Genomic DNA, 57,150 nt, shown 5'->3' with positions numbered 1-57,150 from the left:
GCGACTCGCGTTCAACATCGGCGAAGGCGAGTGGAAAGACACCAGCATGGTCGCCGATGAAGTCATCATCAAATTCCGTGTCGTTGCGACACAATAAGCACACTCACTATCGATACAAGGAGTATTCATGCAATTGAAGCATCTGAAGCACCTCGCCGCTGCCCTGTTCGCCATCAGCGCCACATCGGCTTTCGCACAGACTTACACCATCGAACCGAACCACACGTATCCGAGTTTCGAAGCCGATCACATGGGCATTTCGCTATGGCGCGGCAAGTTCACCAAGACCAGCGGCACCGTGACGCTGGACCGTACATCGAAATCGGGCTCGGTGGATATCAAAATCGATGCCGACTCGCTGGATTTTGGCCATGCCAAGATGAACGAGCATGCAAAAGGCAAGGACATGTTCAATGTCGCGCAATATCCGACCATCGTCTACAAGGGCAAGTCGATCAAGTTCAATGGCGACACCCCGGTAGCGGTCGAAGGTGACATGACCATGTTGGGTGTTACCAAGCCGGTGACACTGAACATCAACAAGTTCAAGTGCATTCCACACCCGATGCTCAAGCGTGAAGTGTGCGGCGCCGACGCGACTGCGCAATTCAACCGTACCGATTTCGGCCTGAGCTACGGCACGCCGATGTTTTCACCGGAAGTCAAACTGGCAATCCAGGTCGAAGCGTTGAAGGCTGATTAAGCCAACAAGATGTTTTCCACGGAAAGCCGGTTGCATAAGCACCGGCTTTTTGTGTTTTTCAGTGAAATGAATTCGCCATGATCAAAGAGCGTTATTTGCGCAGTATTCGCCTTCTGGCCGAGTGCTTCCACGCGTTCCAGCGGATATCGGATACCCATGTGCGCAAGCTTGGCTTGACGCCGGCCCAGTTCGATATCATCGCGACGCTGGGAAATACGCCAGGCATGTCATTCAAGGAACTAGGGGACAAGACGCTGATTACCAAGGGCACGCTAACCGGCATCGTTGATCGCCTGGAAGAAAAATCGCTGGTTATCCGCAGTTCGTGCATGGAAGACCGGCGCAGCATGATCGTGCGCCTGACCGACAAGGGCGAAGCGGAATTCGAGCGCCTTTTCGCGCCGCACATACAATTTTGCAAACAGACATTTTTGGGCTACAGTGACGAAGACTTTGCCGCTCTCGATAAGGAACTGGCAAAGCTGAAACGACAGCTGGACGCAGCGCTTGCCGCGCCTGATGTCGATTCCTGCAGCCGTACGTAACATACCTTGCCCACTGGACGGCAATGACATCCTTGCACAACCCACAAGAGGAGATTGTATGAAGTTTGCGTTAGCCAGCATTGCCCTGACCACCCTGATCGCCGTACCTTTCTCGGCACAGGCGCAGTTTGCCAAACCTGAAGATGCAGTCAAATACCGCCAGTCCGCTTTCTCGCTGATGGGCACCCATACCGGTCGCGTCGGCGCCGTCGTCAAAGGTGAAAAGCCCTACGACAAGGCAGCGGTCGAAGCCGATGTCGCCGTGATTGAAATGATGTCCCGGCTCCCATGGACTGCTTTTCCTCAGGGTTCCGACCTGCCGAACTCGAAGGCCAAACCGGAAGTCTGGAAAGAGCAGGACAAATTCAAGGCTGCCGCGGAAAAGATGCAGGGCGAAGTGAGCAAGCTCTCGGCTGCCGCCAAGTCTGGTGATCTGAATGCGATCAAGACTGCCTTTGGCGGTGTTGGCCAATCGTGCAAGGCCTGCCACGACAACTATCGCAACAAGTAACAGTCTTCCTGCATCGAACAAAACGCCCGGCAAGCCCGGGCGTTTCTACTTGTGCGTGCAATGTGGATGATCTACAGGCTTTTCGCGGGCAGATTCACGATATAGGAAACCACGAAGCCGCACAGCGCAAAGATCGCCAGTGCGAGCAGACGCATACCCCAACTATCGTTGGCTGGTGGTGCATCGAAGTCGACTTCCTGATCTCCGGTCAGCATGGGCTTGACCAGGTTTTGCTTTTTACGGAAGTAATACACGGCGATCGCAATCACATGCATGGCGACCAGCAAGTAGACCAGGTTGGCGCTGACCTCTTTGTGAAACCAGGTGATGTTATCTGACATTTCCTTGCTGATGAACTTGACCAGCGGTCCTTCGCTGGCAATATCGTCATTGGCAAACAGTCCGCTCACCGCCTGTGCCAGCACCACGCCGAGCAGCGCGAACACCGAGAGACTGCCAAGGGGATTGTGGCCGAGATAATTAGCTTTGAGCGCGGCTTTGCCACCACGGATATAACCTGCGATGGTAGACGGACCATGCAGGAAGCTGGAAAAACGGGCATAGCGCGGCCCGATCATGCCCCAGATAATGCGGAAGCTGACCAAGGTCAGCACTGCGTAACCAATACGAAAATGCCATTCCATTGCATTGCCGCCTATCTGCTGCGTCACAATGGCCATGACGATCAGGACGGCAAGCGTCCAGTGAAACAGACGGACCGGCAAATCCCATACACGCACTTTCTTCATATGATCTCCAAATGAGGCTGGCAGCTTGCTTTAGTATTTTCTTTTGCGCAAAAAATATGACTGATCGTTCTTAGTCTAACCGAAAAAAAAGCCGGCTCGAAAGCCGGCTTTATAACTGTACTGACAGTACATGGCGTACTAAGTTTTTCGCGTCCCTGCTTACACCACGGCGCCGTCGGTTTCGTCTCTTTCCTTGACCGGCTTGATCAGGTCTTCACGCTTGACGCCAAACCACATCGCTACCGCAGCGGCAACGAATACCGACGAGTAGATACCGAACAGAATGCCGATGGTCAAGGCAATTGCGAAATAATGCAGGGTTGCGCCGCCGAACAGCAGCATCGACAACACCATCATCTCGGTCGAGCCGTGCGTGATGATGGTCCGCGAGATCGTGCTGGTGATGGCATGGTTCAATACGTCAGCGGTTCCCATCTTGCCGTAACGACGATCACGAAAAGTCTCGCGCACCCGGTCGAACACCACCACCGATTCGTTTACCGAGTAGCCCAGCACCGCGAGCACCGCAGCGAGAACGGTCAGCGAAAACTCCCACTGGAAGAAGGCAAAGAAGCCAAGAATGATCACCACGTCATGCAAGTTGGCGATGATGGCCGCAACCGCGAATTTCCATTCGAAACGGAAAGCCAGGTAGATCACGATGCCGATGATCACCATGCCCAGTGCGAGCAAGCCATCGTGCGTCAACTCTTCACCGACCTGCGGGCCGACAAACTCAACACGATGCAACTGCACCGCCGGATCCTGCGCTTTCAGCGTGGACATCACCTTTTCGCTTTGCTGCGCAGAACTCACGTCTTTACGCGCTGGCAAGCGGATCATCACGTTCTGCGCAGTACCGAAGCTTTGTACCTGCGTTTCTGTATAGCCTAGCCCTTCAATTGAAGTTCTGACTTTTTCCAGATCGGCCGGCTTGTCATAGACCACCTCAATGACGGTGCCGCCGGTGAATTCGATCGACAGGTGCAGCCCCTTGTAAAACAGGAAAAATACCGCAGCAACGAAGGTAAGTGCCGAGATCACGTTGAAAATCAACGCGTGGCGCATAAAGGGAATATCCCTCTTAATTCGGAACAACTCCATGACTCTGTTTCCTTTCGCAGGATTCCTGCAGATGGCGTCGGCATGTTTGCCACGCCATCGTTGATGCATTCATGAAAACCGCAGGGGCCGCCGTCTTGCGGTCGGCCCGATGGCGCGATAGTGCTTCAGGTATCTGGCTTCCAGACTTGGCCGATCGATACGCTGGACAGCTTCTTCTTGCGGCCATACCAGAGATTGGCGACGCCACGCGACACGAATACCGCCGAGAAGATCGAGGTCAGAATACCAATGCAGTGCACCACCGCAAACCCGCGGATCGCGCCGGAGCCGAAAATCAGCAGCGCAAGGCCGGCGATCATCGTGGTGACGTTGGAGTCAAGAATGGTCGCCCACGCACGATCGAAACCGGCGGCAATCGCTGCCTGCGGCGTATTGCCATTGCGCAGTTCTTCACGTATCCGCTCGTTGATCAACACGTTCGCGTCAATCGCCATACCGAGCGTGAAGGCAATTGCCGCCATACCTGGCAGGGTAAGCGTCGCCTGCAGTGTCGACAACACGGCGATCAGCAGCATCAGGTTGACCGCCAGCGCGAATACGCTGAAGAAGCCGAATAGGTGATAGTAAATCAACATGAAGATAGCAATGGCGGCGAAACCGTAGAGCGTCGAATTGAAGCCCTTCTCGATGTTTTCCGCACCAAGCTGCGGGCCGATCGTGCTTTCCTCGATGATTTCCATCGGTGCGGCCAGCGAACCGGCACGCAGCAGCAGCGCGAGGTCAGTGGCGGCTTCAGCGGAGCCCATGCCGGTTATCTGGAAGCGCGCCCCCAGTTCGTCGCGGATGGTGGCCACGGTCAGGACTTCACCCTTGTTCTTTTCAAACAGAACGATGGCCATGGACTTGCCAATTTTGCTACGGGTGGCTTCGCGCATGCGTCGTCCGCCGTCGCCGTTCAGGTCAATACTGACCGCCGGCTGCTGGTTCTGGTCGAAGCTTGCGCTGGCGCTGGAAATGTAATCGCCGGTAATGATCGGGTCCTTGTACAGCACCACCGGCGCACCCTTGCCAATCTTGAAGAGTTCGGAATCGAAAGGCACGGCAGCGGTTTCTTCGGTGCCGCGCATCACGCTTTCGTCAACCATGCGTACTTCCAGTGTAGCGGTACGGCCGATGATGTCTTTCGCACGCGAGACGTCCTGCACGCCGGGCAACTGCACCACGATACGGTCCGCTCCCTGGCGCTGGATCACCGGCTCGGCAACACCCAGTTCGTTCACCCGCTTGGACAGCGTGCTGATGTTCTGCTGCACTGCCTCTTCCGTCGTGCGCTTGAGGGCTTCGGGCCGGATGGTACCGATCAGTTTCAGATCAGCGCCTTCAGCGGCATCCTGCAATGCGAGCTCGGACAACTGCGAAGCAAGCACTTCACGCGCCTTGTTGCGCGTTTCCGCATCGCGGAACAGCACGACGATCTGGTCGCCATTGCGGCTGACGCCGGCATGCCGGACGCTCTTGTCACGCAGCATGCTGCGTACGCTGGTCTGCAAGCCTTGCAGTCGCTTGGCGACGACTGCCTTGGTGTCAACCTGCATCAGGAAGTGCACACCGCCGCGCAGGTCAAGGCCGAGGTACATCGGCATTGCGCGCAGCGATTGCAGCCACTGCGGCGTATTGGGCAGCAGGTTGAAGGCGACGATATAAGTCGGGTCAGCCGGGTCGGCGTTCAGTTCTTTTTCCAGCAAGGTCTTGGCGCGGAACTGGGTATCCGTGTCGCTGAACCGCGCCCGCACCGAGCCCTGGTTGCCGGTCACGTCGAACAACACGCTTTCAGGCGGCATACCAGCCTTGTTCAATACGTCGCTGACGCGACCCATCATGGTCTGGTCGACCTTGACGGTAGCCTTGGCGCTGCTGACCTGGACTGCGGGCGATTCGCCGAAAAAGTTGGGCACCGAGTACAGCACGCCGAACAGCAGCGCGATCACGATGAGGATGTATTTCCAGAGGGGATAGCGATTCATAGGTGTCAACGTTACTTGTTGAGTGGGCCTGCCGGCCCGTGCAAAGCGCCTTGCCCGACGTGGGATAGCGCTTGCCAGGCGGTGTATTACAGAGCCTTGATGGTACCCTTGGGCAACAGCGTAGCGACGGCTGCCTTCTGGACGATGATTTCAGTACCGTTTGCAACTTCCAGTGTGACGTAAGCGTCAGTGACTTTCGACACCTTGCCCAGCATGCCACCGGCGGTGACGACTTCGTCGCCCTTGGCGAGCGCTTCCATCATAGCCTTCTGTTCCTTCTGACGCTTCATCTGAGGACGAATCATCAGGAAGTACAAAACCACGAACATCAGGATGATGGGCAGGAAGCTCATCAGGCTGCTTTCGGGACCTGCGGCGGCGGTTTGCGCATAGGCGTTGGATATGAACACGTTTTAGCTCCAGATTGTAATGGTGATCAACCCGGCATTTTAGCACCCGATGCGGGGTTTCTTGGTGCTTCTGGAAAAGAGTGAGCGCCCTGGCAAGAGCCGTCAGCCGCCGGCCGGTGCGGATTTTTACAAGAGTTGCTCCACCCAATGTTGAAAGGGAGGCAATGGAAGTCACCAACTCGGTCGCTTGTAGCGGACAGAATGACCGAGTGATGGAATTTTCTCTATGTCCTAGACGCCGCGGGCGCGATCGGCATGAAACTGCACCACGAAGGCCTGGAAGCGGTCGGCATCAATGGCGGCGCGCATTTCACGCATCAGTTGCAGGTAGTAATGCAGGTTGTGAATGGTGTTCAGGCGCGCACCCAGGATCTCGCCCGCGCGATGCAGGTGAAACAGGTAGGCACGGGAAAAATTGCGACAGGCATAACACTCGCAGCTTTCATCTAGCGGTTTTTCATCATCTTTATAGCGGGAATTCTTGATCTTAAGATCGCCAAAACGGGTGAACAGCCAGCCATTGCGCGCATTCCGCGTCGGCATCACGCAGTCGAACATGTCGACGCCGCTGGCCACGCCGGCCACCAGATCTTCCGGCGTACCCACGCCCATCAGGTAATGCGGTTTGTCGGCGGGCAGGCGCGGGCCGATGTGTTCCAGCACGCGCATCATGTCTTCCTTCGGTTCGCCGACGGACAGGCCGCCGATAGCGACGCCTTCAAAACCGATGTCTTCCAGTCCGGCCAGCGACTCATCCCGCAGATGCTCGAACATGCCGCCCTGAACGATACCGAACAGTGCGTTGGGATTCTCGCCCTTGTTGAACTCATCACGCGAGCGCCTGGCCCAGCGCAGCGACATGCGCATCGACTTTGCCGCCTCTTCTTCGGTAGCGGGACGGCCATCGATTTGGTAGGGCGTACATTCGTCGAACTGCATGACGATGTCGGAATTGAGTGTGCGCTGGATCTGCATCGAGATTTCCGGCGACAGGAACAGCTTGTCACCATTGATCGGCGAGGCAAACTTCACGCCCTCTTCGGTGATCTTGCGCATCGCACCCAGCGAAAATACCTGGAACCCGCCAGAGTCGGTCAGGATAGGCTTGGTCCAGCCGATGAAGCGATGCAGGCCATCGAATTTGTTGACCACATCAAGGCCGGGACGCAGCCAGAGATGGAAGGTATTGCCCAGAATGATCTGCGCGTCGATGTCGTGCAGCTCCAGCGGCGACATAGCCTTGACCGAGCCGTAGGTGCCGACCGGCATAAAGATCGGCGTTTCGACCACGCCGTGGTTAAGAGTAAGACGGCCGCGTCGGGCCTTGCCATCGGTCTTGATGAGTTTGAAATTGAGCATGTCAGATTTTTGTCAGTAGCATGGCGTCGCCATAGCTGAAAAAGCGGTAACGCTGGGCGATTGCATGGGCATAGGCGGCACGGATACGCTCGTAGCCGGCAAATGCGGACACCAGCATCAGCAGCGTCGATTTGGGCAGATGGAAATTGGTCACCAGGCGATCGACCGTCTTGAAAGCATAGCCCGGCGTGATGAATAGCGCGGTGTCGGCGCTGCCGGCCTGCAGTTCACCGGACTGCGATGCCGACTCAAGTGCGCGCATGCTGGTGGTGCCGACCGCAACGACATGCCGTCCGGTGGCCTTGGTTGCGCGCACTGCATCGACGGTTTCGGCAGGGATCGTGTACCACTCGCTATGCATCTTGTGCTCGGCCAGGTTTTCGGTGCGCACCGGTTGAAAGGTGCCGGCGCCCACATGCAGCGTCACGAAGGCAAACCGCACGCCCCTGTCACGCAACCTGTCGAGCAAAGCCTGGTCAAAATGCAGCCCCGCTGTCGGCGCCGCCACCGCGCCCGGCTCCTTGGCATAGACAGTCTGGTAACGCTGTTCGTCGAATTCGTCGGCCGCATGCTCGATATACGGCGGCAGCGGCAGACGTCCGTGCGCTTCGATCAGGTCGAACACATCGGATGGAAACGTCAGCGTATAGAATTCGCCGGCGCGTTCGCCGACTGTCACGTCAAAGGCATCGGCAAGGCGAATCCTGCCACCGGCCTGGGGCGACTTGGAAGCACGCACTTGCGCGTGCACGGTACGGTTGTCGAGCACACGCTCGACCAGGACTTCGACCTTCCCGCCGGTCTCCTTGACGCCGAAAAAACGTGCCTTGAGTACACGGGTGTTATTAAAGACCAGCAGGTCGCCCGGCGTGAGCAAGTCGACAATGTCGGCAAAGGCGCGGTCCACGAGCTGGTCGCCATCGACGTGCAGCAGGCGGGACGCGCTGCGTTCCGGCAGCGGCAATTGCGCAATCAGTTCTTGCGGCAGGTCGAAATCGAAATCGGAAAGGGAATACATGCTTCAGGATCGCATAGAAGGTTGCAGCGGTCGGCGTTGCGCGGCAATACTTGTTATTCGTCAGGCAGGACAGGTGTTTGGGCCAGCCGTCCTTAACAAAATTGCCATACAATGGCAGGCGCGCATACCACCGCGCTGAATGCCGAGTTCGCCGAACAAAACCCGCTATTTTACGCCTTACCGCCCGATTCAAGTATGCCCGCTCCGAAGAGCAAGCCCTCCACCACCGCAAAACCCAAAGCCAAAGCTACGCTTGAGAGCAAGCTGGCCAAACTCGGCTTGCGCACCGACATGGATTTGGTGCTGCACCTGCCCCTGCGCTACGAGGATGAAACCAGAATCACACCGATCAGCGAGGCTGGCTTCATGGGTGGCAATTCGGCGCAGGTCGAAGGTGTCGTGACGGAATGCGATATCCAGTACCGGCCACGCCGGCAGCTGGTGGTTACGATCGCCGACGAGACCGGGCCGCTGGTAATGCGCTTCCTGAATTTTTACGGTAGTCAGGTCAAGCAGCTTGCTGCCGGCACGCGGGTGCGGGCGCGCGGCGAAATACGTCATGGTTTCTTCGGCGCGGAAATGGTCCATCCGACTTACAAGGTCGTGGAAGAAGGCGCCCCGCTGCCGAACGCCCTGACACCCGTCTATCCCGCCGGCGAAGGGCTGTCACAGGCTTATCTGCGCAAGGCGATTGCCAATGCGCTCAGCCGCGTCGACTGGCGCGACACGCTGTCGCCGGACTTGCTGGCCTCCCTGAAGCTGCAAGCGTTCGAGCCCTCGGTCAAGCTGTTGCACAATCCGCCGCCCGATGTCGACGAACATGCCTTGCTGGAGCGTTCGCATCCGGCATGGATCCGCATGAAGTTCGATGAACTGCTGGCACAACAGCTTTCGCTCAAGCGGGCGCAGGAAGCACGCCGCGCCAAGGGCGCATCCGCCCTGCCGGTAATCGGCGAATTGTCGAATGCCTTTCTGAATACCCTGCCCTTTGCGCTGACCAGTGCGCAGCAACGCGTGCTGGAGGAAATCCGCAGCGACCTGCGCGAATCGTTTCCGATGCAGCGTTTGTTGCAGGGGGATGTCGGCAGCGGCAAAACCGTTGTTGCCGCGCTGGCCGCTGCGCAGGCGATCGACAGCGGCTACCAGGCGGCGCTCATGGCGCCGACCGAGATTCTCGCCGAACAGCATTTCCGCAAGATCGCGATGTGGATGGAACCGCTCGGCGTAAAGGTGGCATGGCTGACCGGCAGCCTGAAAAAGAAAGAGAAGGAGGCGTCGCAGGCGCTGATTGAATCCGGCGAAGCCCATCTCGTGATCGGTACCCATGCGCTCATCCAGGAAGGCGTGGAATTTGCAAAACTGGGACTCGTGATCGTTGACGAGCAGCATCGCTTCGGCGTCGGCCAGCGTCTCGCCTTGCGCAACAAGGGCCTTGATGAGGGCTTTGATGCAGGTGCGTCGCAGACCGTACCGCACCAGCTGATGATGTCGGCGACCCCGATCCCGCGAACCCTGGCCATGACTTACTATGCCGACCTGGAAGTGTCGGTCATCGACGAGTTGCCGCCGGGCCGCACGCCCATCGTCACCCGCATCATCGACCAGAACCGCCGCGATGAAGTGATCGAACGCGTGCATGCGGCGGCGCTCGAGGGACGACAGGTGTACTGGGTCTGTCCCCTGATCGAGGAGTCCGAGGCGCTACAGCTGCAGACCGCCACCGATACCCATGCAACGCTGTCGGCCGCACTGCCCGACTTGCGGGTCGGCCTGGTGCATGGCCGGATGAAACCCGCCGAGAAACAGCTGGTGATGGACGCCTTCACGCGGGCTGAAGTCCATGTGCTGGTTGCCACCACGGTGATCGAAGTCGGCGTCGATGTGCCGAATGCGTCACTGATGGTCATCGAGCATGCCGAGCGTTTCGGCTTGTCGCAATTACACCAGCTGCGTGGCCGCGTCGGTCGCGGATCGGCCGCGAGTATCTGCCTGCTGCTTTACCAGAGCCCGTTGGGACAGGTTGCCAAGCAGCGCCTGATGACCATGCGGGAAACCACGGATGGTTTTGAAATCGCACGGCGCGACCTCGAGATTCGCGGTCCGGGTGAGTTCCTGGGTGCCCGGCAATCGGGACAGGCGATGCTGCGCTTTGCCGACCTGGAAACGGATCAGTGGCTGGTCGAGAAGGCACGCAATCTTGCTCAGTCCTTGCTGCAACACGATCCGGCCACAGTAGAAGCACATCTGGCACGCTGGCTGGGTGGGCGCGAAGAGTTTCTTAAAGTCTGATGCCATCCTTGCCATACCCGTTTTCACTTCATCGGTGAACGCGTCACAAGATTTCCTGTCGCAGCTGTCCGATTAGCCGGGTGCTTGCGCGCCGGGGAGCGCGGATCAGTAACATTACCTGCTAGCCAACAAGCCGGATATATATCAGCGAAGACCTGCAATTTTCCGCACTCTCTTTATACTGTTCCTATCGCGATTTAATTCTCGATTGATTTCCATACAAGAACGCCATTACGGCCTTGTCATAAAGAGCAGAGAACATGACGCTTACCGAACTGAAATATATTGTCGCCGTTGCCCGCGAAAAGCATTTCGGCCATGCCGCGGAAGCGTGTTTCGTCGCGCAACCCACACTTTCGGTGGCGATCAAGAAACTGGAAGACGAACTTGGCGTGACCATCTTCGAACGCGGCGGGTCCGAAATTTCCGTCACACCGCTCGGCGCACAGATCGTCGCGCAAGCTGAACGCGTACTTGAGCAAACCGCAGCGATCAAGGAAATCGCCAAACAGAACAAGGATCCGCTGGCGGGCCCGCTCCGGCTCGGCGTGATCTATACCGTCGCTCCCTATCTTCTGCCACCGCTGGTCAAGACCATGATCGAGACCGTGCCGCAGATGCCGCTGGTGTTACAGGAAAATTTCACCGCACGGTTGATTGAACTGTTACGCCAGGGCGAGCTGGACGCCGCCATCATGGCCTTGCCCTTTGCCGATCAAGGTCTGATGGTACAACCCTTGTATGACGAACCTTTCGTCGTCGCGCTTCCCAAGCATCATCCCTGGGCGCAACGCAATGCGATCGAGGCGGAAGAGCTGAAAACCGAAACCATGCTGTTGCTCGGCAACGGTCATTGCTTCCGTGACCAGGTGCTGGAAGTTTGTCCGGAGATGGCGCGCTTCTCGACCAGCAGCGACGGCATTGCCCGAACCTTCGAGGGTTCTTCGCTGGAAACGATACGCCACATGGTGGCTTCCGGCATTGGCATTACGGTATTGCCAAAAGCGTCGGTACCGGATATGCAGTCGAAGGACGGCATGTTGCGCTATATCCCCTTCAAGGAGCCGGGCCCTTCACGCCGGGTGGTGATTGCCTGGCGCAAGAGCTTTACACGGCAACGCGCGATCGAAGCGGTACGCCAAGCGGTGTTGGCCTGTGAACTGCACGGCGTGACCATGCTGACGGAAGCGGAAACCGCTGAAGCCTAAGGCTATAAAGGCAGGCACGGCCATCACATGGCCATGCCTTTTGACTAATCGTCGATGCGCCGTGTCGTCTGCGCATCGAACCAGTGCACTGCGCTGGCATCGAAACCGGCATTCACCCGCTGGCCCGCCTCGACCTGGATGCCGGCAGGCGCACGAATGACCAGCGACTGGCCACCGGCAATTGCATGCACCAGCACATCCGCACCCAGCGCTTCCACCATCTCCACCTGCATCGTGATACCCGGCTTGCCGAGAATCAGATGTTCCGGTCGCACGCCAAGTATGCATTCGCGCCCGGATAAACCGGTACGCGCTGACGGCAAGGTGACCTGCGTGCCGTCTCCTAGCGCAAAGCTTGTTCCGCCAGACTCAAGTTGGCCGCGCAACAGGTTCATAGGGGGCGAACCGATAAAGCTGGCGACAAAGGTAGTCGCCGGCCTGCCATACACTTCCGCCGGCGTACCAATCTGCTCCGCGCGACCGGCGTTCATCACGATCATGCGCTGGCCCAGCGTCATCGCCTCTACCTGATCGTGGGTCACATACAGACTCGTAGTGCCCAGTGCCCGATGCATCTTCTGGATCTCGAGTCGCATTTGCACACGTAATTTTGCGTCGAGATTGGACAAGGGCTCATCGAATAAAAATACCGCAGGCTCACGCACGATCGCCCTGCCCATTGCAACGCGCTGGCGCTGTCCGCCTGAAAGCTGGCGCGGCGTGCGCTCGAGCAGCGCACCAAGTTCCAGTATCTTCGCCGCCTTCTGCACGCGGGTATCGATATCCGCCTTGGAGAACTTGCGAATCTTCAATCCGTACGCCATGTTTTCATACACACTCATGTGCGGATACAAGGCGTAGTTCTGGAACACCATCGCGATATCGCGATCCTTCGGTTCAAGCTGATTGACAACGCGGTCGCCGATCACGATATCGCCGCCGGTAATCTCTTCGAGGCCGGCAACCATGCGCAGCAAGGTGGATTTGCCGCAACCGGAGGGGCCCACCATGACAATGAATTCACCGTCATCAATGTCGATCGAAATACCGTGGATGACGTCAACGCTTTTGGCGCCCTTGCCGTAGGTCTTGGTAATATTTTTTAAGTGAACTTGTGCCATGCGGTCCCTGATGCCTCTGTTCTGTATTCTGTGTTCTATATTCTGTGTTTCAGCTCTGTATTCCCGTGTACCGGCCGACCGCTTTATTTGAAGCGGTGTGCGGCAGCATCGTGATCCTATTTTTCCGAATCGACCAGGCCCTTCACGAACCATTTCTGCATCACCACGACGACAAGTCCGGGCGGCAGCATCGCGAGAATAAGGGTCGCCATCACCATGTTCCATTCGATCGCTGCATCACCACCGGCGATCATGGTCTTGATACCGATACCAATCGGGTACATGCTCTGCTCGGTCGACACCAGCAGCGGCCACAGGTACTGATTCCAGCCGTAGATAAACATGATGACGAACAGCGCAATCACATTGGTACGCGACAGCGGCCACAGGACATCCTTGAAGAAGCGCATTGGTCCGGCACCATCGATACGCGCCGCCTCGGCCAGTTCATCCGGCACAGTCAGGAAGAATTGCCGGAACAGGAAAGTCGCCGTCGCCGACGCGATCAGCGGTATTGTCAGCCCGGCATAACTGTTGAGCATGCCGAAATCCGAGATTACCTGATAGGTCGGTGTGATCCGCACTTCGACCGGCAGCATCAAGGTGACGAAGATCATCCAGAAGAACAGCGAGCGCCCTGGAAAGCGGAAGTAGACAATCGCAAACGCCGACAGCATGGATATCGCAATCTTGCCGATGGCGATGATCAGCGCGGACACCAGGCTGACCCACATCATTCGTGCGACGGGCGGCACCGATACGTTACCGGATGCACCGCTGACAATGACTGCCGCATAGTTTTGAAAGAACTGGTCGCCAGGGACCAGTGAGATCGGCGCCATGGCGGCCTGCTCGGGAGTCTGGGTGCTGGCGACGAAGGCGACATACACCGGAAAGGCAACGATGGCGACACCGATGATCAGCACCAGGTGACTGATCAGGTCGAGTATAGGGCGGCGTTCAATCATGATTGGCTACCACGTTTGTGCGCACGGCTTCCGGCCGGAGAACCATGCATGTCGATGTAATGGATGAAACGATGATCATGAATACTGCACCTTGCGTTCGACATACTTGAATTGCACCACGGTGAGCGTGATGACGATAAACATCAGGATCACGGACTGAGCGGCCGAACTACCCAGGTCGCCGCCCTTGAAGCCGTCCTGGAAGACCTTGTAGACCAGGATTTCCGTTTCCTTGCCCGGACCGCCGTGGGTGGTCGCCTCGATGATCGCAAAGGTGTCAAAGAACGAATAGACGATGTTGATGACGAGCAGGAAGAAAGTGGTCGGCGACAACAGTGGAAAGACAATGGTGAAGAAACGCCTCACCGGCCCGGCGCCGTCGATCGCCGCGGCTTCGATCAGCGACTTGGGGATCGCTTGCAGGCCGGCAAGGAAGAACAGAAAGTTATAGCTGATCTGCTTCCAGATCGCAGCCAGTACGATCAGGATCATCGCATGGGTGCCATTGAGCAGGTTGTCCCATTCGATGCCGATATCGCGCAGCGCATGCGCCACCACACCCAGTGTCGGGTTGAGCAAAAACAGCCATAGCACGCCAACCACGACCGGCGATACCGCATAGGGCCAGATCAGGAACGTCTTGTAGACCGACGCGCCCTTCACAATGCGATCCGCGAATACGGCGAGGATCAGAGCAAGCGACAAGCCGAACACAGCCACCATGATGGAGAACATCGCGGTGGTCTTGAAGGATTCGAGATAGTTTGCGTCATTGAACAGGTCGCGGAAGTTGTCGAACCAGACGAACTGCGACGAGGTGCCGAAAGAATCCTGGATCAGCACGGACTGATAGAGCGCCTGCGCGGCCGGCCAGAAAAAGAACAGCAGCGTGACGAGAATTTGCGGTGTTACGAGCGCATACGGCACCCATGCCGATTTGAAGCGAGCGCGTTTTTCCATGTTGGTTTTTTCTATACAAGGCAAGGTTCCCTCCCCTTTGCAGGGGGAGGGTTTGGGCGGGCTGCGCAGATGTGCGAAGCTTGAGCACGCATCTGCATCATTATCCCATCCCGACCTTCCCTCTAAAAGGGGGAAGGAGCTACGCAGCAGGCAGGATGAAAGCCAGTTAGTACTACTTGACTTTACTTATTTGCCCTCTCGAACCGTACCAGCAACTCATCACCGCGACGCACCGCCGTATCCAGCGCTTCCTTCGCTGTCTTCTTGCCGTTCCAGACGGTTTCGAGTTCTTCGTCGATGATCGTGCGGATCTGCGTGAAGCTGCCGAGGCGGATACCACGCGATTTGGCGGTGGTCTTGACAATCATCTGCTGGACCGCAACTTGCGGATCAGGGTTCTTCTGATAGAAACCGGAAGATTTGGTCAGTTCGTAAGCCGCATTGGTGATCGGCAGGTAGCCGGTCTCCTGGTGCCATTTCGCCTGGATTTCCGGTTGCGACAGGAACTTGAAGAACTTGGCAACCGCCTTGTATTCATCGGTCTTCTTGCCACTCATGACCCACAGCGATGCGCCGCCGATAATGGTGTTCTGTGGTGCGCCCTGCACGTCGTTGTAGTAAGGCAGCGTCGATGCCGCAAACTTGAACTTTGCATTCTTGCTGATGTTGGCGTAAGCCGAGCTGGAGGAACTCAGCATCGCGCATTCGCCCGAGTAGAACTTGGCTTCCGGCTCGTTCTTGCGGCCGGCATACGTAAAGTAGCCCTGCTTCGCCCAGTTGGCGAGGTTTTCGATGTGCTTGACGTGCAACGGACTGTTGAACTTCAGGCGCGCATCAAGGCCGCCAAAACCGTTGTTCTTGGAAGCGAACTCGACGTTGTGCCAAGCCGAGAAACTCTCAAGGTGCACCCAGGACTGCCAGCCTGTGGTGTACGCGCATCTCTCGCCGCTGGCTTTCAGCTTGGCGGCTGCCGACACCACTTCCTGCCAGGTCACCGGCGGCTTGTTGGGATCGAGGCCCGCCTTTGCAAAGGCATCCTTGTTGTAATAGAAGACTGTGGTCGAACTGTTGAACGGGAAGGACACCATGTCGCCTTTGGGCGAGGTGTAATAACCGGCAACCGCGGGCACGTAGACGGATGGGTCGAACTTTTCGCCGGCGGTCTTCATTACTTCCGTGACCGGCACAATCGCGCCCTTCGAATACATCATGGTGGCGGTGCCGACCTCGAAGACTTGCAGGATATGCGGCGCATTACCGGCACGGAAGGCGGCGATTGCCGCAGCCATGGCTTCGTCATAGCTGCCCTTGAAAATAGGCGTCACCTTGTATTCGGTCTGACTCTTGTTGAACTGGTCGGCCAGGCCGGCGACGCGGTCGCCCAGCGCACCGGTCATCGAGTGCCACCAGGTGATTTCGGTTGCGGCGTGCGCCGAAGCGGCCATCATGGCCAACAAGCTGGCCGCAGCCAGTGGTTTCCATTTCAATTGCATGGTGTCGTCTCCAAAATGTTCTATTTTATGTATGCAGTGTGACAGTTACATTACGATAACTGAAACGGTGCAGGTGCCGCTTATAATTCGATTTTGCAGCGCAATAATGCCGCCAGGAGTAAGTGTAGCCTTCCTGCGCAATTCGTGTCATTGCGACATCAATGTTTTGCTACGTTACCTGCCATGAATCGCCTTACCCTCTACGCCCGCCTGGTCCGCCTCGACAAACCGATCGGTATTCTCCTGCTGCTATGGCCGACGCTGATTGCCTTGTGGCTTGCAGCCGATGGCAGACCGGACTGGCGGCTGGTCGTGATCTTCACCCTCGGCACCGGGCTGATGCGTTCGGCAGGTTGCGCGATCAATGACTATGCGGACCGCGATTTCGACAAGCATGTCAAACGCACCGCCGAACGCCCGCTGACCAGTGGCAAAATCGCTTCCTGGGAAGCAGTGGCGGTCGCCGCCGCGTTGGCCCTGGTGTCGTTTGCGCTCATCCTTCCGCTCAACACCTTGACCAAGCAATTATCGGTGGCCGCTGTCGTGATTGCGGCCAGCTATCCCTACTTCAAGCGATTCTTCGCGATTCCCCAGGCCTATCTGGGCATCGCCTTCGGCTTCGGCATCCCGATGGCCTTCGCCGCCGTCCAGGACCATGTACCGCCGGCTGCATGGCTGCTGCTGCTGGCCAATATTTTCTGGGCTGTGGCCTACGATACGGAATATGCGATGGTGGACCGCGACGATGACCTGAAGATAGGGATCAAGACATCGGCGATCACCTTCGGCCGTTTTGACGTGGCTGCGGTAATGCTGTGTTATGCAGTCAGCTGCACCATCGTACTTGTCGTCGGCTGGCAATACGGACTGCGCTTCTGGTTCCTCGCCGGCATGCTCGTTGCCGCTGGCTGCGCGGTCTATCACTACAGGCTGATCCGTGATCGCGACCGCATGGGTTGCTTTGCCGCCTTCCGGCACAACAACTGGCTGGGCGCAGCAGTGTTTGCGGGCGTGGCACTGGACTACGCGTTCAAATAATCGTCCCGGCACTGACATTAACGACGGGACATAGTTTGACCTCGCGCAAAATGCGCACCTTTACAGTCCCTATACACTCCAACCAAGACATTTCAACATGACATGGAGGCGAATATGGAATCGAATGGTCAGTATGGATCGACCAGGGATCGACTGCTGGATGACCTCAAGCTGATTTTGCGTGATGCGGAAGACCTGCTGCGCAGCACCAGCCAGCAAGCAGGCGAAGGCTATCAGGTCGCACGTGCGAAGTTCGAGTCCACCCTGGGAATGGCCAAGGACAACCTGTCCGATGTTGAGCAGATAGTGGCTGAAAACGCCCGTGTCGCCATGGATACCACCGACCGCTATGTAAAGGAAAACCCATGGCAGGCTGTCGGCGTCGGCGCACTGGCCGGACTGGTCGTGGGCCTGATCGTCGGCCGTCGCTAAGCCGCCTGCAACGACTACGAACAAGATGATCGCGGAATCGGCGGCCAGGCTGGCCGCCTCTCTCCTGACAATACTCCAGACCAGGGTGGAACTGGCAGCCGCCGAAGTCGAAGAAGAATCGCTTCGCTACTTTTCTTATCTCATGCTGTCGCTGGCGGCCCTGTTCTGCCTTGGCATTACCGTCGTGCTCGCCGTCATACTGACCGTTGTACTGTTCTGGGATTCCCATCGGATCGGCGTACTGCTTGCGCTGATTGTCGTGTTCGGCGTGGCAGCAGCAATGATGGGTTTGCGCCTGCACCGCCACTACCGGCTCAAACCGCCGCTGCTCGGACACACACTGCATGAACTGGCGCGAGACAGTGACCTGCTGCAACCGCGCGCATGAACCCGTATGAATTGACATCCCGACAGGGCTCAACATCAACCAACATGAATAGCCGGCTGGAACAGGCGGCCCGGCGTCGCCGTCAACTCATTACGCAATGCCATCTGCAGCGCATGCAGCTCGCTGCCGAACTTGGCAGCCTTCGGCCTACCCTGCATTCTCTGCAGTCGGGCTGGCGTATCGTCAACCGGGTACGGCGCCACCCCGGATGGATTGCAGTGGCCGGATTGGGCCTGGCACTTGTGACGCCACGCCGGATTGCGTCGTGGATGCGCATCGGGTCGACTGGACTGCGTACCTGGCGCTCGCTTGCGCCGCGCATTCAGCAGTTGTTGTCGGCCTACCGCTGATTGCCGGAGATCATCAGAGTGACTGGCTGCTGGCAGCCAGGGATGCCATGACCATCAATCCTTGCCAAATTCTTCGCCCAGTTCCTTGCCGCGTGCAGCGGCTGCTTTCAGCGCCTTGCCGATTGCATCCTTGACACCGCTGGCTTCCATGCTGGTGAGCGCCGCGTAAGTCGTGCCGCCTTTCGAAGTGACACGCTCGCGCAACACCGATACCGGGTCCTGCGACTGTGCGGCCAGTTGTGACGCACCAACAAACGTCGCAATCGCCAGTTCATTCCCCTGCTCCGCGCTCAGGCCCATTTCCTGCGCTGCCTGCTGCATCGCTTCGATGAAATAAAACACGTAAGCCGGACCGCTGCCCGACACCGCGGTCACCGGGTCGATCAGCGCTTCATCGCTCAGCCAGACGGTAGCGCCGACCGCTCGCATGATGGCATCGGCGGCATCACGCTGCTCCAGCGAGACACCCGTCATCGCTACCATTCCGGTGATGCCTTTGCCGATCAGCGCGGGCGTGTTTGGCATGGTACGCACGATCGCTGTATGGCCATTCATCCAGCGCGACAAGTCGACGGCGCGGATGCCGGCGGCGATCGAAAGGATCAGCTGTGAAGTGACATGTGGCTGCAAAGCGGCAACGACTTCTTTCATTTGCTGTGGTTTCACCGACAGCACGATCACATCGGCGTCCGCCAGCGCCGCATCAATCTGTTGCGCCGTGGTGACACCAAACTGTTGCTGAAGGCGCGCAAGCGCTTCACCGTTCGGGTCGACCACATGGATGTTGGCGCCTGCGGTCAGCTTGCCAGCCAGTCCGCCGATCAGGGCGGTCGCCATGTTGCCGCCACCGATAAAGGCGATTTTCAAATTATTTTTCATAGTGTCGTTGTCCAAAGATTGCTGTTCCGATTCTGACGATGGTGGCGCCTTCGGCTATCGCCGCGTCAAGATCCGCCGACATACCCATCGACAGGGTGTCCAGTTGCAGGCCCTGCGCGCGCATTTCTTCAAGCAGCTGACGCAATTTGCGGTGCGGCGCACGCTGTGCTGCGAATTCGGTTTCCGGCTCGGGGATCGCCATCAGGCCCCGCAGGCGCAATCGTGGAAGATCGGCAATGCGGCGGGCGATGTCGAGTGCCTCCCCGGGCATCACGCCACTCTTGCTGGCTTCTCCGCTGATGTTGACTTGCAAACAGATGTTGAGCGGCGGCCTATCCGGTGGACGCTGGTCCGACAGGCGCTCGGCGATTTTTTCGCGATCGACCGAATGGACCCAGTCGAAGTGTTCGGCGATGGGGCGGGTCTTGTTGCTCTGGATCGGCCCGATGAAATGCCATTCGAGCAAGAGATCGGGACATTGCGCCTTGACCGCCATGATCTTGTCCAGCGATTCCTGCAGGTAGTTTTCGCCGAAAAGCCGCTGCCCGGCGTCGGCTGCCGCGATGACGGCATCCGGTCCGAAGGTCTTGGAAACGGCCAGCAAGCTTACTTCGTCCGCACGGCGCGACACTGCTTGTGCCGCGGCCGCGATGCGTTCGTTGACGGCTTGCAAGTTCCGGGATATTGGGGACATAATCAGTTTGCCTCCGGCAACACCTTCACGGCGTTGCGTAACATTCATGGCTTTTCGCCAACCCCGGGATTATAAATGGACATTTCCGAACTTCTCGCCTTTGCTGTCAAGAATAATGCGTCAGACTTGCACCTTTCCGCTGGCTTGCCGCCGATGATTCGCGTGCATGGCGACGTGCGCCGTATCAATCTGCCGCCGCTGGAGCACCGCGATGTGCACGGCATGATCTATGACATCATGAACGACGGCCAGCGCAAGGCCTATGAGGAAGTCCTGGAGTGCGATTTTTCGTTCGCGATTCCCGGCCTTGCCCGCTTCCGTGTCAACGCCTTCAACCAGGACCGGGGTGCCGCGGCCGTTCTGCGGACGATTCCCTCCAAGGTCCTGACGCTGGAACAACTGCATGCCCCCAAGATCTTTGCCGACCTCGCGCTGAAGCCACGTGGCCTGGTGCTGGTGACCGGCCCGACCGGCTCCGGCAAATCGACGACGCTGGCGGCAATGGTCAATCATCTGAACGAAACCGAATACGCACACATCCTGACTGTCGAAGACCCGATCGAATTCGTGCACGAGTCGAAAAAATGCCTGATCAACCAGCGCGAAGTCGGCCCGCACACGATGTCCTTCAACAATGCGCTGCGCTCGGCACTGCGTGAAGACCCAGACGCGATCCTGGTTGGCGAATTGCGCGACCTTGAAACCATTCGTCTCGCACTGACCGCCGCCGAAACCGGCCACTTGGTCTTCGGCACCCTGCATACCTCGTCGGCAGCCAAGACCATCGACCGTATCGTCGATGTCTTTCCCGCCGAAGAAAAGGAAATGGTCCGGGCGATGTTGTCCGAATCGCTGCAGGCGGTGATTTCGCAGACGCTCCTGAAAACCAAGGATGGCAGCGGCCGCGTCGCCGCGCATGAAATCATGCTCGGCACCCCCGCGATCCGTAACCTGATTCGGGAAGCAAAGATTGCACAGATGTATTCCGCCATCCAGACCGGCAGCAATATCGGCATGCAGACGCTGGACCAGAACCTGACCGACCTCGTGCGCCGCAATGTGATTTCGTCGGCAGCGGCACGCGCAGCAGCCAAGATTCCGGACAACTTCCCCGGCTAACGGGCAACAAGCCATAACAAGCGACAACAAGCATAAAGAACAGGAAGCAACATGGAACGCGATCAGGCCACCAAATTCATGCACGACCTGCTGCGGCTGATGCTCAGCAAAAACGGCTCCGACTTATTCATCACTGCCGAATTTCCGCCGGCGTTCAAGATCGACGGCAAGATGACGCCGGTCTCGAACCAGCCGCTGACCCCGACGCACACCGTCGAACTGGCGCGCGCGATCATGAACGACAAGCAAGCGGCGGAATTCGAAGCGACCAAGGAATGCAACTTCGCGATCAGCCCCGGCGGCCTCGGGCGTTTCCGCGTATCCGCCTTCGTGCAGCAAGGCAGGGTCGGCATGGTGTTGCGTACCATCACGACCACAATTCCAAAGCTCGAAGACCTCGGTGTGCCCGAAGTACTGAAAGAAGTCGCAATGACCAAGCGCGGCCTGGTGATCATGGTTGGCGCAACCGGATCGGGTAAGTCGACCACTCTGGCCGGCATGGTCGGCTACCGGAATGAAAACAGCTACGGCCATATCATCACGATCGAGGATCCGGTCGAGTACGTGCATCCGCACAAGAATTGCATCATCACGCAACGTGAAGTCGGCGTCGATACGGCCGACTGGTTTGCCGCACTGAAAAACACGCTGCGCCAGGCACCGGACGTGATCCTGATCGGTGAGATCCGTGATCGTGAAACCATGGATTATGCCGTCGCATTTGCGGAAACGGGCCACCTTTGCCTGGCCACCATGCACGCCAACAGCGCCAACCAGGCGCTGGATCGCATCATCAACTTTTTCCCCGAAGAGCGGCGCGCGCAACTTTTGATGGATTTGTCACTCAACCTCAAGGCGATGATCTCGCAACGCCTGGTGCCGCTGAAAGACACCAAGGGGCGTTGTGCCGCGGTCGAGGTGATGCTGAACTCGCCGTTGATTTCGGACCTGATCTTCAAGGGCGAAGTCCATGAGATCAAGGAGATCATGAAGAAGTCGCGCGAACTGGGCATGCAAACCTTTGACCAGGCCCTGTTCGACCTGTATGAGAACGGCAAGATATCGTATGAAGATGCCTTGCGTAACGCCGACTCGGTCAATGACCTGCGTCTGTCGATCAAGCTGCAGAGCAAGGATGCAAAGGGCCGTGACTTGAGCAAGGGTACCGAACACCTGGGGATCGTTTAAATGCCGACCGTCCATGACTTTACCGCCGAGAGCCTCGGTGGCGCCTCCGTCAAGCTTGCGGATTACCGCGGCAAGGTACTGCTGATCGTCAACACGGCCAGCAAATGCGGCTTTACACCGCAATACAAGGGGCTGGAAGCGGTGTACCAGCAGTTTCGTGACAAGGGTGTGGAAGTGCTGGGCTTTCCCTGCAACCAGTTCGGCTCGCAGGAGCCGGGTACCGAGGAAGAGATCGGCGCATTTTGCGAAAAGAATTTCGGTGTGACATTTCCGCTGTTCGCGAAAATCGATGTCAACGGCAGCAATGCGCATCCGCTGTACAAGCACCTGAAAAACGAAGCGCCCGGATTGATGGGCACCGAAGCAATCAAATGGAATTTCACCAAGTTTCTGGTGAAGAAGGATGGCACGGTGTACAAGCGCTATGCACCGCAGACCGATCCGAAAGACTTGACGGAAGATATAGAAAAACTGCTGGCGCAGTAGTTCATCATTGGTAGCGGTGGGTGGTGACAGGTTGTAGTTAACCTAGCCTGTGAACGGCCAAGTGGTTCTGCTCATACCGCACCGAGCAGCTTCAGCACGAGAGGCAGCAGCAAGGCAGTCAGCACGCCGGACAAGCCCATCGCGAGACCTGAAAACGCCCCCATCTCTTCGCTGACCTGAAACGCGCGTGCAGTCCCGATACCATGCGAAGTAACGCCGAGCGCAAAACCGCGCACGCCATGGTCATCGATCTTCATCAGGTTGAAAATCCAGCGCGCTGTCGACGCACCCAGTATGCCGGTCAGCATGACCAGCACCGCGGTCAGCGAAGGCAAGCCACCAATCTTTTCAGACACACCCATCGCGATCGGCATCGTCACCGCCTTGGGCGCCAGCGACAGGATGGTGGCGGGTGAAGCACCAAGCGCCCACGCCACACCCATCGCGGTTGCGATGGCGGCAGCTCCGCCCACCAAGGCACTGGTGATCAGTGCGAACCAGTTGCGCCTGAGTTTTTCCAGTTGCAGAAACAGTGGGATTGCCAGCGCGACAGTGGCGGGGCCCAGCAGGAAATGCACGAACTGGGCGCCTTCAAAATACGTGGGGTACTCGGTATGCGTGCCAACCAATACCGCTACCAGCAGCGCCACGGCGATGGCAACGGGATTGACCAGCGGATTGAATTTCGAGCGCGCATACATTGCATACGCGAATTGATAGGCCAGTAGCGTGGCAGTCAGCCACAGCAGGGGCGAGGCCGACAGGTAGACCCAAACCTTGGTCAGTCCCGGCGTCATTTCTGCAGCCCTCGCAACACCAATGCGGTCACTACCAGCGACACGGTGGCACTGATGACAAGTGCCGCAAGGATTGGCAGCCACTCGGTCGCCACGCGCTGTGCATGCACCATGATGCCCACGCCGGCCGGAATGAATAACAAGGAAAGATGCTTGAGGAATTCCAGTGTAGTGGGTGCGAGTCGCTGCGCCAGCGACGGACGCGCAACCAGGAAGCAGAACAGCAGCAGCATCCCGATGACAGGACCCGGTACAGGCAGGGAAAGACCATAGGCAATTGTTTCGCCTACGGTTTGGAATAGCAGAAGGATGGCAAAGGTATGGATCACGATGGCGTTGTCGGATTGAAAAACGCCTTTAGTGTATCGCTACTGCCCTGCTCGCGTTACGCTTACTGCCACGCCATGTTATGCCGCGCTGTGCGTAAATAGCACGGCGCGATGCTTAGCCGCTGCGGAAGCAATCGCGGCCCGCGTCCTTGGCTTGGTAAAGCGCACCATCAGCTCTCAGGCACACTGCACTGGCATGCTCGCTACCTGTCGACACCGCGATACCGATGCTGACCGATACACGCAGGGCCTGGCCTTGGGCGCTGACCGGTTCCCTGACGGCAACGATCAGCTTGTCGGCGATCGCCTGCGCCTCGGCTTGTGCCGCACCGCTCAGCCCTTCGAGAATAATGACGAATTCATCCCCACCCAGGCGTGCCACCGTATCTGTGCCTCGAATACTGTGCTTCAGGCGGCTGGCAATTTCGATCAGCACATCGTCACCGCCTGCATGCCCATATCCGTCATTGATGTTCTTAAAGAAATCGACGTCCACATACATCAGAGACAGCACCTGGCCCGTGCGTGCATTGCGTGCAAGCGCCTCTTCGAGTTTCTCTTCAAAATGCCGGCGATTCGGCAAGCCTGTCAGGGCGTCATAACGCGCAAGCTGGTTAAGTTGCTGTTCAACCGCCTTGCGTGACGAGATGTCGATCGTCAATGCGTACACGCCTTCAACCCTGCCATCCTTGATATGCGGAATGTAGGACGTTTCCAGATAGCGCCTGACATCCAACGCTTCTGACGTCATCTCGAACTGTACCGGCTTACCGGCCAGCGCCTTCCTGAAATGCGTCTCCGTCGCTTCAACCATGTGGGTTGGAAGCGCTTCGCTGGCTGTCATGCCGATCAGCGCCTGAGGATTGATACCCAGCCATGAGCGGTACGTTTCATTGGTAAAACGAAAACGACTATCCTTGTCGATATACGAAATCAACACCGGCAAGCTGTCAGCGATGGTGCGCAGCCTGTCGGTGCTTTCACGCAACTGCTCGGTGGTACGTTTCAGTTCGGTGATATCCTGGACCGCAGCCACCGCGCCGTTGACTTGTCCGCTGTTGTCACGCAAGGTCCTGGCGTTCACGATGACATGGCGCCGTCTATCCTCGCGTTCGATGGTCAGCTCAAGGTTCTGCACTGACTCCCCCTTCAACGCAAGGGCAAGTGCAGGTTCCTGCAGCTTACTGGCATGCGTTCCATACAAGCCTGAAGTGACAGCCCATTCCTCCAGTGACAAACCACGCGCATCGTCGATCGAAATCAGCTCCCTCAGCGCGCGGTTCGCCAGCATGATGGTGCCTGTCGCATCGCACACCTTGACCCCGACATCGATTGTTTCGAGGATGGCGTTCAGGAGTTGCCGCTCTTGCTCCAGCTTGCGCTCGAGTTGCTTGCGGTCAGATATGTCATGCAAGAAGGCGTGGAAGTGATAGCGGTCGCCCTGCTTGTTGGCGCCGATGGTCATTTCAACCGTCAGGATGGTGCCGTCACGGCGCAGCGCCGGCAGCTCGGTGCGATTGCTGGCGCCCGATAAGCTACCTTGGCGCACGAACTGCGCCATGCGCTCGTGATGCTCGGCGCGTGCATGGCCTGCCACAATCAGGTCTACCGCGTTCAACCCGAGTGCTTCACGCTCGGTCCAGCCAAAGGTTTTTTCTGCTTGCCTGTTCCATTCGGTGATACGCCCGTCCTGGTCCATTCCGACGAAGGCTTCATTGGCATTGTCGATGAACTGGCGGATACGCTCCTCATTGGCATGCCTGTGCTCCTGCGCCTCATGTTCTTCAGTTACATCGAGCACGATGCCGGTAAAGGCAATTTCCTTATTGGAGATCTGTGTCGGCGACGATGTGCACTTGATCCAGCGCACCGAGCCGTCGGGACGCAGCAAGCGTCCTTCAAAAGACCATTCGGCATGATTGGCCACCGCGTCCCGAACGCTGTTGGCGAAGATTGCCATGTCGTCAGGATGCACCGGGGTGCGCGTCCAGTCAGCCATCAATGCCGCCGCAGGAACCCCGAACATTTCATCGCAACGGCTGCTGATGTAGTTGTAGCCCTGGGCACCATTACTCCGCGAATACCACTGGAAAATCAAGGCCGGTATGCGTGACGTGATCTGTCGCAGATGCACTTCCCGATTGCGCAACTCTTCCTGCGCGCGGACCCGCTCGGTGATGTCCTCGATAATGCCGACGTAGTTCAGCAATCGCCCGTCCTTGTCGCGCACCGGCGCCATCAGCAATTCGTTGTAGAACAGCTGGCCATTCTTGCGGTAATTGCGCAGGACCACCTGGGATTCCTTGCCTGCGGCCATTGCCTCATTTAATACCTTGAGCGCGCCCTGCTCACGGTCGCTGCCATGCAGGAATTGACAATTGCGGCCCAGGACTTCGATTTGCGCATATCCGGTGATGCGTTCGAAGGCAGGATTGCAGTAGACAATCGGACTATCCGGCAGGTTAGGATCAGTGATCAGGATTCCGTTGCTGGCGGCACGCAAGGCATCACCCTGCACCCGTAATCGTTCCTGAATATCCTGTTGCCGCGTCACGTCGCGGACGACACAATACAGGTCGCCATTGCCGGCGACACGCGTATTCCATTCGAGCCAGCGGTAGTCGCCCGATTTGTGACGGTAGCGATTCCGGAATCCCTTGAGCGGCCGACCCTGATACACGGCATGGGTTTCAGCGGAGGTACGTGAACGATCTTCAGGATGAACAAACTCGAGGAACGGTCGCGACACCAGCTCATGACCGGACCATCCCAGAGTTTGAGTCCATGCGTCGTTGACTTTTTCGAGATAACCCATGCGGCCGGTAATGGCCAGCATATCGGGAGCAAGGTCGAAGAAAGCCTCGCGATCGGCCTCGGCACGCTTGCGGACGGAGATATCCTGAATCTGCGCGATGAACAGCTCGGGTTGGCCGCTTTCATGGCGCACCAGCGAGCAGGTCAGCATGGCCCAGACCGAGTGTCCGTTGCGATGGATATAACGTTTTTCGAGGTTGTAAAAAGGGATTTCCCCCTTTACCAGTTCATCGGCCAGATGAAGATCGATGTCGAGGTCATCCGGATGCGTGATGTCCTGGAAAGACATCGCTTCGAGTTCCGCCTTTGTATAACCGACAATGCGCGCCAGCGCTTCATTGGCATCGATAAAGCGACCGTCGAGGCTGGTCAGCGCCATCCCGATCGCGGAATGCTCGAATGCATGTTGAAATAAATCCTGTCGTTCAGTGCTCACGCAACGCTCTCCGCAATGAGGGCGCGCCATGTGGTCATGCAGCGCCCGCCTTGTGTTGTTCGACCGCTATCAAGTGCTTGTACTCACAGGTGCATGCTGCGAAGTGCAGATGCCGCTATAACAAGAGGTCAAGCGTTCAACTCGCTCCGGTCGTTTTGGGAACAGGGAGAAGTAGCGGTCAGGACCATTGACCAGCGGCAGCCGGAATGGTTCTCAATGGAAATGTTAACTGCGGGATGCGGCAGGACGATGAAGGCATAGGGACGACTGTTTGCAAGGATTGGGGCAAACAGTGTCCACGAATATTCTTGAGTGCAACAATATTGTATCAGCGTGCCGATGTTAAGGCGGTATCAATCAGTTCAATCCAATGACTGACTTGCATGTCAGTTCCCGACTGCAGATGCGTCTGGCAGCCGATGTTCGCCGACACGATCATGTCCGGCTTGGTAGCCTGCAGGTTGGCCAGTTTATTGTCACGCAACTGATACGCCATCTCCGGCTGCAATACCGAATAGGTACCCGCCGAGCCGCAGCACAGATGGCTGTCCGCGCATAGCTGCACGTCGACGCCCGCCATGCGCAGCAATTGCTCGACCTTGCCGCGAATCTGCTGACCATGCTGCAAGGTGCAGGGCGGATGGAAGGCAACGCGCTTGCTGATTTTGCCTTTCAGCTTTTGCTGCAGTTCCGTTTCGAATGCCGGCAGGATTTCGCTGATGTCGCGCGTCAGTTCGGAAATGCGTTTGGCCTTGGCAGCATAATCATCGTCATGCGCCAGCAGATGGCCGTATTCCTTGACCGTGGCGCCGCAGCCGGAAGCATTCATCACGATCGCTTCGACGCCGGCTTCCACATGGGGCCACCAGGCGTCGATGTTGTTGCGCATGTCATTCAAGCCGCCATCGTGGTCGTTCAGGTGGTAACGGATCGCGCCGCAGCAGCCCGCCTTGGGCGCGACGATCAGTTGCACGCCAAGCGCGTCGAGCACGCGGGCAGTTGACGTATTGATATTCGGTGCCATCGACGGCTGCACGCAACCGTCCAGCAACAGCATCTTGCGCGCATGCTGGTTGGTCGGCCACGCGCCGGCATTCTGCTTTGCCGGTACCTTGTTCTGCAAAACCTTGGGCAGCAGCGGGCGCACCATCTGGCCGACCTTCATCGCCGGCGAGAACAGCCACTTGCGTGGCAGCGCTTCTTTTAAAGCATTGCGTACCAGGCGTTGCGACAAGGGACGCGGCACCTGATCTTCGACGATCTTGCGGCCGATGTCGACCAGGCGTCCGTATTGCACGCCCGATGGACAGGTGGATTCGCAATTGCGGCAAGTCAGGCAGCGATCGAGGTGGGTCTGGGTCTTTTGCGTCGCCGGCTTGCCTTCAAGCACCTGCTTCATCAGGTAGATGCGGCCACGGGGACCGTCCAGCTCATCGCCCAGCAATTGATAAGTAGGACAAGTCGCGGTGCAAAAACCGCAATGCACGCACTTGCGCAGGATGGCGTCGGCTTCTTCGCCTTCGCGCGTGTTCTTGATGAAATCAGCGAGGTTGGTTTGCATGCTTAGAACTCGGTGTACATCCGTCCGGGATTAAAAATCCCGGATGGATCAAAGGCATTCTTGAGGTGGCGGTGGATCTTGCCGACCGCAGGCGCGAGCGGATGAAACACACCGAGCGACTTGTCGCCGCCACGGAACAGGGTGGCGTGTCCACCAACCTGTTCGGCAGCGGAGCGGATGGCATCGGCAGGCAGTTCGGTACGCAGCCAGCGTTGCGCGCCGCCCCACTCGACCAGATGTTCTCCCTCCAGCGCCAGCGGTGGCGTGACCGACGGCACGGACAGCCGCCACAGCGCGTTGGGGCCGGTCGTCGCGCCGAAAAATTCGTTGTTGTGGTTGCGCAGCGCTTCCCAGAAGCCGGCAGCCTGGCTTTCTTCTTCGCCACCCATCTTTTGTTTCGCGGAGCTGACCGCCGCTTCCGCACCCGACAGGCGCACGATCAATACGCCGCCATGCCAGGCGCTTGCCGATATTGGCAGCGGCAGGCCGCCCCATTTGTTGAGTTGTTCGATGGCTTCGGCCTTGCCCATCTCATAGCGCAATGTCGTTTCTGCAAACGGCTTCGGCAGCACCTTCAGCGACACTTCGAGGATCAGCCCGAGCGTGCCGAGCGAGCCGCAGAGCAAGCGTGACACATCGTAGCCGGCGACGTTCTTCATCACTTGTCCACCAAAATGCAGCACGTCTCCCTTGGCATCCATCAGCACGGCGCCGAGCACGAAGTCGCGCACCGCACCGACAGCCTGCCGGCGCGGTCCGGACAAGCCTGCCGCGACCACGCCGCCTATGGTGGATGCTGCGCCGAAGCGTGGCGGCTCGAACGCCAGCATCTGATTATTTTTGTCCAGCACCGCCTCCATGTCGGATAGCAATGTGCCGGCGCGCGCGGTGATCACCAGTTCTGTCGGGTCGTAGGCAATGATGCCGGCGTACTCCCGGGTATCGAGGATTGCGCCGCTCAGCGCCTGGCCGTACCAGTCCTTGGTGCCGCCACCACGGAGTCGCAGCGGCGTCTTGTTCGCCGTTGCCGAGGTGATCGTGTCTCGATAAAGTTGCAGAGCCTGTTCCATGAAATGTCCTAAAAGCGCGGCAGGTCGGCAAACTTCAGTTGCCCGCGTTTGACGTGCATCTTGCCGTATTCGGCGCAGCGGTGAAGGGAAGGAATCGCCTTGTCCGGATTGAGGAGGAAAGCGGTATCGAACGCCCGTTTCACCGCGAAGAAGGCTTCTCGCTCGGCCGGAGAATACTGGACGCACATCGAGTTGATCTTTTCGATGCCGACCCCGTGTTCGCCGGTGATGGTGCCGCCGACCTCGACGCACAATTCGAGGATGTCGGCACCGAACGCTTCGGCGCGTTCGAATTCACCCGGTGTATTGGCATCGAACAGGATCAGCGGATGCAGGTTGCCGTCGCCGGCATGAAAGACGTTGGCGCAGCGCAGTCCGTACTTGCTTTCCATTTCGGTAATACGCAACAGCACTTCCGCCAGGTTCTTGCGCGGGATGGTGCCGTCCATGCAGTAATAGTCGGGCGAAATACGGCCCGCGGCCGGAAACGCGTTCTTGCGGCCCGACCAGAACTTGAGGCGCTCGGCTTCGTTTTGCGACACGGCAATGGCGGTCGCGCCGGAGGCTTTGAGCACTTCCGTCATGCGTGCGATTTCTTCCTCTACCTCTTCCGGGATGCCGTCGGACTCGCACAGCAGGATGGCTTCGGCATCGGTATCGTAGCCAGCCTTGACGAAAGGCTCCACCATACGCGACGAGGTCTTGTCCATCATTTCCAGGCCGGCCGGGATGATGCCGGCGGCGATCACGTTTGCCACAGCGTCGCCGCCTTTGACCACATCATCGAACGAGGCCATGATCACGCGCGCCAGCTGCGGCTTCGGCACCAGTTTGACGGTGACTTCGGTGACCACGCCCAGCATGCCCTCAGAACCGATGAAGACTGCCAGCAGGTCGAGCCCGGGCGCATCCAGCGCGCCGCCGCCAAGTTCTACGATCTCGCCATCGATGGTGATCATGCGCACACGCAGCACGTTGTGGACCGTCAGGCCGTACTTCAGGCAATGCACGCCGCCGGAGTTTTCAGCCACATTGCCGCCGATGGTGCAGGCAATCTGTGACGAGGGATCGGGCGCATAGTACAAGCCGTGCGGCGCGGCGGCTTCCGAGATGGCGAGGTTGCGCACACCGGGCTGCACGACCGCAGTACGCGAAGTGGAGTCGAGCTGCAGAATCTTGTTGAGCTTGGCGGTCGAGACGACGACACCGTCGGCGATCGGCATCGCGCCGCCCGACAGGCCGGTGCCTGCTCCACGCGGGACGATGGGCACCTTCAGGTCGCGGCAAGTCTTGAGCACATCGATTATCTGTGCCTCGTTTTGCGGCAGCACCACAACCATCGGCAGCTGGCGATACGCCGACAAGCCATCGCATTCGTAGGGACGGGTATCTTCTTCGTTGAACAATACGCAACCCGCAGGCAGCAGCTTGTCCAGTGCGGCAACGACTTCACGCTGGCGTTCAAGGGTAAATCGGGGATGTGCAGGTGCGGGGGCGTTCATGACCGGCTCCAGAGGGTGATCCGAAAGTGTAGCGAAATACGGCTTGGCTGAGTGGCAATTACGAACAGTGACCGCTGAAAAGCTTTATGGGGAAGCCTGAATAATTTTCACCGAAGGCCACGACGGGCCATTGGATGCAGGCAAGGATTATCGCAATAACCGTTGCACACTGCAGACGATGAAGCTGCTAAAGGCGATGTGGTAGCGCTGCCTTGCCCGATTTAGCAACGATTAAAAGTTTCAATTGCGCACAACCCGTCCGCGTTCGCCGCCGCATCGGCGCGTGACGCGTTTTACAGCTTGCCGAAGGTGTCGCGCAACCACTCGATGAAAACCCTCACCTCGGGCCGCGTGCGGACCTGCGGTTCATAGACGACGTAGTAAGCATGCGGCGGCGTTTTCAGCTCAATGTCCTTGAACAGATGGACGATCTCGCCGCTGGCCAGCAGGTCCTGCACGAAGTGCTTACGCGTCAGGCCGACGCCATGTCCGTGCCGCACCGCTTCAAGCAGCAAGCCAAGATCATCCAGGCGCAAGCCATTTGATGGTTCCGGCCAGTCCAGCCCCGCCACTTCGAACCATGGCTGCCAAGGCTCCAGCGCGGAGCGCAGCAAGGTCACCTTTTTCAGGTCGGCGGGTGTGTCGAGTCCACCTGCTTTTGCGAGGTAGGCCGGACTCGTGACCGCGAACGTCGGTTCTTCAAAAAGCTTTTCAGTGACCGTATCGAAGTACTTGCCCGCGCCGAAGCGAATTTCAACATCGCTTTCCGACAGGCTGAGGTCGTACAAGGGAACGGAGAGAAACAGTTCAAGCACGATCTCGGGATGGAGCGCCGCGAACTCCGAGAGCCGAGGCACCAGCAGGCAGCGTGCGAAAGTGGGGGTTACGGTGACCTTGATCCGCGGTTGCGCCGGTGCTGTGCGATGCGGCAATGGAAAATCGCTCAGTGTGCGCAAGGCTGCCTTCACCACATCAAGATACCGCCGGCCGAACTCGGACAGGCTGACCGCCCTGCCGTCGCGCAGGAACAGGCGCTCGCCGACAAACTCTTCCAGCAGCCGGATCCGGTGCGACAAGGCCGAGGGCGTGATGCAGAGTTCCTCCGCAGCAAGAGCAAAGGAACCATGTCGGGCGGCAGCCTCGAAAGCGGACAAAGCATGAACCGGAGGAAGGCGTTGGGCCATATGGGCAATTAAGTTGATGTTCGGGACCGGAGCGCACCAGCGATACTGCACGCCCTGCCTGTCGTGCACGACGTTACCAGGGCGGTGTGCAGCCTCACAGCTTCAGCCTTACCACTGAATGATCTTGCCGGGATTCAGGATATTTTTGGGGTCAAAGGCATGTTTGAGGATGCGCATGCTTTCGATGGCTTCTTCACCGTGTTCCTGCACCAGGAAATCCATCTTGTGCATTCCCACGCCATGTTCGCCGGTACAGGTGCCATCCATGGAAATGGCGCGGGCCACCATGCGGGCATTGACGCCTTCCGCCTTGGCGACATCAGCCGCATCATTCGGATCGACCATCATCAGCACATGGAAATTGCCGTCACCCACATGGCCGATGATGGAATAGATCATATCGTTCTTTTCGCAATCGGCCTTGGTGTCGAGGATGCATTCCGCGAGGCGGGAAATCGGCACGCAGCAATCGGTCGAGATCGCCCGCCCGCCGGGACGCATCTGCAGCATCGCGAAATACGCATTGTGCCGGGCGGTCCACAGGCGGGTACGGTCTTCCGGCCGGGTTGCCCATTCAAAACCGATAGCGTTGTACTCGGCGGCAATTTCCTGGACCAGCTGCGCCTGTTCGGCAACGCCGTTTTCACTGCCGTGAAATTCGAACAGCAGCAACGGCTTTTCAGGCAGGCCAAGCTTGTCGTGTGCATTGATCGAACGCACGCTGTTTTCATCCAGAAATTCGACACGGGCGACCGGCACACCCATCTGTATCGTGCGGATCACCGAATTGACCGCTTCGGCGGTCGATGGAAATGAGCAGACGGCAGCAGACACTGCTTCCGGTTGCGGGTAGATCCTGACCGTGACTTCGGTAATGATGCCCAGTGTGCCTTCGCTGCCGACAAAGATGCGGGTCAGGTCGTAACCGGCGGACGACTTCTTTGCACGCGTGCCGGTCTTGATGACGCGACCATCCGAGGTCACCACCGTGAGCGCCAGGGTGTTTTCACGCATGGTGCCGTAGCGCACGGCGTTGGTGCCTGACGCACGGGTTGCGGCCATACCGCCGAGCGAAGCATCGGCGCCTGGGTCAATCGGGAAAAACAAACCGGTATCGCGGATTTCCTGGTTGAGTTGCTTACGGGTCACACCTGCCTGGACGGTTACGGTCTGGTCTTCCGCATGCACGGCCAGCACCTGGTTCATCTGCGACAGGTCGATGGTGACACCACCGCGCAAGGCGAGGATGTGCCCCTCCAGCGAAGTACCGGTGCCGTAGGGAATGACGGGAACATCATGACTTGCGCAAAGTTTGACCGTCTGCGCCACTTCCTCGGTGGTTTGTGCGAATACCACCGCATCGGGCAGCATCGGATCATAGGACGACTCATCGCGGCCGTGGTGTTCCCGCATGGCTTGCGAGGTCGACAGGCGATCTTCGAAGATGGATTCGAGTGCGGCCAGCAATTCGGCCGGAAGCGGCCTCTTGAGTGACGAGGCGGTGGCGGGATGGTTCATGGATGTCTCCGTTTTTGCGGGCGTTTGCCTGATTTTACTCCCTTGCGCCTGCGTCAACATCGTCACTTGCGCGACTGCATGGCGATCGGTTTTACCGTATGCTGGATGTTTTCATTTAACTATCACCATCATGGGCAACCGACTCTCAAAAATCGCGACGCGTACTGGCGATAACGGCACCACCGGCCTGGGCGATGGCAGCCGTGTCGGCAAGGACAGCTTGCGTGTTCACGCCATGGGCGACGTCGATGAACTCAACTCCCACATCGGCCTGCTGCTGTGCGAAGAGCTGCCGCCGGCGCTGCGCGACGAGCTTGTCTCGATCCAGCATGATCTGTTCGATCTTGGCGGCGAGCTATGTATTCCCGGCTACACGCTGATCACCGACGTGCATGTGGCGCGGCTGGACACGTTGCTGGCGAAATACAATGCTGATTTGCCACCGCTGAAGGACTTCATCCTTCCGGCGGGTTCGCGTGGCGCGGCGCTTGCGCATGTTTGCCGCACGATATGCCGTCGTGCCGAGCGCGCGATTGTCAGTCTGGGGAATAGCGAAAAGATCAATGACAATCCGCGCCAGTATATGAACCGGTTGTCGGATTTGATGTTTGTGTTGTCGCGCGTGTTGAATCGGTTCGCGGGGGGGAGCGATGTGTTGTGGGAGAAGGAGAGGAAGCGGGATGTTTGAAATGTGTGGTCTGTGAAGGGGTTGGCTGACGCTTGATCATTCCACGCGCTTCGTTGAGGTCGTCTGGTGTTTGATACGCACAACTCCCTTCTTTGAGTTCGTCAGCTGCTTGACACGCACTACCCCATCCTAGCCTTCCCCCTGCAAGGGGGAAGGGACCGGGCGGTGCAGGCGCGAAGGTAGGAGCACTTGACTCACGTCGTGCATAGAGGCTGTGGTGGTTGTTCCCCTGTGCCGACGCCAAAAGAGTGCGTGTCAAAACGGATAAAGAAGCGAAACCTGTCTGAGCCGTAGGCGAGTTTGTTTCGCTTCCCGTTTTGGCGCGAACTCTTTTGGGAACCCGAAGGGCGGCGAACCGGGGTCGCCTTTCTTGGCTTACTTTCTTTGGCGAAGCAAAGAAAGTAAGTGGCCCGCCGGGGCCAGTCCCGGCTAGCATCAACGGAGAGCTAACAGTTGGGAATCACCGAAGAAAAACAGCGGTACTAAAAAGCAAAACCACCCCTCAGTTATTCACCACCAACCTCGGTTCCCCCTTCCCAAACCTCTTCCGCACAGAAGCCACAATCCCCTTGGCATCCAACCCACACATCCCCAGCAACACCCCCGCATCCCCATGATCAATAAACCGATCAGGCAACCCGAGATGCAATACCGGCTTCACAATCCCCGCCTCCGCCAGCGCCTCGGCAACAGCCGACCCGGCACCACCCATCACAGCACCTTCCTCGACAGTTACGAACGCCGCATGCGTCTGTGCCAGCTCTTTCACCAGTTCCACATCCAGCGGCTTGATAAACCGCATATTCACCACAGTCGCATCGAGTTCCTCGCCTGCGGCAAGCGAAGGCGCAACCATCGTACCGAAGGCAAGAATCGCAATCTCCTTACCTTCACGACGAACTTCCCCCTTACCCAATGGCAGCGTGACGAGCGACTTGTCGATCGCCGCACCAATACCGGACCCACGCGGATATCGCACCGCAGCCGGCCCCTTATATTCGTACGCGGTCGACAGCATCTGCCGGCACTCATTCTCGTCCGACGCTGCCATCACCACCATATTCGGAATACAGCGCAGATAGGCAATATCGTAATTACCCGCGTGCGTTGCACCATCAGCGCCGACTAATCCGGCACGATCAAGCGCAAACGTCACATCCAGGTTTTGCAAGGCAACGTCATGGATGAGCTGGTCATATCCGCGCTGCAGGAAAGTCGAATAAATCGCGACTACAGGCTTCAGACCTTCACAGGCAAGGCCACCCGCAAACGTCACCGCATGCTGTTCAGCGATCCCAACGTCATAGTAACGATCAGGATAGCGCTGCTCGAACTGCACCAGACCTGACCCTTCGCGCATTGCCGGAGTAATGCCGATCAGGCGCGAATCCTTTTCCGCCATGTCGCACAGCCAATCACCGAATACCTGCGTATAGGTCACCTTGCCGGCACCGCCCGGCTTGATGCCTTCGGCCGGATTGAACTTGCCCGGTCCGTGATACAGCACCGGATCAACCTCCGCCAGCTTGTAACCTTGGCCCTTGCGCGTCACGACGTGCAGGAATTGCGGTCCTTTCAGATTCCTCAGGTTCTGCAAAGTGGGTACCAGCGATTCAAGATCATGGCCGTCGATCGGACCGATATAGTTGAAGCCGAATTCTTCGAACATCGTGGCCGGGACCACCATGCCCTTCGCATGCTCTTCCAGGCGTTTGGCCAGTTCCAGCATGGGAGCGGGCAGCACGGTCTTGCCGACGTTTTTCGCCGCCGCATAAAACTTGCCGGACATCAGGCGCGCCAGATAACGATTGAGTGCGCCGACCGGCGGCGAGATCGACATATCGTTGTCGTTGAGGATCACCAGCAGGTTGACATCGTCGTAGACACCGGCATTGTTGAGCGCTTCGAATGCCATGCCGGCCGTCATCGCCCCATCGCCGATCACGGCGATCGCATGACGGTTTTCGCCCTTGGTCTTTGCCGCCAACGCCATCCCGAGCGCCGCCGAAATCGAGGTCGACGAATGCGCGGTGCCGAAGGTGTCGTATTCGCTTTCGTCACGGCGCGGAAAGCCGGAAATGCCGTTGAACTGCCGCAGCGTAGTCATGCGGTCGCGTCGTCCGGTCAGTATCTTGTGCGGATAGGTCTGGTGGCCGACATCCCAGACGATGCGGTCTTCCGGCGTGTTGAAGACATAATGCAAGGCAATCGTGAGTTCGACCGTGCCGAGATTGGAGGACAGATGTCCGCCGGTCTGCGATACCGAATCGAGCACGAAGGCGCGCAGTTCATCCGCGAGTGGCTTGAGCTGGTTACGCGATAGTTTTCGCAGGTCGGCCGGACCGTCGATTTTCTTGAGCAAGTTCATCCTAGGCTTTCCGTTGCACGATCAGGTCTGCGATCTCACGCAGCCGACGCGCTTTTTCTCCGAACGGCATGAGCGCATGATGCGCGTCATTCCGCAATTTTTCCGCCAGGGTCTTCGATTCTTCGAGGCCGAGGATCGATACATATGTTGGCTTGTTATCCGCGGCATCCTTGCCGGCGGTTTTGCCCAGTGTCGCCGAGTCAGCGGTTGCATCCAGCACGTCGTCGACCACCTGGAATGCCAGTCCGATTGCCGCAGAGTACGCATCCAGCGCCGCCATCTCCGCAGCGGACAGCGCCTTCCCGGCGAGACCGCCCAGCAGTACCGAAGCACGCAGCAACGCGCCGGTCTTGAGCTGGTGCATGCGCTCGAGTTCGCCGAGCGACAGCGCCAAGCCAACACTGGCAAGGTCGATTGCCTGTCCGCCGCACATACCCGCAGAGCCGGATGCCTGTGCCAGCAGAGCCAGCATTGACACCCTTCGTGCAGCGCTGTTGTTCTGCTCCTCGATACCTTCCGCCAGCACGATGAACGCCTGCGACTGCAGGGCATCCCCTACCAACAGGGCAGTCGCCTCGTCATATTTCACGTGCACGGTGGGCTTGCCGCGCCGCAATGCATCGTCATCCATGCATGGCATGTCGTCATGCACCAGCGAATATGCGTGAATCATTTCCACCGCTGCGGCGGCGCGCTGCAATGTCTTCGTATCGGCGTCAAACAGGTCGCCAGCGGCAAACACCAGCAGCGGCCGTATGCGCTTGCCACCATCCAGCACCGCATAACGCATTGCCTCGTGCAGCCGGTTCGGCACCGTGGCGGGAGATGGGAGGAAGGCAGCAAGGGCATCTTCCATCATCGACTGGACATGCTTCATCCAGTCGCTAAAATTTGCGGATGCCGCTGTCATTCATCCGTCCCGGAAAGTTGGCCGCCATCACCGTCGCTGGCGAAGGGCTTGAGCATCTCGCCTTCCAGCACCTTGACCTGGCTATCCACCTTATCGAGCTGACCGGCGCAGAACTTCACCAGTTCGGATCCGCGCTTATAAGCTGCGACAGACGCTTCCAGAGGCAGTTCACCAGCTTCCATTTGTGCAACAAGCTGTTCCAGCTCGGCCATGGCATCCTCAAAAGAAGCAGGTTGCTCGGAAGGCGCTGATTTTTTAGACATAGTGGACAATTTTGAAGTGTAGCCCGATATTTTAGAACAAACCATCTGATGCAGTTGGATTGCGGCAATCGGAAATGTCGCATTTACCTCGTCGAAAAGGCCGTTTTTGTGACTTAGATCAACACCAGATAGATGTTTGGCAACTTTACATCGGCCTGGAAGTCCTAATCTAATGGGGAATGGTGTAAAAAGCCCTTTGCGCCATATTCATACGTGGTAACCTCTGATCAGCATGCGACTCCATCCTTTTATCCCCCTCCCTCGCGACGGACCGACAACAGTCAGTAAAGCAACACTCTGAGGTATAATCCTCGGTTCTGTCCAAAATTTCCGTTTCATCTTATTTGATACTGGTTTTTGCGGATTCTTTCTCTCTTAGGTTGGTGCAAATTAATTTGGGGGTGGGGATGTCCGATCTGGCTAATGTCGCCAATCTGGCGCGATCCAACGCGCAACTTCCGGTCAACGTCTACTTCGACGACACACTGTTACAGCAGGAAATCAAGCAGCTTTTCCAGGGTGGCCCGCGTTATGCCGGTCACGAGCTGCAGGTGCCAAACGTTGGCGATTACGCCACGCTGGCATGGGAAAACGAAGGCCGCATGCTGGTGCGTAACCAGCATGGCATTGAATTGCTGTCCAATGTCTGCCGCCATCGTCAGGCAAAAATGTTCGATGGCCGTGGTAACGCAAACAATATAGTCTGTCCGCTGCATCGTTGGACTTACGATCTCAAGGGTGACCTCATCGGCGCGCCGCATTTCGGCGAAACGCCGTGCCTGAACCTGTCGCGCACGCCACTGCAGAACTGGAACGGCCTGCTGTTCGAGCAAAACGGTGTCGATGTCGGCAAGATCATGTCCAGACTGGGTGTGGCGAAGGATCTCGACTTCAGCGGTTACATGCTGGACCATGTCGAGGTGCATGACTGCGACTACAACTGGAAAACCTTTATCGAGGTCTATCTCGAGGATTACCATGTCGAGCCATTTCATCCTGGCCTTGGCAGCTTCGTCGCCTGTGATGACCTGCGCTGGGAATTCGGCGAACACTACAGCGTACAAACTGTAGGCGTCAATCATGCGCTCGCCAAGTTCGGCACACCGAAGTACAAGAAGTGGCAGGAACAAGTGCTCAAGTTCCGCAATGGCGAACCGCCTCCGTATGGGGCGATCTGGCTGACGCTGTATCCGAACATCATGGTCGAGTGGTACCCGCACGTGCTGGTGGTCTCGACCGTCTGGCCGGACGGCCCGCAAAAAACGCGGAACGTCGTCGAGTTCTATTATCCCGAGGAAATCGTGCTGTTCGAGCGTGATTTCATCGCGGCCGAACGCGACGCCTATATGGAAACCTGCATTGAAGATGACGAGATCGGCATGCGCATGGACGCCGGACGCCGCATCCTGATGCAGCGCGGCACCAGCGAAGTCGGACCTTACCAGTCCCCGATGGAAGACGGGATGCAGCACTTCCATGAGTGGTATCGCAGTCGTATTGCGCTGTAAATTTACGCGGCAATCTCGTGCCGAAATTTGCGGTGGCCGCAGGGCGGATGATGCATGCATCATCCGCCCTGCTCTACTGCATCCCTTCACTTTGTCCTGGCGATAGACTGGCCTGTGCGCCCGCACAGATGCGCGTATCATCGAGGTCTTCCAAAAGCCCGTAGAAACCTCACGGTATCGACTCTCCTATGCAATCACTCTGGATGCTGTTTGCCAGCTTCGCGTTTTCCCTCATGGGGGTCTGCGTCAAGCTGGCGTCTTCCGTCTATTCTGTTTCTGAAATCGTCATGTACCGCGGAATTGTCGGGGTACTATTCCTTGGCGGCCTGATCGCCGTGCGCGGCGGCACCTTTCGCACTTCGCTGCCATGGCATCATCTCTGGCGCGGGATCGTTGGCGTCACGGCGTTGTCGATGTGGTTCTGGTCCATCGGTCGCCTGCCGCTCTCAACCGGCATGACACTCAATTACATGTCCCCGATCTGGATCGCCGCCATCCTGTTTGTCGTCGGATGGTGGCGTGGACAAAGCCGTTTCGAATGGGGTCTGACTGCAGCCATTCTGCTCAGCTTCATCGGTGTCACCATGTTGTTACGCCCGGCGTTCAGCGCCGATCAATGGCTGGCCGGACTGGTCGGCCTTGGTTCCGGCTTCATTTCCTCGCTCGCCTATTTACAGGTGCGCCAGCTTGGTCAGCTTGGCGAACCGGAATATCGTGTCGTGTTTTATTTTTCGCTGATCGGATTGCTAAGCGGTATTGCTGGCGTCGTACTCAATACGATGAACGGCCATCCTGCGGTGTGGCAGGCGCACGACATCAAGGGCGTGCTGCTGCTGCTCGCGATCGGTGTGTCCGCCACCCTCGCGCAAATGGCAATGACACGCGCCTACCGACTGGGCAAGACCTTGGTTACGGCCAATCTGCAATACACCGGCATTGTATTTTCGACTGCATGGGGCATTTTGATCTGGGACGATGCTCTGAGCTGGCTCGGCTGGAGCGGGATCGCCATCATTCTTTTTAGCGGCCTTGCCGCGACCTATTACAATACGCGCAACAGTGCTGCGCCGGCCAAGGCCAGCGTCACGCAAGCCAATGACCCGATAGCTACTGAAGTGTAGAGGAGATGTTCATGCCGTACACCACACTGATTTCCGCCCAGGACCTTGCCCGGCACCACCAGGACCCGGCCTGGGTGATCATTGATTGCCGACACGACTTGACCAATCCCGACGCCGGTGCTGACGCCTATGCCAGCGGCCATATACCGGGCGCGCGCTTCGCCAACATCGATACCGACCTCTCCGACAAAAGCCCTGGCCCGCATGGCGAGTTCCGTGGACGGCATCCGCTGCCGCAGCCGACCGCCTTTGTTGAAACACTGCGCCGCTGGGGTGTCAATCACAGTTCACAGGTCATTGCCTACGATGCACACGGCGGCATGTTTGCGGCGCGCCTGTGGTGGATGTTGCGCTGGGTCGGCCATGAAGCAGTGGCTGTCCTCGATGGCGGACTCGCCGCATGGCAGGCGCTTGGGTTACCGCTGTCCACCGACGCCGTTGCGCCGGCACGCGGCAATGTCGAGCCACATTATCCGATCGTCACGACAGTCAATGTCGATGACGTCCTCGCCAACGTCAAGAACCCGGTCCGGACCATCATCGATGCGCGCGCACCCGACCGTTTCCGTGGCGAGAACGAGACGCTCGACCCGGTTGGCGGTCACATTCCTGGTGCAAAAAACCGCTTCTTCAAGGACAACCTGACGGCTGAAGGCCGCTTCAAGCCGTCGAATGAACTGCGCGAGGATTTCTCTGCGCTGGTCACCTCACCGGAAACCAGCATCGTGCAATGCGGCTCCGGCGTAACGGCTTGCCACAACCTGCTGGCAATGGAAATTGCCGGGCTGTCAGGCGCAGCTTTGTATCCGGGATCCTGGAGCGAATGGTGCGCCGACCCGGCGAGGCCGGTGGCAAAGGGCGCGTAAGCGCACTACCTGCGTTTTCTCCCCTTCAAGACGACCCGCGTAAGGGGAGGTTTAGCGTGGAATGGAGTTGGGATTAATGCCCATGACTTTGCCCTGTTAAAAACAGCACCACCCCCACTCCCACAGCAATCAGCACCACCTGCGGAATCGTTTCCCGCAACGTGGCCCTGCGCTGCATCTGTGGCATCAAATCACTCACCGCAATATAAATAAACCCTGAAGATGCAAACACCAGCACAAACGGCACCCAGTTAGTGGCCTGCTCCAGCGTGAAGTACCCCAGCACGCCTCCCACCACTGCCATCAGGCTGCACAACAAGTTGTACACGTAAGCCCGCGTGCGCGTGAATCCCGCATTCAGCAGCACGATGAAATCACCGATCTCCTGCGGAATTTCATGCGCAATAATCGCCACACCAGTAATCACGCCCAAGCTGGGATCAGCCAGAAACGCCGCCGCAATCAGGATGCCATCCGTGAAGTTGTGCAAGCCATCGCCAACCAGAATCATCCACCCCGCCTTGCCAGCTTCATGCGCATCGTGCCCATGTTCATGGCCGTGCCCATCGCCTTCATAGTGATGTGAATGCCGCAGAATCGCGAATTTTTCCAGTAGAAAGAAGCCCAGCAATCCGCCCAGTAAAGTCGCAAACAACGCATGCGTATCCGCATTGGACTCGAAGGCTTCGGGAAGTGCGTGCAACAGCGAAGTCGACAGCAGGATGCCGACCGACAGGCTGACCATGCGCTCGACCATTTTCGACAGGAGCGAAAACGAGAAGATCGCCGCAGCGGAAATGCTGATGACACCGGCAACCGTGGTGGCCAGCAGAATGGAAAGCAGTGCGGAGTCGATGATAAGCCTCGCCGAATATGCAACAAAGTTGCAAATTAAAGCACAGACAAGCTTTTTCGGCAAATGGGATCTTCAAATCCCGGGGGGCCTAAACAAAAAACCGACAATCCTCCGGCTTTTTGCGATTTAGCGATCTACCACCTGATGAGTACTACGCCACACCGTGTTCCTTGAACCAGGCGACACAACGCTGCCAGCCTTCCCTGGCATCCGCTTCCACATAGCTGGCCCGATAGTCTGCATGGAATGCATGTCCGGAATTAGGGAATACGACGAACTCGGATTTGCTACCGCCCTTGGCCAGTGCGGCCTTCATTTTTTCCACGGTATCGAGTGGAATGCCGGCGTCCTTGCCGCCATAGAGACCCAGGACAGGCGTCTTGAGGTTCGCGGCCACATCGACCGGATGAGTCGGTGTCATTTCGGTCTGCTCGCCGACGAGGCGGCCATACCAGGCAACGCCCGCCTTGACTTTGGGATTGTGGGCAGAATACAACCAGGTGATGCGGCCACCCCAGCAGAAACCGGTAATACCCAGCTTGTCGGTATTGCCGCCGTTTTCTTTTGCATAGGCGACTACCGCGTCAAGGTCATCCATCACCTGTTCATCCGGCACCTTGGAAATAATGTTCTTCTGCAGTTCGGGAATGCTCGTGTAGGCACGTGCATCGCCCTGACGGACAAACATCTCCGGTGCCAGCGCAAGGTAACCAAGTTTGGCGAAACGACGCGCGACATCGGCAATGTGCTCATGCACGCCGAAGATCTCGGAGATGACTAGCACCACCGGGAGATTGGTCTTGCCTTCCGGCTGCGCGCGATACACCGGCACTTTCTGGCCTTTGACCGTGATGGTGACTTCGCCGGCGGTAAGTCCCGTGGTATCGGTCTTGATCACGCTTTGCGCGGTAACCGGCATGACGGCGGCAGCGAAACCTGTACCGAGCGCCGTCTTGAGAAAACCACGGCGATTCACGCCGTCGGACAACGATGTTTTGGCAACCAGACTGTCGAAATCGTCCTTCAAATTCTGCATGCGAAACCCTCCGAGATGATTGACTTGGTTATTGTTGCCCGCCGCAACGCCGGGCTGTTGTTACCGCTCTGCATCGACCGTTCGATGTTAAAACACACCGAAGTCGACACATAATTACCGCAGCTACCGTTCGCTCAATGCGCCTCATCCCAGTTCTTGCCGACGCCGACTTCAGCGATCAGCGGCACTTTCAACTCGGCGACGCCGCGCATCAGTTCCGGCAGCTTTTCACGAATATACGACAATTCCGATTCGGGCACTTCGAGCACCAATTCATCGTGCACCTGCATGACCATCTTGGCTTGCAGCCGCTCGGCCTCGAGCCAGTCCTGCACGGCGATCATCGACAGCTTGATCAGGTCGGCCGCCGTACCCTGCATCGGTGCATTGATCGCCGCACGCTCGGCCGCCTGACGGCGCGGGCCGTTCGGCGAATTGATTTCAGCCAGCCACAACCGGCGCCCGAACACGGTTTCGACAAAGCCATGCGCCTTCGCCTGTGTGCGTGTCTCGGCCATGTACTGCGCGACACCCGGATAGCGCTGGAAGTACTTATCGATATACATCTGCGCGGCGGAACGTTCGATGCCCAGGTTACTCGCCAGACCGAAGGCACTCATCCCGTAGATCAGGCCGAAGTTGATGACCTTGGCATAGCGGCGCTGTTCGCTGGTCACCTCCGCCGGCGCGGCGCCGAAGATTTCCGCAGCCGTCGCACGGTGGATGTCTTCGCCTTCCGAGAAGGCGCGCAGCAAACTGGCGTCTCCCGAAATATGCGCCATGATCCGCAATTCGATTTGCGAGTAGTCAGCCGACACGATCACACTGTCCGGTGGAGCAATGAAGGCTTCCCGGATGCGCCGCCCCTCTGCGGTACGTATCGGAATGTTTTGCAGGTTGGGCTCGTTCGACGCAAGGCGTCCGGTGACCGCCACCGCTTGTGCATAATTGGTGTGCACGCGACCGGTGTTCGGGTCGACCATCTTCGGCAGTTTGTCGGTGTAGGTCGACTTGAGCTTGGACAGGCCGCGGTAGTCGAGCAGGATCTTTGGCAGCGGATAATTCTCTGCGAGTTTCTGCAAAACTTCTTCATCGGTCGATGGTGTTCCGGAAGGCGTCTTCTTCACTACCGGCAACTGCAATTTGTCGAAGAAGATTTCACCGATCTGTTTCGGCGAATTCAGGTTGAACGGCTGACCGGCCAGCTCATATGCCTGCCTTTCCATTTCCATCATGCGTGTGCCGAGTTCATGCGACTGACGTGCCAGCAGTTCGGTATCGATCAGCACACCGTTGCGTTCAATCTTCTGCAGCACGATTGAGGTTGGAACCTCGATCTTTTCGTAGACAAACCGCAGTCCGTCGTTTTGCGCGACATGCGGCCACATGGTGTTGTGCAACTGCAGCGTGATATCGGCGTCCTCCGCCGCATATTCGGTGGCACGCTCAATCTCGACCTGATCAAAGCAGATCTGCGATGCGCCCTTGCCGCAGACGTCCTCATAAGTGACGGTCTTGCGATTAAGGTGGCGCAACGCGAGGCTGTCCATATCATGGCTCTTGTGCGACTCGAATACATAGGACTCAAGCAGCGTGTCGTGCGCGATGCCGCGTACCGTGATTCCATAGTTGGCGAAGATATGCGCATCGTATTTCAGGTGCTGGCCGACCTTGGATTTGGACGCGTCTTCCAGCCACGGCTTGAGCATGCCAAGTACATAATCGCGCGACAGCTGCACCGGCGCATCCTGGTAACGGTGCGCCACCGGAATATAGGCAGCCACGCCAGGCTTGCAACACAGCGAGATGCCAACCAGCTGCGCCTGCATCGCATTGAGCGACGTCGTTTCGGTATCAACCGCGGTCAGTTCCGCGGCGTTGATGGCGTCAAGCCAGCGCGCGAGATGCTCCTCGGTAAGCACAGTTTCATAATCAGTAGTGGTCACCGCGGCCGTACTGTCGAACAAGCCACCCTGCATATTGTGCTGAGACTCCCCCTGCTGGCCCGGCGGCGCGGTCGGCTTGCCGCCCGCCGTGGGGTCGCCGGTGAGTTCGCGCAGCCAGGATTTGAATCCGTAACGCTTGAAGAACTCGATCATCGCATCGTTATCGACCGGCTTGGCGACTAGCGATTCCGGAATCGATATCATGTGCTTGGCCAGGTCGCAATCATGGCGGATTGTGATGAGCTTGCGGCCAGTGGGAAGCCATTCGAGCGCATTGCGCAGGTTTTCGCCGACCGCGCCACCGATGCTGGACGCCTGCGCAATGATTTCATCCAGCGACCCGTATTGGGTCAACCACTTGACCGCCGTCTTCGGGCCGACCTTGGCGACGCCCGGCACGTTGTCGACGGTATCGCCGATCAGGGTCAGGTAATCAATGATCCGCTCCGGCGGCACGCCGAACTTGGCGATGACGCCAGAGCGGTCAAGCTTTTCATTGGTCATCGTATTGATCAGTGTGACATGGTCATTCACCAACTGTGCCATGTCCTTGTCGCCGGTGGATATAACCGCTTCCAGCTCGTGCTCGACCGCCTGCGTGGCTAGTGTACCGATCACGTCATCGGCCTCCACGCCATCCACCATCAGAACCGGCCAGCCAAGTGCACGCACGGCTTCATGGATGGGTTCGATCTGCCGGGCGAGGTCTTCGGGCATCGAAGGGCGATGTGCCTTGTATTCCGGATACAAGTCGTCGCGGAAGGTCTTGCCTTTTGCGTCGAATACGCAGGCCATGTATCCTGCAGCGTAGTCGTTGCGCAGCTTGCGCAGCATGTTGATCATGCCGTAAATCGCGCCAGTCGGGGCACCCTCCGGATTACGCAAGTCAGGCATGGCATGAAAAGCACGGTATAGGTAACTGGAACCGTCCACTAACAACAGGGTTTTATTCATATGGTGTCAAAGGGAAAAAACGTGCCGCGCTTGCGGCAGATCGCCGACATCAGTCGCGCCACGGAAAAGAAGGCGCGCGAGTCGTGGCATATGCTCACGATTATGGCAGAGTTTATCGAGTCGACCGAGCGGCTCGCGGAGTTGCGTCCGGCGGTGTCCATCTTCGGGTCGGCACGCACCAAGCCCGACGACCCGTTTTATGAAAAGGCGGTCGATATTGCGCGCCGCCTGTCGGACGCCGGACTTGCCGTTATTTCAGGCGGTGGCCCGGGCATCATGGAGGCGGCCAACAAAGGCGGATACGAAGGCCAGTCGGCATCTGTCGGCCTCAATATCGAGTTGCCGCGCGAGCAGAAAGGCAATCAATGGCAAAACATTTCGATTAGTTTCCGGCATTTTTTTGCACGCAAAGTCGCCTTTGTAAAATATGCAGATGCCTACGTGGTACTGCCCGGCGGTTTCGGCACGCTGGACGAGCTGACAGAAGTGCTGACATTGATCCAGACCGGTACATCACGCCGTATTCCTGTCATCCTTGTTGGTACAACCTTCTGGAGAGGATTGCTGGACTGGTTCCGGACATCGCTTCTGGCCAACGGGATGATAGAAGCCAAAGACTTGGATCTTGTACAACTGATTGATGAACCGGCAAACATCGTTGATGCCATCTTTGCATTTTATGAAGCACGCGAAGACCTGCTTTCTGCATACAGCAAGGAGCCGGGCGCATATTTGTGAAATTCCATGCCGAACGGCAGGGTCTGGTTTGTTAGAATGTTGCACCACGGTTTGACTCTTTTCAGCATTGATGTCGGCCTGCTGTCGTTTTAATAACAAGATACCTTATGATGCGTACTCTCATGGCCATGGTCGTTACCGCAGCCGGCATTGCAGCCGCTGCCATGCCGTTGTCGACACTGGCCCAGCAATCCACCGGCAACGGTAATGGTAACGGTCCGGCACCACGGCCACCGCAATTACAACCGCTGGAAGAAGGCGAAGAACCGGCTGTGACCATTCGACCGCCCGACAATAAGGGCAAGATCGACGAAAAACGTGCCCCGGGAGGCCGGGTCACCGAAATCAAGGTCACCAGCGGCGGCAGCACGTATTACCTGAAACCTGATGTGGCCGCAGGCAGCGCCCTGCCCGGCGATGCACAGAACAGTGGCCTGCGCGCCGCACAATGGGAAGTACTGGAATTCGATCTCAGCCGCTCGAAGGACGCGAAAGAGGCGGACGCCGTACCAACCGAGGCCACCGATACCGCGGCTGTTCCGCCGCCCCCTGCGCCCAAATAAGCTTAACGCTCCCCTGGTTACCTGACACTTTTCTCTTTCGATTCCGCTCATGGCAGTTTTTACTCCGGTCAGCCTGGATGACCTTATAGACTGGATGCCCCAGTTCAATCTTGGAAAACCGCTCGCAATCAAGGGCATCGCTTCAGGTATTGAAAATTCCAACTTTTTCCTGACCACCGAGACCGGCGAATACGTCCTCACGATTTTCGAAAAGCTGACATTCGCGCAACTGCCGTTCTACCTGCACCTGATGCGGCATCTCGCCGAACGCGGCGTACTGGTGCCGGTACCCATCGCCAACCATCGGGGCGAGATCATTCATTCCCTCCATGGCAAGCCGGCTTCCATCGTCACCAAGCTGGAAGGCAGTTCGCAGATGTCGCCTGAGCCCGTACATTGTGCAGAGGTCGGTGCCATGCTGGCCAAGATGCATCTTGCGGGACAGGATTTCGGGATTCGCCAGCCCAACCTGCGGGCAATCGACTGGTGGCAGGCGACAACCCCGGTGGTGTTGCCCTATATTCCCGAAAGCCAGCAGCATCTGTTGCGCGCTGAAATGCATGCACAAGAAGCATTTGCGGCCTCCGAAATTTATCACCAGCTGCCCAAGGGTCCGGTACATGCGGACCTGTTCCGCAACAATGTCATGTTTGACGGCGAACGGTTGACCGGTTTCTTCGATTTCTATTTTGCCGGCTGCGACACCTGGCTTTTTGATGTCGCCGTCACGGTCAATGACTGGTGCATTGACCTGGAATCCGGCGCGCTCGACGAGCCGCGCGTACGCGCCCTGCTCGATGCTTACCATGTGGTGCGGCCGTTCAACGAGGCCGAGAGGCAGGGCTGGCAGCCGATGCTGCAAGCCGGCGCGCTGCGCTTCTGGCTGTCGCGACTGTACGATTTTTACATGCCACGCAAGGCCGAAATGCTGACACCGCACGATCCTGGGCATTTCGAGCGCATTCTGCGCCAGCGCATCGAACATCCAGTTCCTGTACTCTACTGAGCATGGAAAAATTGCCCGCAAACGCTGGTTGGCTATGGGTGAAACAGGGTTTTGCCTTGTTTCGCAAACAGCCGGCCGAAATGGCGACCCTGTTTCTCGCCTACATGTTCCTGATGCTGATCATTGGCATCGTGCCTTTGCTCGGCCAGATTCTGCCGATGGTGCTGGTGCCTGTTTTCTCGATGGCATTCATGCAGGCCTGTACCAATATCGAACAGGGCAAAAAGGTCTATCCCAACCTGTTGCTGACCGGCTTTCGCAAACCGGCGTTTGCATCGCTGCTGAAACTCGGGGTGCTGTACCTGGTGGCAGCGGTGGTGGCGGTCGCCGCATCGGCGCTGATCGATGGCGGCGTATTCTGGCAAGTGATGAGTAGCGACAAGGCACTGGATCGAGAAACCATCCGTAATTCCAACATGTCGCTGGGCATGATGTTTTCGGCAGCAGTCTACATTCCTGCCGCAATGGCGTTCTGGTATGCGGCGCCGCTGATTTTCTGGCAGAAAATGGGCGTGGGCAAAGCCGTGTTTTATAGTTTCTTCGCCGTCAAGCGTGCGGGCAGCGCCTTTCTTGTGTACGGATTGAGCTGGATGTTGATAGGCGTCTTGTTACCGGCACTCGTCAGCAGCCTGATTGCGATGCTGTTTGCAAAGTCGTTCGTTGTCATGCTGATCCTGCTGCCACTGTCCCTGATGCTGACAGTGGTCATGTACTGCTCGTTCTATCCTACCTATACGGCCGTTTTTGGGCGTCCGGATTCCACTACACCTGCGCGTCTGAGCTAAATCACTGCGGCCTGACTGCGCCCGGCATCGCCGGCACAGTCGGCCGAAAACGCTCTAAACAATGCCTTATCGCAACAAAATGACTATACTTGCCGGATAAGCCGCCCTGTCGGCGGCTGCCATGGGTTCTGTCCATAGGGGAGTACCGATGATCAAGAAAATCGGCATTCGTCAGCTGAAAGTTGGCATGTATGTCCACGACCTGAGCTGCCACTGGATGGATCATCCGTTTGTGCGCAACCAGCTGATGATCACGTCGGATGAAGAAATCCGGAAGGTCATCGATGCCGGTATACATGAGCTGTATATCGATACGTCCAAGGGTCTTGATGTACCGGATGCGCCAACCGCGGAAGAAACAAAGGCTACGCTGGAGCATGCGATGCTCGATTTTGCCAAGCGTCAGCCAGCGCCAGTGATACGGGTATCCGTTGCGGAAGAAATGGCGCGGGCGGTCCAGGTCAAGAATCAGGCGCACCAGCTGGTACGCACCGTCATGCATGATGCGCGCCTCGGCAAGGCGATCGAGCTTGATCAAGTTGAGCCCGTGGTACAGAACATCACCGAATCCATCCTGCGCAATCCCGGCGCACTGACCGGCCTGCTGCGCATCAAGAACAAGGACGATTACACTTTCCTGCATTCAGTCAGCGTATGCACGCTGCTGGTGGCGTTTTGCCGCTCGGCCGGGATGGACACCGAGCTGACCCGCCAGGCAGGACTGGGCGGACTGCTGCACGACACCGGCAAAGCGCTGGTACCGGATGAAGTGCTGAACAAGCCCGGTCGCCTGACGGATGAGGAGTTCGACGTCATTCGCAAGCATCCGAAAGACGGCTACGCGATCCTGCTGAAGACGCCGGGCGTCGGCGATATCCCGCTCGACATCACGCTGCATCACCACGAACGCATGGATGGCAGCGGCTATCCCGACAAGCTGCCGGGCGAGCAGATCAGCACGCTTGCGCAGATGGCGGCCATCGTCGATGTGTACGACGCGATCACTGCGGATCGTTGCTATCACAAGGGGATGTCGGCGGCAGAGGCGCTGCGCAAGATTTTTGAATGGAGCAAATTCCATTTCAACCCACAGCATGTGCAAAGCTTCATGCGCTGTGTCGGCATTTATCCGGTGGGGACACTGGTGCTGCTGGAATCGGGACGGCTCGGCGTGGTGACTGAACCGCATGAGACCAATCTGCTGGCGCCGAAGGTCAATGTCTTCTTCAGCACCAAGTCCAATACCTATATCAAGCCGATACAGGTCGATCTTTCCCGTCCGCTAGGTATGGGCGGTGGCGACAAGATCGTCAGCCATCAGTCGCCGGAGAAGTGGCGTGTGGATCCGATGAAGTTTTTCAGCCTCGCGGCGTAGCGGCGCTTGCTCGGTGTAGAAAGCTGGCGAAAGTTGTTGTAATTATTTTGCCGAGTTGGCCGTGCGGAAGTGAGGAATTCACGAACAGCGGGTGCTGATTCAACCGTCAAACCCCCACCCTACGCCGGGCGCCCCTAACCCTCCCCCTACGAGGGGGAGGGAATCGGACAAAGGATAGTTGGACGTGAATAGCGAATACATAGAAATAGATTTGGATTTAGAGTTCTGCCAATCCACTCCGACGTCTTACTCCCTCACCCGCTGACCCGCTCCAGCTTCGCGATATTCAGATCCAGCAGCTTCATGCCATGCTTGCCGAAGTTGATATGCGCGCGCGAATTGGTGCCGCCACCTTCGATATTGACGATCACGCCTTCACCGAACTTCTGATGCGACACGGTCTCGCCGATACGCCAGCCGATATCCTTGCGCACGAAGCTTTGTGCAATGACATTGACGCCACTTTCGGGCGCATCATCCCATGCCGATTTCTTTTGTCCGAACCAGTGATGCTGCAACTTGGGCGACAGCCATTTCAGCGAGTCTTCCGGCAGTTCGTCGAAGAAGCGCGACTTCATGTTGTAGCGGGTCTGGCCGTGCAGCATGCGCGTTTGCGAAAAGCTCATGTACAGCCGCTTCTTGGCACGGGTGATGGCGACATACATCAGGCGCCGCTCCTCTTCCAGCCCGCCCTCTTCCTGCGCGCTGTTCTCATGCGGGAACAAACCTTCTTCGAGACCGGTAATGAACACCGCATCGAATTCGAGTCCCTTTGCCGAGTGCACGGTCATCAGCTGCAGTGCATCCTGGCCAGCCTGCGCCTGGTTGTCGCCCGCTTCCAGCGAAGCATGCGACAGGAAGGCGGACAACGGCGACATCACGGTCGGCAATGGTGCATCGGCATCGATCACTTCATCGCCATTCGGTAGCGGCGTGCCGGCGGAAGCATCCGCCTTCGGGCCGAGGAAAGCCGGCGTATCAATGCCAAAACCCTCCTCCGACACAAACAACATCGCCGCACTGACCAGCTGCTCCAGGTTTTCGATCCGGTCCGCGCCTTCCTTCTCATTCTGATAATGCGGGATCAGGCCGCTCATGTCGAGCATGACCTTGACCATTTCCTGCAACGGCAAATTCTGCGTTTCGAAGCGCATCGCCTCGACCAGCTTGACGAACGAGCCCAGTGAAGAGCCCGCCTTGCCGGCCACATAAGGCACCGCTGCGTACAAGGAAATGCCGTACTGGCGCGATGCATCCTGCAATTGCTCAATCGACCGCGCACCGATGCCGCGTGTCGGAAAATTCACCACGCGCAGGAAAGCCGAATCATTGTGCGGATTGTCCATCAGCTGCAGATAGGCGATCGCATGCTTGATTTCAGCGCGCTCGAAGAAGCGCTGGCCGCCATATACGCGATAGGGAATCCCCGCCGTAAAGAGGGCGTGCTCGATCACGCGCGACTGCGCATTCGAGCGGTAGAGGATCGCAATTTCACTGCGCAAGGCGCCATCGGCGATCAGGCTCTTTGCTTCCTCGATAATCCATTGGGCTTCCTGGATATCGCTGCTCGCTTCGTAAATGCGCACCGGTTCGCCATGGCCGGCATCGGTACGCAGGTTCTTGCCGAGCCGCTTGCTGTTGTTGGCGATCAGCGTGTTCGCGGTATCGAGAATGTGGCCGTGCGAACGGTAATTCTGTTCCAGCTTGATCAGGTTCTGCACGCGGAATTCGCGTTCGAACGCGACCATGTTGCCGACGTTCGCACCACGGAATGCGTAAATGCTCTGATCATCGTCGCCAACCGCAAATACCGCATTGTTTTCACCGGCCATCAGCTTGAGCCAGTTGTATTGCAGGTTGTTGGTATCCTGGAATTCGTCGACGAGAATATGGCGGAAACGCGATTGATAATGTTCGCGCAGCGGCTGGTTACGACTGAGCAGTTCATAGCTGCGCAACAACAGTTCGGCGAAATCGACCACGCCTTCGCGCTGGCACTGGTTGTCATACGCATCATAGAGTTCGACGAAGCGACGATTGTATTCATCGTGCGCTTCCACATCCCGAGCACGCAAGCCCTGATCTTTGGCGCCGTTGATGAAGTACATCAGATTGCGTGGCGGGTATTTTTCGTCATCGACGTTCAATGCCTTCAACAGGCGCTTGATCATCGACAGCTGATCGGCCGAATCGAGGATCTGGAATGTCTGCGGCAGACCGGCATCGCGGTAATGTGCGCGCAGCAAGCGGTTACACAAACCGTGGAAGGTGCCGATCCACATGCCACGCGTGTTGATCGGCAACATCGCGGACAGGCGCGACATCATTTCCTTCGCTGCCTTGTTGGTAAACGTTACCGCAAGAATGCCTGCGGGAGAGACTTGCCCGGTTTGTATCAGCCATGCGATACGCGTGGTCAACACACGGGTTTTGCCGGACCCGGCGCCTGCAAGAATCAGTGCGGGCTGGGCTGGCAATGTCACTGCTGCAAGCTGTTCGGGATTGAGATTGTGGAGAAGATTCTGCATGCACAGATTATATCCGTGCAGCGAAATCCCCACCGCCAATATCTGGCATTCATTGCTGCGCTGCAATGACTTTACGCGGGTAGTGCAACGCAGAATGCTTAGAGAGGCGCCATGTGGTTAATCATGGTTAATTGGACAAGCCGGTGAACAAACTTGCAAATCCACGCGCTGCGCTTTCCGGATCTTCGACCATGTAGACACTGCTGATCACTGCCACCATATCGGCGCCCAGGGCGACCAGCGGTGCTGCGTTTTCCTGTGTCATGCCACCGATGACGACGCTGGGCAAGGGAATACTTTCCTTTGCCTGCGTCACGATGTCGGGCGGCGTCTTGAAATCGTATTTCTTGACGCGTGAGGGATAGAAACCGCCGAAGGCCACATAGCTTGCACCGGCTGCCTGGGCGTCATGCGCCAGTTGCAACGTACCGTAACACGATGCGCCGACGATCTTCGATGGGCCGATCGCCTTTCGCGCTTCCGCCACCGATGCATCGGTACCGCCTACGTGGATGCCATCGGCATCGAGTGCGAGGCACAGGTCAAGGTGGTCATTGATGATGAAAGGGCGTCCATATTCGCGGCATAGGCGTTGAAGTTCACTCGCCTGCTCGCGGCGTAATTCGGGGGACGCCGTCTTGTGCCGATACTGCACCAATGCCGCCCCTCCGCGCAGACCCGCTTCCGTTGTCTGCAGCAGTTTCTGCGTGTCGTCCCAATCGGGAGTGACCAGATATAAACCTTTCATGCCTTGTTCTCCAAAGTTGCGCCGCGGTCGGGAATACGTTGTCCGTCCGCGATTGCATACGCTGACATCAGCGCATGCTGACAATAGGCCTGCGCCGACTCGATTGCCTCCATCATCGGTTTGCCGCGCGCCAGCAAGCCGGCGACCGCCGATGCAAGCGTACAGCCGCTGCCGTGAAATCCCCCGTCCAGCCGCGGCCAGGTCCAGGTACGCTGGCCGCTATGCGAGTACCAGCCATTGACCACATCCGGGCCACTGCCATGGCCACCCTTGATCAGGACGTTCGGACACTGGAACAGCAGTTTGTCGACCTGCGCCTCCAGTCTCCTTTCGCCTGCACACAGTTTTTCCGCTTCGGGCAGATTGGGAGTCACGAGCGTTGCCATCGGCATCAGTATCGCCATCGATTGCACAGGATTGTCTTCCGACAAATGATCGCCATGGCCACTTGCGAGCACGGGGTCGAGCACCACCGGAAGATTGGGTTTACTGATTTTGAGTTGGCTCAGCGTGTCAGCAATCACTTCCGCATTGGCACGGTTGCCGACGATGCCGATCTTTACCGCAGCGATATCGATCTTGTTCATCAACGTCTGCGCCTGCTGCCGCACCAGATCGGCTGCCACCGGCTGTACCTGATACACACGATCGTTGTCCTGCACGGTCAGTGCGGTGATGACCGACAGTGGATGCGCCCCCATGGCGAAAATGGCCTGGATGTCCGCCTGGATGCCGGCGCCACCGCTGGGATCTGAGCCGGCAAAGACAAGAACGCTGGGCCGTGTCACGTCGCCCTGCCTTCCATCGGCGACGACGGCGACGCCGAGAAGCGCTTGGGAATACGTCCCGCGAGATATGCGTCGCGTCCGGCTTCCACCGCCAGTTTCATCGCGCGCGCCATACGAATCGGATCGCGGGCACCGGCAATCGCCGTGTTCATCAGCACGCCATCACAACCAAGCTCCATCGCAATTGCCGCATCGGAAGCGGTGCCGACACCGGCATCGACCAGTACCGGCACGTTGGACTGCTCGATGATCAGCGATAGATTCCACGGATTAAGGATGCCCATGCCGGAACCGATCAATGATGCCAGCGGCATCACGGCGACGCAGCCGATTTCTTCCAGCATCCTCGCCTGGATCGGGTCGTCGCTGCAGTAGACCATGACGTCGAAGCCATCCTTCACCAGGGTCTCGGCCGCCTTCAGGGTCTCCGGCATGTTCGGGAACAGCGTCTTTTCATCGCCCAGCACTTCAAGCTTGACCAGCTTGTGCCCGTCGAGCAGTTCGCGTGCAAGCTGCAGGGTGTAGACGGCATCTTTCGCGTTGTAGCAGCCGGCGGTGTTCGGCAGGATGGTGTAACGCGACGGTGGCACCACGTCGAGCAGGTTGGGCGCTTTCGGGTCTTGCCCGATATTGACGCGACGGATGGCGACCGTAATGATTTCCGCGCCGCTGGCTTCGGTCGCGGCGCGGGTTTCTTCGAGGTCGCGATATTTGCCGCTGCCTACCAGCAGGCGGGAGCGGTAGGTTTTGCCGGCGATGGTGAGGCCCTGGTCATCCGGACTATTGGTGTTCTGCTTGGTCATAAAATCTCCTCTTTTCACTCCGCTCAAGAAAAGTGTTACTCCCCTTGAAGGCTATTCATTACCCATAAATCGTTAAGACCTTGATGTTCCCTCCCTTTCAAGGGAAGGGTTAGGGTGGGGATGGGTTTAACGCATTCCAAATTACCTGCATCACCTCATCAGTTCGATACAACACTTCGTTATTCCAAAACCGCAGCACCGTATATCCAGCAAGCTTTAATTTCCTTGAACGCAGATCATCGTAGTCTTGGTTCTTCGCATGTTGTGAACCATCGACTTCTACAATCAACATTCGCTCGGGACAGACAAAATCGAGAATATAAGTCTCGAATGGGTGCTGCCGCCTAAACTTCACACCAAGCTGCTTCCCGCGAAGACGTTGCCATAAATGGCGCTCGGCGTCTGTCATGGATTTTCTTAACGCTCTTGATGCTGGCTTTGAGAATTCGTTGGTTTGGCCTTGCATAAATTATTCGTTGTCACTGATTGACGGAATGCAGGGATACGGTCTTGCATTGACAGCATCTCGCCACCCCATCCCCACCCTAGCCCTCCCCTTGAAAGGGAGGGAACGTTCTTTACACATCAACCGCCACCGATGGCCCGCACAATGTCCACGCGATCATTCGGACACAACGCCCGCTCAACCCATTGCTGTCGTGGCACGATTTCGCGATTGATTGCCACTGCCAGCGACTTGCCGACCAGGTCGAGCGAAGCGATCAATCCCTGTACGTTTTCATTGTCGGCGACCGCATGCGGCGCTCCGTTCAGTTCGATCTGCATGGCCTTACTGCTTGCGATAGATTTCCGCGCCGCTCTTGACGAACTCGACGGCCTTGACTTCCATGCCCTTCTTCAGCGCCTGTTCATCCGAAATGCCCTGGCTGGCCGCATAATCACGCACATCCTGGGTGATCTTCATCGAGCAGAAATGCGGGCCGCACATCGAGCAGAAATGCGCGACCTTGGCCGAATCCTTCGGCAGCGTCTCGTCGTGGAATTCCCGCGCCTTGTCCGGGTCGAGACCGATGTTGAACTGGTCTTCCCAGCGGAATTCGAAACGTGCTTTCGACAAGGCATTGTCGCGGA

Annotated in this window: 55 protein-coding genes (1 of these 55 only partly in view); 22 read left to right on the top strand and 33 right to left on the bottom strand. The window is 57.8% G+C overall.

What is annotated here, in order from left to right; translation table 11 throughout:
* From ACFQUU_RS22525 to ACFQUU_RS22510, 4 genes are all read left to right on the top strand, one after another.
* On the top strand, window positions 1-97 hold the end of the coding sequence (locus ACFQUU_RS22525) for a YceI family protein (RefSeq protein ID WP_382250380.1). Its footprint begins 464 nt before the window's first position; the window shows 97 of its 561 coding nt (coding positions 465-561); the start codon falls outside the window, past its left edge; it ends in the stop codon at window positions 95-97.
* 30 nt (window positions 98-127) lie between these two features.
* Window positions 128-703: a YceI family protein gene (locus ACFQUU_RS22520; protein ID WP_382250357.1), complete on the top strand. Its 576-nt coding sequence runs from the start codon at window positions 128-130 to the stop codon at window positions 701-703.
* A 77-nt stretch (window positions 704-780) separates the two neighbouring features.
* Entirely contained in the window at window positions 781-1,248 is a 468-nt protein-coding gene (locus tag ACFQUU_RS22515; RefSeq protein WP_382250356.1) for a MarR family winged helix-turn-helix transcriptional regulator, read from the top strand.
* A gap of 58 nt (window positions 1,249-1,306) precedes the next feature.
* The gene (locus tag ACFQUU_RS22510; RefSeq protein ID WP_057290685.1) at window positions 1,307-1,759 is read left to right on the top strand and encodes a cytochrome c; all 453 of its coding nucleotides are present in this window, start codon (window positions 1,307-1,309) and stop codon (window positions 1,757-1,759) included.
* Between the two features lie 71 nt (window positions 1,760-1,830).
* Here ACFQUU_RS22510 and ACFQUU_RS22505 read toward each other — a convergent pair whose 3' ends face one another.
* The 6 genes from ACFQUU_RS22505 to queA all read right to left on the bottom strand — a co-directional run bounded on the left by ACFQUU_RS22505 (window position 1,831) and on the right by queA (window position 8,384).
* Entirely contained in the window at window positions 1,831-2,508 is a 678-nt protein-coding gene (locus ACFQUU_RS22505; RefSeq protein ID WP_382250355.1) for a cytochrome b/b6 domain-containing protein, read from the bottom strand.
* Window positions 2,509-2,667: 159 nt separating this feature from the next.
* Window positions 2,668-3,612, bottom strand: coding sequence for a protein translocase subunit SecF (secF, locus tag ACFQUU_RS22500; protein WP_382250354.1), 945 nt, complete (start codon window positions 3,610-3,612; stop codon window positions 2,668-2,670).
* A gap of 125 nt (window positions 3,613-3,737) precedes the next feature.
* Entirely contained in the window at window positions 3,738-5,597 is a 1,860-nt protein-coding gene (gene secD / locus ACFQUU_RS22495; RefSeq protein ID WP_382250353.1) for a protein translocase subunit SecD, read from the bottom strand.
* A gap of 86 nt (window positions 5,598-5,683) precedes the next feature.
* On the bottom strand, window positions 5,684-5,950 hold the full coding sequence (yajC, locus tag ACFQUU_RS22490) for a preprotein translocase subunit YajC (protein ID WP_057290786.1): 267 nt from the start codon (window positions 5,948-5,950) through the stop codon (window positions 5,684-5,686).
* Between the two features lie 288 nt (window positions 5,951-6,238).
* Window positions 6,239-7,366, bottom strand: a complete 1,128-nt coding sequence (tgt, locus tag ACFQUU_RS22485; protein ID WP_382250352.1) for a tRNA guanosine(34) transglycosylase Tgt — start codon at window positions 7,364-7,366, stop codon at window positions 6,239-6,241.
* A 1-nt stretch (window position 7,367) separates the two neighbouring features.
* The gene (queA, locus tag ACFQUU_RS22480) at window positions 7,368-8,384 is read right to left on the bottom strand and encodes a tRNA preQ1(34) S-adenosylmethionine ribosyltransferase-isomerase QueA (protein WP_382250351.1); all 1,017 of its coding nucleotides are present in this window, start codon (window positions 8,382-8,384) and stop codon (window positions 7,368-7,370) included.
* 195 nt (window positions 8,385-8,579) lie between these two features.
* On the opposite strand from queA, the gene recG reads away from it, so the two are divergent.
* Both recG and ACFQUU_RS22470 read left to right on the top strand, forming a co-directional pair.
* A complete protein-coding gene (gene recG, locus ACFQUU_RS22475) occupies window positions 8,580-10,673 on the top strand; it encodes an ATP-dependent DNA helicase RecG (RefSeq protein WP_382250379.1) in 2,094 nt (697 codons plus the stop codon).
* A gap of 260 nt (window positions 10,674-10,933) precedes the next feature.
* On the top strand, window positions 10,934-11,881 hold the full coding sequence (locus tag ACFQUU_RS22470) for a hydrogen peroxide-inducible genes activator (protein ID WP_382250350.1): 948 nt from the start codon (window positions 10,934-10,936) through the stop codon (window positions 11,879-11,881).
* Between the two features lie 44 nt (window positions 11,882-11,925).
* Here ACFQUU_RS22470 and ACFQUU_RS22465 read toward each other — a convergent pair whose 3' ends face one another.
* From ACFQUU_RS22465 to ugpB, 4 genes are all read right to left on the bottom strand, one after another.
* Window positions 11,926-13,002 (bottom strand): sn-glycerol-3-phosphate import ATP-binding protein UgpC, encoded by a 1,077-nt coding sequence (locus ACFQUU_RS22465; RefSeq protein ID WP_382250349.1) that lies wholly within the window; start codon window positions 13,000-13,002, stop codon window positions 11,926-11,928.
* Between the two features lie 116 nt (window positions 13,003-13,118).
* Window positions 13,119-13,970, bottom strand: a complete 852-nt coding sequence (gene ugpE / locus ACFQUU_RS22460; protein ID WP_382250348.1) for a sn-glycerol-3-phosphate ABC transporter permease UgpE — start codon at window positions 13,968-13,970, stop codon at window positions 13,119-13,121.
* Between the two features lie 75 nt (window positions 13,971-14,045).
* Window positions 14,046-14,930: a sn-glycerol-3-phosphate ABC transporter permease UgpA gene (ugpA, locus tag ACFQUU_RS22455; protein WP_382250347.1), complete on the bottom strand. Its 885-nt coding sequence runs from the start codon at window positions 14,928-14,930 to the stop codon at window positions 14,046-14,048.
* 182 nt (window positions 14,931-15,112) lie between these two features.
* On the bottom strand, window positions 15,113-16,423 hold the full coding sequence (ugpB, locus tag ACFQUU_RS22450; protein ID WP_382250346.1) for a sn-glycerol-3-phosphate ABC transporter substrate-binding protein UgpB: 1,311 nt from the start codon (window positions 16,421-16,423) through the stop codon (window positions 15,113-15,115).
* 183 nt (window positions 16,424-16,606) lie between these two features.
* On the opposite strand from ugpB, the gene ubiA reads away from it, so the two are divergent.
* The 4 genes from ubiA (at window position 16,607) to ACFQUU_RS22430 (ending at window position 18,631) form a co-directional block, all read left to right on the top strand.
* Window positions 16,607-17,461, top strand: a complete 855-nt coding sequence (gene ubiA / locus ACFQUU_RS22445) for a 4-hydroxybenzoate octaprenyltransferase (protein ID WP_382250345.1) — start codon at window positions 16,607-16,609, stop codon at window positions 17,459-17,461.
* A gap of 114 nt (window positions 17,462-17,575) precedes the next feature.
* Entirely contained in the window at window positions 17,576-17,893 is a 318-nt protein-coding gene (locus tag ACFQUU_RS22440; RefSeq protein WP_057290697.1) for a YqjD family protein, read from the top strand.
* Between the two features lie 25 nt (window positions 17,894-17,918).
* Window positions 17,919-18,281 carry a phage holin family protein gene (locus ACFQUU_RS22435; protein ID WP_382250344.1) on the top strand — a complete coding sequence of 121 codons (363 nt, stop codon included), beginning with the start codon at window positions 17,919-17,921 and terminating at the stop codon, window positions 18,279-18,281.
* A 44-nt stretch (window positions 18,282-18,325) separates the two neighbouring features.
* A complete protein-coding gene (locus ACFQUU_RS22430; protein ID WP_382250343.1) occupies window positions 18,326-18,631 on the top strand; it encodes a YqjK family protein in 306 nt (101 codons plus the stop codon).
* A gap of 54 nt (window positions 18,632-18,685) precedes the next feature.
* Here the strand turns inward: ACFQUU_RS22430 and proC are convergent, their stop codons facing one another.
* Window positions 18,686-19,510, bottom strand: a complete 825-nt coding sequence (gene proC, locus ACFQUU_RS22425; RefSeq protein WP_382250342.1) for a pyrroline-5-carboxylate reductase — start codon at window positions 19,508-19,510, stop codon at window positions 18,686-18,688.
* Window positions 19,500-20,204 carry a YggS family pyridoxal phosphate-dependent enzyme gene (locus ACFQUU_RS22420; RefSeq protein ID WP_382250378.1) on the bottom strand — a complete coding sequence of 235 codons (705 nt, stop codon included), beginning with the start codon at window positions 20,202-20,204 and terminating at the stop codon, window positions 19,500-19,502. Before ACFQUU_RS22420 ends, proC begins: the two co-directional genes overlap by 11 nt.
* A gap of 75 nt (window positions 20,205-20,279) precedes the next feature.
* Here ACFQUU_RS22420 and ACFQUU_RS22415 point away from each other — a divergent pair, with 75 nt between their 5' ends.
* From ACFQUU_RS22415 to ACFQUU_RS22405, 3 genes are read left to right on the top strand one after another with little or no spacing between them, the layout of a single operon-like run.
* Entirely contained in the window at window positions 20,280-21,323 is a 1,044-nt protein-coding gene (locus ACFQUU_RS22415) for a type IV pilus twitching motility protein PilT (RefSeq protein WP_057290699.1), read from the top strand.
* A gap of 51 nt (window positions 21,324-21,374) precedes the next feature.
* Entirely contained in the window at window positions 21,375-22,511 is a 1,137-nt protein-coding gene (locus ACFQUU_RS22410; protein WP_382250341.1) for a PilT/PilU family type 4a pilus ATPase, read from the top strand.
* A complete protein-coding gene (locus ACFQUU_RS22405; RefSeq protein ID WP_382250340.1) occupies window positions 22,512-22,997 on the top strand; it encodes a glutathione peroxidase in 486 nt (161 codons plus the stop codon).
* Between the two features lie 71 nt (window positions 22,998-23,068).
* On the opposite strand, the gene ACFQUU_RS22400 is transcribed toward ACFQUU_RS22405, so the two are convergent.
* From ACFQUU_RS22400 to ACFQUU_RS22365, 8 genes are all read right to left on the bottom strand, one after another.
* The gene (locus ACFQUU_RS22400; RefSeq protein WP_382250339.1) at window positions 23,069-23,794 is read right to left on the bottom strand and encodes an LrgB family protein; all 726 of its coding nucleotides are present in this window, start codon (window positions 23,792-23,794) and stop codon (window positions 23,069-23,071) included.
* Complete coding sequence (locus ACFQUU_RS22395) at window positions 23,791-24,123, bottom strand: CidA/LrgA family protein (RefSeq protein WP_057290703.1); 333 nt, start codon at window positions 24,121-24,123, stop codon at window positions 23,791-23,793. The genes ACFQUU_RS22400 and ACFQUU_RS22395 overlap by 4 nt, the downstream gene beginning before the upstream one ends.
* Before the next feature lie 115 nt (window positions 24,124-24,238).
* Window positions 24,239-27,373, bottom strand: coding sequence for a PAS domain S-box protein (locus ACFQUU_RS22390; protein WP_382250338.1), 3,135 nt, complete (start codon window positions 27,371-27,373; stop codon window positions 24,239-24,241).
* 328 nt (window positions 27,374-27,701) lie between these two features.
* Window positions 27,702-28,934: a glycolate oxidase subunit GlcF gene (glcF, locus tag ACFQUU_RS22385; RefSeq protein WP_382250337.1), complete on the bottom strand. Its 1,233-nt coding sequence runs from the start codon at window positions 28,932-28,934 to the stop codon at window positions 27,702-27,704.
* 2 nt (window positions 28,935-28,936) lie between these two features.
* The gene (gene glcE / locus ACFQUU_RS22380; protein ID WP_382250336.1) at window positions 28,937-30,004 is read right to left on the bottom strand and encodes a glycolate oxidase subunit GlcE; all 1,068 of its coding nucleotides are present in this window, start codon (window positions 30,002-30,004) and stop codon (window positions 28,937-28,939) included.
* Between the two features lie 8 nt (window positions 30,005-30,012).
* Entirely contained in the window at window positions 30,013-31,506 is a 1,494-nt protein-coding gene (locus tag ACFQUU_RS22375; protein ID WP_382250335.1) for an FAD-linked oxidase C-terminal domain-containing protein, read from the bottom strand.
* A 293-nt stretch (window positions 31,507-31,799) separates the two neighbouring features.
* On the bottom strand, window positions 31,800-32,690 hold the full coding sequence (locus tag ACFQUU_RS22370) for a LysR substrate-binding domain-containing protein (RefSeq protein WP_382250377.1): 891 nt from the start codon (window positions 32,688-32,690) through the stop codon (window positions 31,800-31,802).
* 108 nt (window positions 32,691-32,798) lie between these two features.
* Entirely contained in the window at window positions 32,799-34,208 is a 1,410-nt protein-coding gene (locus ACFQUU_RS22365) for an FAD-binding oxidoreductase (protein ID WP_382250334.1), read from the bottom strand.
* A 130-nt stretch (window positions 34,209-34,338) separates the two neighbouring features.
* Here ACFQUU_RS22365 and ACFQUU_RS22360 point away from each other — a divergent pair, with 130 nt between their 5' ends.
* Window positions 34,339-34,896: a cob(I)yrinic acid a,c-diamide adenosyltransferase gene (locus ACFQUU_RS22360; RefSeq protein ID WP_382250376.1), complete on the top strand. Its 558-nt coding sequence runs from the start codon at window positions 34,339-34,341 to the stop codon at window positions 34,894-34,896.
* A gap of 502 nt (window positions 34,897-35,398) precedes the next feature.
* On the opposite strand, the gene dxs is transcribed toward ACFQUU_RS22360, so the two are convergent.
* From dxs to ACFQUU_RS22345, 3 genes are read right to left on the bottom strand one after another with little or no spacing between them, the layout of a single operon-like run.
* A complete protein-coding gene (gene dxs / locus ACFQUU_RS22355) occupies window positions 35,399-37,264 on the bottom strand; it encodes a 1-deoxy-D-xylulose-5-phosphate synthase (RefSeq protein WP_382250333.1) in 1,866 nt (621 codons plus the stop codon).
* A gap of 1 nt (window position 37,265) precedes the next feature.
* Complete coding sequence (locus ACFQUU_RS22350; RefSeq protein ID WP_382250332.1) at window positions 37,266-38,174, bottom strand: polyprenyl synthetase family protein; 909 nt, start codon at window positions 38,172-38,174, stop codon at window positions 37,266-37,268.
* Window positions 38,171-38,437: an exodeoxyribonuclease VII small subunit gene (locus ACFQUU_RS22345; protein ID WP_382250331.1), complete on the bottom strand. Its 267-nt coding sequence runs from the start codon at window positions 38,435-38,437 to the stop codon at window positions 38,171-38,173. Before ACFQUU_RS22345 ends, ACFQUU_RS22350 begins: the two co-directional genes overlap by 4 nt.
* 407 nt (window positions 38,438-38,844) lie before the next feature.
* Here ACFQUU_RS22345 and ACFQUU_RS22340 point away from each other — a divergent pair, with 407 nt between their 5' ends.
* From ACFQUU_RS22340 to ACFQUU_RS22330, 3 genes are all read left to right on the top strand, one after another.
* Entirely contained in the window at window positions 38,845-39,945 is a 1,101-nt protein-coding gene (locus tag ACFQUU_RS22340; RefSeq protein WP_382250330.1) for an aromatic ring-hydroxylating dioxygenase subunit alpha, read from the top strand.
* A gap of 188 nt (window positions 39,946-40,133) precedes the next feature.
* Window positions 40,134-41,066, top strand: a complete 933-nt coding sequence (locus tag ACFQUU_RS22335) for a DMT family transporter (protein WP_382250329.1) — start codon at window positions 40,134-40,136, stop codon at window positions 41,064-41,066.
* Between the two features lie 11 nt (window positions 41,067-41,077).
* A complete protein-coding gene (locus ACFQUU_RS22330) occupies window positions 41,078-41,932 on the top strand; it encodes a sulfurtransferase (RefSeq protein WP_382250328.1) in 855 nt (284 codons plus the stop codon).
* 73 nt (window positions 41,933-42,005) lie between these two features.
* On the opposite strand, the gene ACFQUU_RS22325 is transcribed toward ACFQUU_RS22330, so the two are convergent.
* The 3 genes from ACFQUU_RS22325 to polA all read right to left on the bottom strand — a co-directional run bounded on the left by ACFQUU_RS22325 (window position 42,006) and on the right by polA (window position 46,724).
* Window positions 42,006-42,767, bottom strand: a complete 762-nt coding sequence (locus ACFQUU_RS22325) for a ZIP family metal transporter (RefSeq protein WP_382250375.1) — start codon at window positions 42,765-42,767, stop codon at window positions 42,006-42,008.
* A gap of 172 nt (window positions 42,768-42,939) precedes the next feature.
* Window positions 42,940-43,824, bottom strand: coding sequence for a dienelactone hydrolase family protein (locus ACFQUU_RS22320; RefSeq protein ID WP_382250327.1), 885 nt, complete (start codon window positions 43,822-43,824; stop codon window positions 42,940-42,942).
* 134 nt (window positions 43,825-43,958) lie between these two features.
* Window positions 43,959-46,724 carry a DNA polymerase I gene (gene polA, locus ACFQUU_RS22315; protein ID WP_382250326.1) on the bottom strand — a complete coding sequence of 922 codons (2,766 nt, stop codon included), beginning with the start codon at window positions 46,722-46,724 and terminating at the stop codon, window positions 43,959-43,961.
* Between polA and ACFQUU_RS22310 the strand changes: the two genes are divergently transcribed.
* The 5 genes from ACFQUU_RS22310 (at window position 46,725) to ACFQUU_RS22290 (ending at window position 51,191) form a co-directional block, all read left to right on the top strand.
* A complete protein-coding gene (locus ACFQUU_RS22310) occupies window positions 46,725-47,462 on the top strand; it encodes a TIGR00730 family Rossman fold protein (RefSeq protein WP_382250325.1) in 738 nt (245 codons plus the stop codon).
* 107 nt (window positions 47,463-47,569) lie between these two features.
* On the top strand, window positions 47,570-48,025 hold the full coding sequence (locus ACFQUU_RS22305) for a DUF2782 domain-containing protein (protein WP_382250324.1): 456 nt from the start codon (window positions 47,570-47,572) through the stop codon (window positions 48,023-48,025).
* A gap of 49 nt (window positions 48,026-48,074) precedes the next feature.
* A complete protein-coding gene (locus ACFQUU_RS22300; protein ID WP_382250323.1) occupies window positions 48,075-49,031 on the top strand; it encodes a homoserine kinase in 957 nt (318 codons plus the stop codon).
* A gap of 2 nt (window positions 49,032-49,033) precedes the next feature.
* Complete coding sequence (locus ACFQUU_RS22295; protein ID WP_382250322.1) at window positions 49,034-49,816, top strand: BPSS1780 family membrane protein; 783 nt, start codon at window positions 49,034-49,036, stop codon at window positions 49,814-49,816.
* Between the two features lie 148 nt (window positions 49,817-49,964).
* The gene (locus ACFQUU_RS22290) at window positions 49,965-51,191 is read left to right on the top strand and encodes an HD-GYP domain-containing protein (protein ID WP_382250321.1); all 1,227 of its coding nucleotides are present in this window, start codon (window positions 49,965-49,967) and stop codon (window positions 51,189-51,191) included.
* 254 nt (window positions 51,192-51,445) lie between these two features.
* Here ACFQUU_RS22290 and ACFQUU_RS22285 read toward each other — a convergent pair whose 3' ends face one another.
* The 7 genes from ACFQUU_RS22285 to ACFQUU_RS22255 form a co-directional block, all read right to left on the bottom strand.
* Window positions 51,446-53,719, bottom strand: coding sequence for a UvrD-helicase domain-containing protein (locus ACFQUU_RS22285; protein WP_382250320.1), 2,274 nt, complete (start codon window positions 53,717-53,719; stop codon window positions 51,446-51,448).
* 127 nt (window positions 53,720-53,846) lie between these two features.
* Window positions 53,847-54,467: a thiamine phosphate synthase gene (gene thiE / locus ACFQUU_RS22280; RefSeq protein WP_382250319.1), complete on the bottom strand. Its 621-nt coding sequence runs from the start codon at window positions 54,465-54,467 to the stop codon at window positions 53,847-53,849.
* On the bottom strand, window positions 54,464-55,255 hold the full coding sequence (locus ACFQUU_RS22275; protein WP_382250318.1) for a hydroxymethylpyrimidine/phosphomethylpyrimidine kinase: 792 nt from the start codon (window positions 55,253-55,255) through the stop codon (window positions 54,464-54,466). Before ACFQUU_RS22275 ends, thiE begins: the two co-directional genes overlap by 4 nt.
* Window positions 55,252-56,058 carry a thiazole synthase gene (locus tag ACFQUU_RS22270; protein WP_382250317.1) on the bottom strand — a complete coding sequence of 269 codons (807 nt, stop codon included), beginning with the start codon at window positions 56,056-56,058 and terminating at the stop codon, window positions 55,252-55,254. Before ACFQUU_RS22270 ends, ACFQUU_RS22275 begins: the two co-directional genes overlap by 4 nt.
* A gap of 109 nt (window positions 56,059-56,167) precedes the next feature.
* Window positions 56,168-56,524, bottom strand: coding sequence for an endonuclease domain-containing protein (locus ACFQUU_RS22265; RefSeq protein WP_382250316.1), 357 nt, complete (start codon window positions 56,522-56,524; stop codon window positions 56,168-56,170).
* Between the two features lie 119 nt (window positions 56,525-56,643).
* Window positions 56,644-56,844, bottom strand: coding sequence for a sulfur carrier protein ThiS (gene thiS / locus ACFQUU_RS22260; protein WP_382250315.1), 201 nt, complete (start codon window positions 56,842-56,844; stop codon window positions 56,644-56,646).
* Between the two features lie 4 nt (window positions 56,845-56,848).
* Window positions 56,849-57,150: phosphomethylpyrimidine synthase ThiC (locus ACFQUU_RS22255; RefSeq protein WP_382250079.1), on the bottom strand; the 302-nt coding region annotated here is incomplete at its 5' end.

It is taken from the genome of Herbaspirillum sp. GCM10030257, assembly GCF_042666555.1.
In the GTDB taxonomy this organism is placed as follows: Bacteria; Pseudomonadota; Gammaproteobacteria; order Burkholderiales; family Burkholderiaceae_D; genus Noviherbaspirillum.
This window is presented reverse-complemented; position numbering and strand designations above follow the sequence as displayed.

Coding starts and splice junctions, on each gene's coding strand:
- polA (WP_382250326.1), bottom strand. CDS start 46,724: ATGAATAAAACCCTGTTGTTAGTGGACGGTTCCAGTTACCTATACCGT.
- glcE (WP_382250336.1), bottom strand. CDS start 30,004: ATGGAACAGGCTCTGCAACTTTATCGAGACACGATCACCTCGGCAACG.
- ACFQUU_RS22440 (WP_057290697.1), top strand. CDS start 17,576: ATGGAATCGAATGGTCAGTATGGATCGACCAGGGATCGACTGCTGGAT.
- ACFQUU_RS22365 (WP_382250334.1), bottom strand. CDS start 34,208: ATGAACCATCCCGCCACCGCCTCGTCACTCAAGAGGCCGCTTCCGGCC.
- yajC (WP_057290786.1), bottom strand. CDS start 5,950: ATGAGCTTCCTGCCCATCATCCTGATGTTCGTGGTTTTGTACTTCCTG.
- ACFQUU_RS22265 (WP_382250316.1), bottom strand. CDS start 56,524: ATGCAAGGCCAAACCAACGAATTCTCAAAGCCAGCATCAAGAGCGTTA.
- ACFQUU_RS22430 (WP_382250343.1), top strand. CDS start 18,326: ATGAATAGCCGGCTGGAACAGGCGGCCCGGCGTCGCCGTCAACTCATT.
- ACFQUU_RS22520 (WP_382250357.1), top strand. CDS start 128: ATGCAATTGAAGCATCTGAAGCACCTCGCCGCTGCCCTGTTCGCCATC.
- ACFQUU_RS22320 (WP_382250327.1), bottom strand. CDS start 43,824: ATGCAGAATTTGAAGGACGATTTCGACAGTCTGGTTGCCAAAACATCG.
- recG (WP_382250379.1), top strand. CDS start 8,580: ATGCCCGCTCCGAAGAGCAAGCCCTCCACCACCGCAAAACCCAAAGCC.
- ubiA (WP_382250345.1), top strand. CDS start 16,607: ATGAATCGCCTTACCCTCTACGCCCGCCTGGTCCGCCTCGACAAACCG.
- ugpA (WP_382250347.1), bottom strand. CDS start 14,930: ATGGAAAAACGCGCTCGCTTCAAATCGGCATGGGTGCCGTATGCGCTC.
- proC (WP_382250342.1), bottom strand. CDS start 19,510: ATGAAAAATAATTTGAAAATCGCCTTTATCGGTGGCGGCAACATGGCG.
- ACFQUU_RS22335 (WP_382250329.1), top strand. CDS start 40,134: ATGCAATCACTCTGGATGCTGTTTGCCAGCTTCGCGTTTTCCCTCATG.
- ACFQUU_RS22370 (WP_382250377.1), bottom strand. CDS start 32,690: ATGGCCCAACGCCTTCCTCCGGTTCATGCTTTGTCCGCTTTCGAGGCT.
- glcF (WP_382250337.1), bottom strand. CDS start 28,934: ATGCAAACCAACCTCGCTGATTTCATCAAGAACACGCGCGAAGGCGAA.
- secF (WP_382250354.1), bottom strand. CDS start 3,612: ATGGAGTTGTTCCGAATTAAGAGGGATATTCCCTTTATGCGCCACGCG.
- ACFQUU_RS22515 (WP_382250356.1), top strand. CDS start 781: ATGATCAAAGAGCGTTATTTGCGCAGTATTCGCCTTCTGGCCGAGTGC.
- ACFQUU_RS22465 (WP_382250349.1), bottom strand. CDS start 13,002: ATGGCACAAGTTCACTTAAAAAATATTACCAAGACCTACGGCAAGGGC.
- tgt (WP_382250352.1), bottom strand. CDS start 7,366: ATGCTCAATTTCAAACTCATCAAGACCGATGGCAAGGCCCGACGCGGC.
- ACFQUU_RS22305 (WP_382250324.1), top strand. CDS start 47,570: ATGATGCGTACTCTCATGGCCATGGTCGTTACCGCAGCCGGCATTGCA.
- queA (WP_382250351.1), bottom strand. CDS start 8,384: ATGTATTCCCTTTCCGATTTCGATTTCGACCTGCCGCAAGAACTGATT.
- dxs (WP_382250333.1), bottom strand. CDS start 37,264: ATGAACTTGCTCAAGAAAATCGACGGTCCGGCCGACCTGCGAAAACTA.
- ACFQUU_RS22340 (WP_382250330.1), top strand. CDS start 38,845: ATGTCCGATCTGGCTAATGTCGCCAATCTGGCGCGATCCAACGCGCAA.
- ACFQUU_RS22405 (WP_382250340.1), top strand. CDS start 22,512: ATGCCGACCGTCCATGACTTTACCGCCGAGAGCCTCGGTGGCGCCTCC.
- ACFQUU_RS22470 (WP_382250350.1), top strand. CDS start 10,934: ATGACGCTTACCGAACTGAAATATATTGTCGCCGTTGCCCGCGAAAAG.
- thiS (WP_382250315.1), bottom strand. CDS start 56,844: ATGCAGATCGAACTGAACGGAGCGCCGCATGCGGTCGCCGACAATGAA.
- ACFQUU_RS22300 (WP_382250323.1), top strand. CDS start 48,075: ATGGCAGTTTTTACTCCGGTCAGCCTGGATGACCTTATAGACTGGATG.
- ACFQUU_RS22360 (WP_382250376.1), top strand. CDS start 34,339: ATGGGCAACCGACTCTCAAAAATCGCGACGCGTACTGGCGATAACGGC.
- secD (WP_382250353.1), bottom strand. CDS start 5,597: ATGAATCGCTATCCCCTCTGGAAATACATCCTCATCGTGATCGCGCTG.
- ACFQUU_RS22350 (WP_382250332.1), bottom strand. CDS start 38,174: ATGACAGCGGCATCCGCAAATTTTAGCGACTGGATGAAGCATGTCCAG.
- ACFQUU_RS22285 (WP_382250320.1), bottom strand. CDS start 53,719: ATGCAGAATCTTCTCCACAATCTCAATCCCGAACAGCTTGCAGCAGTG.
- ACFQUU_RS22270 (WP_382250317.1), bottom strand. CDS start 56,058: ATGACCAAGCAGAACACCAATAGTCCGGATGACCAGGGCCTCACCATC.
- ACFQUU_RS22295 (WP_382250322.1), top strand. CDS start 49,034: ATGGAAAAATTGCCCGCAAACGCTGGTTGGCTATGGGTGAAACAGGGT.
- ACFQUU_RS22510 (WP_057290685.1), top strand. CDS start 1,307: ATGAAGTTTGCGTTAGCCAGCATTGCCCTGACCACCCTGATCGCCGTA.
- ACFQUU_RS22400 (WP_382250339.1), bottom strand. CDS start 23,794: ATGACGCCGGGACTGACCAAGGTTTGGGTCTACCTGTCGGCCTCGCCC.
- ugpB (WP_382250346.1), bottom strand. CDS start 16,423: ATGCAATTGAAATGGAAACCACTGGCTGCGGCCAGCTTGTTGGCCATG.
- ACFQUU_RS22420 (WP_382250378.1), bottom strand. CDS start 20,204: ATGTCCCCAATATCCCGGAACTTGCAAGCCGTCAACGAACGCATCGCG.
- ACFQUU_RS22415 (WP_057290699.1), top strand. CDS start 20,280: ATGGACATTTCCGAACTTCTCGCCTTTGCTGTCAAGAATAATGCGTCA.
- ACFQUU_RS22435 (WP_382250344.1), top strand. CDS start 17,919: ATGATCGCGGAATCGGCGGCCAGGCTGGCCGCCTCTCTCCTGACAATA.
- ACFQUU_RS22310 (WP_382250325.1), top strand. CDS start 46,725: ATGGTGTCAAAGGGAAAAAACGTGCCGCGCTTGCGGCAGATCGCCGAC.
- ACFQUU_RS22505 (WP_382250355.1), bottom strand. CDS start 2,508: ATGAAGAAAGTGCGTGTATGGGATTTGCCGGTCCGTCTGTTTCACTGG.
- ACFQUU_RS22330 (WP_382250328.1), top strand. CDS start 41,078: ATGCCGTACACCACACTGATTTCCGCCCAGGACCTTGCCCGGCACCAC.
- ACFQUU_RS22375 (WP_382250335.1), bottom strand. CDS start 31,506: ATGAACGCCCCCGCACCTGCACATCCCCGATTTACCCTTGAACGCCAG.
- ugpE (WP_382250348.1), bottom strand. CDS start 13,970: ATGATTGAACGCCGCCCTATACTCGACCTGATCAGTCACCTGGTGCTG.
- ACFQUU_RS22290 (WP_382250321.1), top strand. CDS start 49,965: ATGATCAAGAAAATCGGCATTCGTCAGCTGAAAGTTGGCATGTATGTC.
- ACFQUU_RS22345 (WP_382250331.1), bottom strand. CDS start 38,437: ATGTCTAAAAAATCAGCGCCTTCCGAGCAACCTGCTTCTTTTGAGGAT.
- ACFQUU_RS22410 (WP_382250341.1), top strand. CDS start 21,375: ATGGAACGCGATCAGGCCACCAAATTCATGCACGACCTGCTGCGGCTG.
- thiE (WP_382250319.1), bottom strand. CDS start 54,467: ATGAAAGGTTTATATCTGGTCACTCCCGATTGGGACGACACGCAGAAA.